36 protein-coding genes and 1 pseudogene (2 of these 37 cut by a window edge) are annotated in these 57,671 nt (G+C 69.3%); 15 read left to right on the top strand and 22 right to left on the bottom strand.

The window, feature by feature from the left end; translation table 11 throughout:
• From ACZ7SW_RS11315 to ACZ7SW_RS11335, 5 genes are all read right to left on the bottom strand, one after another.
• Positions 1-279, bottom strand: partial view of a helix-turn-helix transcriptional regulator gene (locus tag ACZ7SW_RS11315; RefSeq protein ID WP_470230284.1) — the 5' end (the start) only. 2,310 nt of this gene lie to the left of the window's left edge; 279 of the gene's 2,589 nt are visible here — the first part of the coding sequence; it begins with the start codon at positions 277-279; its stop codon lies off the left edge, out of view.
• 570 nt (positions 280-849) lie between these two features.
• Complete coding sequence (locus ACZ7SW_RS11320) at positions 850-2,541, bottom strand: TniQ family protein (protein WP_470230285.1); 1,692 nt, start codon at positions 2,539-2,541, stop codon at positions 850-852.
• Positions 2,538-3,794: an AAA family ATPase gene (locus ACZ7SW_RS11325; protein WP_470230286.1), complete on the bottom strand. Its 1,257-nt coding sequence runs from the start codon at positions 3,792-3,794 to the stop codon at positions 2,538-2,540. Before ACZ7SW_RS11325 ends, ACZ7SW_RS11320 begins: the two co-directional genes overlap by 4 nt.
• Entirely contained in the window at positions 3,791-6,052 is a 2,262-nt protein-coding gene (locus ACZ7SW_RS11330) for a transposase (RefSeq protein ID WP_470230287.1), read from the bottom strand. Before ACZ7SW_RS11330 ends, ACZ7SW_RS11325 begins: the two co-directional genes overlap by 4 nt.
• 8 nt (positions 6,053-6,060) lie before the next feature.
• Positions 6,061-6,912: a TnsA-like heteromeric transposase endonuclease subunit gene (locus ACZ7SW_RS11335; protein ID WP_470230288.1), complete on the bottom strand. Its 852-nt coding sequence runs from the start codon at positions 6,910-6,912 to the stop codon at positions 6,061-6,063.
• Between the two features lie 92 nt (positions 6,913-7,004).
• Between ACZ7SW_RS11335 and ACZ7SW_RS11340 the strand changes: the two genes are divergently transcribed.
• The 3 genes from ACZ7SW_RS11340 to ACZ7SW_RS11350 all read left to right on the top strand — a co-directional run bounded on the left by ACZ7SW_RS11340 (position 7,005) and on the right by ACZ7SW_RS11350 (position 9,703).
• The gene (locus ACZ7SW_RS11340; protein WP_470230289.1) at positions 7,005-8,351 is read left to right on the top strand and encodes an HNH endonuclease signature motif containing protein; all 1,347 of its coding nucleotides are present in this window, start codon (positions 7,005-7,007) and stop codon (positions 8,349-8,351) included.
• A 271-nt stretch (positions 8,352-8,622) separates the two neighbouring features.
• Positions 8,623-9,324, top strand: a complete 702-nt coding sequence (locus tag ACZ7SW_RS11345) for a thioesterase II family protein (RefSeq protein ID WP_470230290.1) — start codon at positions 8,623-8,625, stop codon at positions 9,322-9,324.
• A 109-nt stretch (positions 9,325-9,433) separates the two neighbouring features.
• The gene (locus ACZ7SW_RS11350; RefSeq protein WP_100266930.1) at positions 9,434-9,703 is read left to right on the top strand and encodes a hypothetical protein; all 270 of its coding nucleotides are present in this window, start codon (positions 9,434-9,436) and stop codon (positions 9,701-9,703) included.
• A gap of 90 nt (positions 9,704-9,793) precedes the next feature.
• Here ACZ7SW_RS11350 and ACZ7SW_RS11355 read toward each other — a convergent pair whose 3' ends face one another.
• A complete protein-coding gene (locus ACZ7SW_RS11355; protein ID WP_470230479.1) occupies positions 9,794-10,105 on the bottom strand; it encodes a TetR family transcriptional regulator C-terminal domain-containing protein in 312 nt (103 codons plus the stop codon).
• Between ACZ7SW_RS11355 and ACZ7SW_RS11360 the strand changes: the two genes are divergently transcribed.
• From ACZ7SW_RS11360 to ACZ7SW_RS11370, 3 genes and pseudogenes are all read left to right on the top strand, one after another.
• A complete protein-coding gene (locus ACZ7SW_RS11360; protein WP_470230480.1) occupies positions 10,049-10,405 on the top strand; it encodes a GyrI-like domain-containing protein in 357 nt (118 codons plus the stop codon). The two genes, ACZ7SW_RS11355 and ACZ7SW_RS11360, sit on opposite strands and share 57 nt — an antisense overlap.
• 125 nt (positions 10,406-10,530) lie before the next feature.
• A complete protein-coding gene (locus ACZ7SW_RS11365) occupies positions 10,531-11,511 on the top strand; it encodes a glycosyltransferase (RefSeq protein ID WP_470230291.1) in 981 nt (326 codons plus the stop codon).
• A gap of 68 nt (positions 11,512-11,579) precedes the next feature.
• A pseudogene (locus ACZ7SW_RS11370) lies at positions 11,580-12,153 on the top strand (dihydrofolate reductase family protein).
• Between the two features lie 44 nt (positions 12,154-12,197).
• Here the strand turns inward: ACZ7SW_RS11370 and ACZ7SW_RS11375 are convergent.
• The 8 genes from ACZ7SW_RS11375 to ACZ7SW_RS11410 all read right to left on the bottom strand — a co-directional run bounded on the left by ACZ7SW_RS11375 (position 12,198) and on the right by ACZ7SW_RS11410 (position 40,729).
• A complete protein-coding gene (locus ACZ7SW_RS11375; RefSeq protein ID WP_470230292.1) occupies positions 12,198-17,636 on the bottom strand; it encodes a type I polyketide synthase in 5,439 nt (1,812 codons plus the stop codon).
• Positions 17,633-33,388, bottom strand: a complete 15,756-nt coding sequence (locus ACZ7SW_RS11380; RefSeq protein WP_470230293.1) for an SDR family NAD(P)-dependent oxidoreductase — start codon at positions 33,386-33,388, stop codon at positions 17,633-17,635. The genes ACZ7SW_RS11375 and ACZ7SW_RS11380 overlap by 4 nt, the downstream gene beginning before the upstream one ends.
• A 108-nt stretch (positions 33,389-33,496) precedes the next feature.
• Positions 33,497-34,693 (bottom strand): cytochrome P450, encoded by a 1,197-nt coding sequence (locus tag ACZ7SW_RS11385; protein WP_470230294.1) that lies wholly within the window; start codon positions 34,691-34,693, stop codon positions 33,497-33,499.
• Positions 34,690-35,958 (bottom strand): methylaspartate mutase, encoded by a 1,269-nt coding sequence (locus ACZ7SW_RS11390; protein ID WP_470230295.1) that lies wholly within the window; start codon positions 35,956-35,958, stop codon positions 34,690-34,692. The genes ACZ7SW_RS11385 and ACZ7SW_RS11390 overlap by 4 nt, the downstream gene beginning before the upstream one ends.
• Positions 35,955-36,431 carry a cobalamin B12-binding domain-containing protein gene (locus ACZ7SW_RS11395; RefSeq protein WP_470230296.1) on the bottom strand — a complete coding sequence of 159 codons (477 nt, stop codon included), beginning with the start codon at positions 36,429-36,431 and terminating at the stop codon, positions 35,955-35,957. Before ACZ7SW_RS11395 ends, ACZ7SW_RS11390 begins: the two co-directional genes overlap by 4 nt.
• The gene (locus ACZ7SW_RS11400) at positions 36,428-37,642 is read right to left on the bottom strand and encodes a type III PLP-dependent enzyme domain-containing protein (RefSeq protein WP_470230297.1); all 1,215 of its coding nucleotides are present in this window, start codon (positions 37,640-37,642) and stop codon (positions 36,428-36,430) included. Before ACZ7SW_RS11400 ends, ACZ7SW_RS11395 begins: the two co-directional genes overlap by 4 nt.
• Complete coding sequence (locus tag ACZ7SW_RS11405; protein WP_470230298.1) at positions 37,639-39,108, bottom strand: AMP-binding protein; 1,470 nt, start codon at positions 39,106-39,108, stop codon at positions 37,639-37,641. The genes ACZ7SW_RS11400 and ACZ7SW_RS11405 overlap by 4 nt, the downstream gene beginning before the upstream one ends.
• A 121-nt stretch (positions 39,109-39,229) precedes the next feature.
• Positions 39,230-40,729: an AMP-binding protein gene (locus ACZ7SW_RS11410; RefSeq protein ID WP_470230299.1), complete on the bottom strand. Its 1,500-nt coding sequence runs from the start codon at positions 40,727-40,729 to the stop codon at positions 39,230-39,232.
• Positions 40,730-40,961: 232 nt separating this feature from the next.
• Between ACZ7SW_RS11410 and ACZ7SW_RS11415 the strand changes: the two genes are divergently transcribed.
• Entirely contained in the window at positions 40,962-41,207 is a 246-nt protein-coding gene (locus ACZ7SW_RS11415; RefSeq protein WP_037810574.1) for a phosphopantetheine-binding protein, read from the top strand.
• Here ACZ7SW_RS11415 and ACZ7SW_RS11420 read toward each other — a convergent pair.
• Together ACZ7SW_RS11420 and ACZ7SW_RS11425 are read right to left on the bottom strand one after the other, a co-directional pair.
• The gene (locus tag ACZ7SW_RS11420) at positions 41,200-42,159 is read right to left on the bottom strand and encodes an ACP S-malonyltransferase (RefSeq protein ID WP_470230300.1); all 960 of its coding nucleotides are present in this window, start codon (positions 42,157-42,159) and stop codon (positions 41,200-41,202) included. The genes ACZ7SW_RS11415 and ACZ7SW_RS11420 overlap by 8 nt on opposite strands.
• On the bottom strand, positions 42,152-43,084 hold the full coding sequence (locus ACZ7SW_RS11425) for a proline iminopeptidase-family hydrolase (RefSeq protein ID WP_470230301.1): 933 nt from the start codon (positions 43,082-43,084) through the stop codon (positions 42,152-42,154). The genes ACZ7SW_RS11420 and ACZ7SW_RS11425 overlap by 8 nt, the downstream gene beginning before the upstream one ends.
• 197 nt (positions 43,085-43,281) lie before the next feature.
• On the opposite strand from ACZ7SW_RS11425, the gene ACZ7SW_RS11430 reads away from it, so the two are divergent.
• From ACZ7SW_RS11430 to ACZ7SW_RS11440, 3 genes are read left to right on the top strand one after another with little or no spacing between them, the layout of a single operon-like run.
• Positions 43,282-44,580 (top strand): nucleotide disphospho-sugar-binding domain-containing protein, encoded by a 1,299-nt coding sequence (locus tag ACZ7SW_RS11430; protein ID WP_470230302.1) that lies wholly within the window; start codon positions 43,282-43,284, stop codon positions 44,578-44,580.
• On the top strand, positions 44,577-45,686 hold the full coding sequence (locus ACZ7SW_RS11435; protein WP_470230481.1) for a sensor histidine kinase: 1,110 nt from the start codon (positions 44,577-44,579) through the stop codon (positions 45,684-45,686). Before ACZ7SW_RS11430 ends, ACZ7SW_RS11435 begins: the two co-directional genes overlap by 4 nt.
• Positions 45,687-45,709: 23 nt before the next feature.
• Positions 45,710-46,363, top strand: coding sequence for a response regulator transcription factor (locus ACZ7SW_RS11440; RefSeq protein WP_470230303.1), 654 nt, complete (start codon positions 45,710-45,712; stop codon positions 46,361-46,363).
• 336 nt (positions 46,364-46,699) lie between these two features.
• Here ACZ7SW_RS11440 and ACZ7SW_RS11445 read toward each other — a convergent pair whose 3' ends face one another.
• The 4 genes from ACZ7SW_RS11445 to ACZ7SW_RS11460 form a co-directional block, all read right to left on the bottom strand.
• The gene (locus ACZ7SW_RS11445) at positions 46,700-47,608 is read right to left on the bottom strand and encodes an acyl-CoA carboxylase epsilon subunit (protein ID WP_470230304.1); all 909 of its coding nucleotides are present in this window, start codon (positions 47,606-47,608) and stop codon (positions 46,700-46,702) included.
• Positions 47,608-49,176, bottom strand: a complete 1,569-nt coding sequence (locus tag ACZ7SW_RS11450; protein ID WP_470230305.1) for an acyl-CoA carboxylase subunit beta — start codon at positions 49,174-49,176, stop codon at positions 47,608-47,610. The genes ACZ7SW_RS11445 and ACZ7SW_RS11450 overlap by 1 nt, the downstream gene beginning before the upstream one ends.
• Complete coding sequence (locus tag ACZ7SW_RS11455; protein ID WP_470230306.1) at positions 49,169-49,939, bottom strand: thioesterase II family protein; 771 nt, start codon at positions 49,937-49,939, stop codon at positions 49,169-49,171. Before ACZ7SW_RS11455 ends, ACZ7SW_RS11450 begins: the two co-directional genes overlap by 8 nt.
• A 554-nt stretch (positions 49,940-50,493) precedes the next feature.
• A complete protein-coding gene (locus ACZ7SW_RS11460; RefSeq protein ID WP_470230307.1) occupies positions 50,494-51,180 on the bottom strand; it encodes a GNAT family N-acetyltransferase in 687 nt (228 codons plus the stop codon).
• A gap of 151 nt (positions 51,181-51,331) precedes the next feature.
• On the opposite strand from ACZ7SW_RS11460, the gene ACZ7SW_RS11465 reads away from it, so the two are divergent.
• Together ACZ7SW_RS11465 and ACZ7SW_RS11470 are read left to right on the top strand one after the other, a co-directional pair.
• Positions 51,332-52,054 (top strand): VOC family protein, encoded by a 723-nt coding sequence (locus tag ACZ7SW_RS11465; RefSeq protein WP_470230308.1) that lies wholly within the window; start codon positions 51,332-51,334, stop codon positions 52,052-52,054.
• A 41-nt stretch (positions 52,055-52,095) separates the two neighbouring features.
• Positions 52,096-52,584, top strand: a complete 489-nt coding sequence (locus ACZ7SW_RS11470; protein ID WP_470230309.1) for a GNAT family N-acetyltransferase — start codon at positions 52,096-52,098, stop codon at positions 52,582-52,584.
• Between the two features lie 7 nt (positions 52,585-52,591).
• Here the strand turns inward: ACZ7SW_RS11470 and ACZ7SW_RS11475 are convergent, their stop codons facing one another.
• The gene (locus tag ACZ7SW_RS11475) at positions 52,592-53,044 is read right to left on the bottom strand and encodes an Lrp/AsnC family transcriptional regulator (RefSeq protein WP_235079332.1); all 453 of its coding nucleotides are present in this window, start codon (positions 53,042-53,044) and stop codon (positions 52,592-52,594) included.
• A 140-nt stretch (positions 53,045-53,184) separates the two neighbouring features.
• On the opposite strand from ACZ7SW_RS11475, the gene pdhA reads away from it, so the two are divergent.
• From pdhA to ACZ7SW_RS11490, 3 genes are read left to right on the top strand one after another with little or no spacing between them, the layout of a single operon-like run.
• A complete protein-coding gene (gene pdhA, locus ACZ7SW_RS11480; RefSeq protein WP_470230310.1) occupies positions 53,185-54,294 on the top strand; it encodes a pyruvate dehydrogenase (acetyl-transferring) E1 component subunit alpha in 1,110 nt (369 codons plus the stop codon).
• Positions 54,291-55,307 (top strand): alpha-ketoacid dehydrogenase subunit beta, encoded by a 1,017-nt coding sequence (locus ACZ7SW_RS11485; protein WP_470230311.1) that lies wholly within the window; start codon positions 54,291-54,293, stop codon positions 55,305-55,307. The genes pdhA and ACZ7SW_RS11485 overlap by 4 nt, the downstream gene beginning before the upstream one ends.
• A complete protein-coding gene (locus ACZ7SW_RS11490) occupies positions 55,307-56,575 on the top strand; it encodes a dihydrolipoamide acetyltransferase family protein (RefSeq protein WP_470230312.1) in 1,269 nt (422 codons plus the stop codon). Before ACZ7SW_RS11485 ends, ACZ7SW_RS11490 begins: the two co-directional genes overlap by 1 nt.
• A 6-nt stretch (positions 56,576-56,581) precedes the next feature.
• Here the strand turns inward: ACZ7SW_RS11490 and ACZ7SW_RS11495 are convergent, their stop codons facing one another.
• On the bottom strand, positions 56,582-57,671 hold the 3' portion of the coding sequence (locus ACZ7SW_RS11495; RefSeq protein WP_470230313.1) for a glycosyltransferase family 2 protein. 179 nt of this gene lie beyond the right edge of the window; only the last 1,090 of its 1,269 coding nucleotides appear in the window; its start codon lies beyond the right edge, outside the window; it ends in the stop codon at positions 56,582-56,584.

Below are 57,671 nucleotides of genomic sequence, written 5' to 3' on the forward strand. Positions count from 1 at the left end.
CACTTCGCGCGGCAACGCCGGGCTGGCCAGCAACTGGTCGAGCACGCCGCCGTCGACGTCGCGCTCGTCGGCCGCCCCCGCCGCGGTGAGCGTCAGAACGCCCAGCTCGCGGGCTCGCGCCACCACTTGGTTCTGTACCTGTGTTTTCCCGCTGGCCGGTCCTCCGCCGACCAATACCGTGTCTCCTGCCCCCGCATCGCATTCGATCAGCAGGCCCTCAAGGAGGGACACTGCTTCGTTTGGCTCGGTGCGGCGGTTCTGCCCCCAGTTCACGCCCATCGCAAGCTCCTCGACCCAACGGTCATCTTCCTGCGTGTGCCACAGTCGCAGCCGCCCCCTAAGCACAGCCAACCGCGATCTAAAGTCACTCAATCAGGTGATCACGATCACCTTGCGTCGCGATTGGCTCGGCAGCGCTGCTCTGCCTCCTGGTAGCGAGGGGCGCATTTCCGCTGCCGGGCCTGCGTTTTGGCTCCAGACAGCGATCTTGCTGGGCCCGCTTCCGCAGTCGGGGTTGACCAATTCGAGCGATGGCGTAATCGAACGTGCGTTCGAGAAAATGAAGGGGTGTCCACGACTACGACGCTCCCGGCCTGGTGTGACGACAGGTGATAGTTGGCATATCCCGGTGCTAGTTGGCATAGCGCCTAGCGGTGTGGGACTACGGCATCCCTCACCTGCGCTTGACCACGTTATCTGTCACGTGGCCGCCGATATCTGTCACCGCTGAGCCGTAGGTGTTCTCGTCGATGGAACGTTCGAGAAGGGCTTGGTATGAGGCGAGGACGTCGAGGAGGTTTTTGGCATGCGTGCCGCGCCTGTCGGTTCGGGGAAGGCGGAACCCGAACATCAGTCGATATGCCGACCTGACGCGTGTCGTTTGCTGGGACTGAACTCGGCTGTCGTCCGCGGCAAGTTTCTGAGTGGCTCGATTGCGGCTTCCCAGACGTGTTCGGGGATCAGCCAGCCGCGGAGTGCATCGCGGCGACGTTGGTAGTCGATGTCAGGGGGTGCGCTGTTGAGCAGGTCGATGACGTCCTGTGTCGCTGCGGCGACCTTGGCTTCGGCCCCGTTCTGGCTGCTCCATCGGCGTAGAATCATGCTGGCGTGCCCGCCCCATGTCGGTGGCAGGTCCAGCGCGACGCTTGCTGCGCGGGTGGTGATCCCTGCGGTGGAGCGAATTGCTGTGATGGCTGCGAAGCGATGCACGATGCGTGGTTCGACGTCCCACTCGGGGATGAGCTTGCTGAGCGGCTCGATGTGCTGCGCGGCCAGGTAATGCGAGATCAGGCAGGGATCAATCGTCAGCTGTCGCTTCAGATCGGGCCGCGGGGTCCTGCGCGGCGACGACCTGACCTTGCCGCGCCGAGTCGTCCGGTTGTTCGGCAGTCGCGCCTGAACGACGGCCCCGGCGACCGTCTGCACTGCAGCCGAGCAGTGGCGCAGGAACGCCTCGAGGCTTCGAATCCAGACGGTGCCGCCGTCCACCGAGGACACGAGCGCGCGCAGCGCGTCGGTTTCTGTGCGAAGGTGCCCTGCGAATGCCAGGAGGTGGCCACACGTGTGCGGATCATGAGGAGGTCCTCCCCGCAATGCCTGGTTGCGGGCCGGTTTCCCGACCGTGCGGTTCAGCCTCATTTCGTCCTGGAGACGGCCGACGTGGTCGCCGATCGTGTCGAGGTCGATGTGCTGCGGCGCGAACTGTGCCGCGAAAGGCCAAGAACCCCGGACGAGCCGCATGATCAGGTGCAGGTCATAGAAGTACCGGCTTCCGACGTCCGGGTCTCGGACATATCCGCGGTAGTCGAGGTGCAATCGGGCCAACAACTGATCCTGGAATTCCAGCAGGTGTGCCAACTGCTGCGTGTCAGTCCGGTCCGGCGGACCGGTTTCGTGGTCGAGACGATGACCGCAGACTTGAGATGCTGACTCGGGCTCGGAAGCGGGTGCCTCGCCCCTGCCCCGACATTGGGTCGGATGCTGGACAAGCGTGTGCGCGGGAAAAATCCAGGGGCTGGCTTTGGGACGTTCGAGCGCGGGAACACCGCAGCGAGGACAGCGGCGGCAGAGGATCCGGCGATGGATCGGGCAGGCGAAGACCGCGGCCAGGCGCCATGTGATCCGCCAGGGACCGCCGTGGGCTTGCTGGATCTCGCTTCCGTCGCCGGCGAGGCAGTCGGGGCAGTAGCGCGTCGCATTGTTCAGCACCCAGCCCTGGACGCTGGGCAGGTTCTTGTTGCGACGAACCTGGTTGCCGTCGTATTCAAGCTCCAGCGGCGGGTATCGCCTGCGCAGACTGTCCAGGCTGAGATCGCGGACCTCCGCGGGTGTCAGCCGGGTCGCCCGCGCGAAGTCCGACGCGACCGCTGCGGGCATGCGCAGCTGGTGAGCGGCGATGGCAGGCTTCCAGTGCGTGGTGAGTCCGGTCAGGGCGGCGACGCGGGCGGGCGGAAGTTCGAGCCGGTGGGACAGCCGCAGCATGAAGCCAATCAGGGATTCGTCCGGCAGCGGGTCGAGGCTGCGCGGCAAAGGCCTGATCACGCGCTTGCCTCCCGGGTCTTCGGGGTGCCGGTGTCGTCGAAGACCGTGCTCCGAGGCTTGCGGGAACGGCGGGCGCCCGTGCCCGGCGGCGGGACGTCGGGGACTTCTCCGGCGGCCGGATCGCGCGCGGGGTCGTTGCCGAGGTTGATCAGAATGCCGTCGAGCAGGTCCTCGCTCAAGGCTTCGGCACCGGTGTCGAGCGCCTCGGCGCAGCCTTCCTCGACGAGTCGTTCGAGCAGGCCGACGACGCCGCCAGTGCGGCGGAACAGGTATTCGGGCATCGTGCCGCCGGTGAGCATGTCCGGGTCGGCGCGGAAGAGCCGCAGGGCGTCCTGTAGACCCTCCAGGTGCGCGGTCCAGGCGGCGATGCCTTCAGAAGTCGCGTAGGTGAACGGTTCCAGGTGGACGAGGTCGAAACGGCGTTCGGTCTGGGTTGCGGGGTCGTCGCCGAGCCGGCCGCCGCGCGGCGGCGGGAACACCCACTGGCCCGTGCGAGGGTCGTGGCGGCCCTCGCGCAGCAGGCCCGATCCGGGGATGTTGACGCCGATGAGGACCAGGGTGGTCTGCATGCTCATGAAGGCGCGCATCAGGTCGAGGGTGTCCTGGTCGTCGGCCCGGTGCATCTTCAGCCGGGTGATGTCGTCGAGCAGCAGCACCCGGTTGCCGTGGTCGTGCAGGGATCCGCGGACCGCGCGGGTCAGCTGCGGCAGGGTCAGTCCTTTGTGGTCGGCGCCGAAGAAGTCGAGGATCGCCTGGCAGGTGCTTTTCGGTTTCGCGGTGACCGGGGTCTGGACGTAGGCGACCGGGGCGTGCAGGTCCCGGGTGCCCGCGACCGCGGCGGGATTGAGCTGGGCGTGCATGTCCAGCCAGGCGTCCTCGAACGCCGCCGCGATCTCGCAGGCGGTCTCGGTCTTGCCCTGGTAGCCGCCGCCGGTGATCATCAGCCCGGCCCGGGTGGTCGGTTTGTGCTTGAGCGCGTTGGTCTGCATTCGCGACCGCATGATCCGCCCGACCGCGCGGGTCATCGGGGTTTCCTGCAGCGGAAGGTTCGCGTGCGTGGCCGCGCGGTGCAGGTCGTGCAGCTGCCGCTGCCGCGGAGACAGCACCCGGTAGTCGGCCAGGCCGAGCCTGGGCGCGGAGACGAAGCCGTGCCGGCTCAGACGCCACTGTTTCCAGCCTTCGACGGTCTCCCGGTCCGGAATGCTCTCCGGAAGGACGAACGCCGCAGGTGCAGAATTGGGCCGAGTGCTCACGAATCGCCTTCCGGGTCGTCCGTCGCGTCGTCGACGAGCAGGAACAGGTTGCCGCGGCGGACGGCGTCCCCAAGACGCCCGGGCCGGGCGATCGGCGCGGTGCCCACCGTCTCTTCCCGCCTCCGTCGCCGGTCGTCGTCGACCGCGGTCTCGACCGTGCGGGAATGCTGCGGCCACCGGGGGTGCTGATCCGCCGCAGGCGTATGCCCCGTCGTGCGCTTGCGGCGGGCCGGGCGCGCTGTGCCGACCGGATGCAAAGCAGTTGCGCTGGCCCGGTCGGCGGCCGAGGCGTGCGACTGGGCGTCGTCGCGGGCCAGGTCGCTGCGTTTTGTTTTCGTCATCGTCGGCCAGGACTCGACCGGGATGTGCGCGCCGAGCAGGTCCAGCAGCAGCGGCAGCAGTTCGGCGTCCGAGCGCGGTTTCAGCCCCGCTGCGCGGGCCGCGGCCAGCAAGTCGCGTGCCCGGGCGTCGCTGAACGACGGTATCTCGCCCTCGGGCGGGAGCCCGGTCCAGCGCAGGGTGTGCCAGGCGTGCGTGGCCGGGTCTTGGAAGAACACCGTGCGGGCGTCGCGCGGGTCGCGGCGGATGACCCACTTGCCCTTGTGCCGGCCGCCGCGGGCCGACGGCTCCGTGCGGTAGGGCTCCAGCGCCGGGCCGTCGTAGAACAAACCGCGGATCTTCACCCCGCGGTCGCCGTGGATGACCACGTGGTGCGCGGGAAGCAGCTGGTAGTAGAGATCCGGCGTCGGGATCTGCATGGCGAACCCGCCCTGGTTCATCGCCGCGGCGAACAGGGTGTTCGGACTGTGGTCCCCGGCAGGATCCCAACTCGGGGCGTGCTCGCCGAGCCGCCTGTTCTGCCAGATCCCGACGATCCAGGTCGCGATCAGGTGCTCCATCGCGTCGATCGTCAGCGTCGCGTCGGCCTCCGGGTCGGCACCGCGGTCGTAGACGTCGACGCCGGTGTAGCCGAGCAGATGCTCGAACAACAGCGACCGGACCGACCCGAAAGCCCGTTCGACCGCCTGCTTGTCGGTCGGGCGCAGCACCCGCGCGGGCAGGATGTTCGCCCCGATCACTCGCTCGACTTCGACCAGATGATGATTGCGATAGACCGATCCGTGATCGGTGGTGACCGTCTCCGGAGCGAAGAACGGCAACCCGGCCACCTTGTGCCCCGCGAACTCGGCGACCACGTTCGCCGGCAACCCCGGGTAGGGCCACTCCATTTCCGCTGTCCAATCCGGACGCATCGGCAGCGGCATCATGATGTCCCGCAACAACATCGCGACGTCGACAGAACTGTCAGACACCAGCGTGAGCCGGAACGCGACCAGCGACCGCGTGTAGACATCCAGCGCCAGCGTCAGGTGAACCGACACCGGATCGCCGAACACCGTCTCCCTGACCTTGACCGGCAGAACAGTGGTGTCCATCGCGACGACCTGCCCCGGCCGGTGGATCACCACGTGCTGCCCGCTGGTCGGCTTCGCGGCCGAACGGACGTAGCGCTGCCGGCCGCCGCCCGAGCCGAACCAGTCCAGCCAGACCAGCCGCAACGTCTCGTAGGAGGGAATCTGCGCCGTCGCCTCCGGGCCGTGCAACTCGCGGACGTACTGGTGGATCAGCCGTTCACGGGCCCGCATGCTCATCCGCGACCGGTGCAGCGTCTCTGCCTGAACGGCGTAGACCGCCTCACGCACGGTCTCCGTGACGCTCGGGTGCCCTCCCGAGCGCCGCAGCCACCGGTCGTCGGCGCAGCCGACGAATCCCGCAGTGCGATAGCGGGCCGCCCATCGGGCCAAGGTGCGGACGCTGACCTTGTCCAAACCCAGCAGCCGGGCCTGAACCCGGTCCAGTCCGGCGAGTTCGGCGACTTTCGCCTCTCGACGCTGGTTGACCGTCGTAGCAGCAGGATCGAACTCCGCTCGCGGCTCGCCCGCCTCCGGCCGCAACGGATCTCCGGCGCGGAAACCCGTTTCCACTTCCAGCAGATGCGCCAGTCGCAGCGCCACCACGTCCCGCTGATGCGGCGTCAGATCAGCTTCGGCGGGGTCCTGTCGGTCCCGTTGCGCGGCTGCGGTCGCAGTTCGGCTCGACGGCCGACAGTCCGGATGGTGCATGAGGAACTTCATCGTGACCGGCATCCGCTGCCCGTCCGACGAGAGAAGCACGACGCGGCCCGTCTGCGGTTCGGCGCGCTCGACCGTCCACTCGGCACCGTCAAGCACCAGGACCGCCCCCGGTGCCAGATCCACCCGGCCTGTCACCCGGCCAGCCCGACCAGCGTGCCGTCGCCCAGCGGCTGCTGCAGATCCATCGTCAGCCGCCGGTGCCAGAGCAGATGCAACAGGTAGGCCCGTGCGACCGCGGGTGCGATCGTCTCCGATGCGATCTCGCCGAACGGGCGCGGCCCGTCTTCCACGGCATCGAGCACGGCCTCGGCCATCCCGAGGCGGTCCGCCAGCGGCCGCCGTTGTGCAGACAGCGCGTCGACCGTCGCAGCGGCAACCGGATCCCACCCGGTCACCACCCGATAACCCCACCCCAGCAGCGCGGCAAGTTCGTCCGTCGCGGCGAACGCGTCCTCGTCGCGTTCCTGGATCCGGCCCGCCGGGCGAACGTCGATCAGCCAGAACCCCGTCGTCGTCTCGACGAAGAAGTCGGGAATGTGTTCGCGCGCACCAGTTTCTGCTGCGAACCGCAGCCGCAGCGGCTGCGACAGAACATCCGTCACGCGACCGGCGAAGTCGAGCATCAACAGCAGCTTCGCCTCAGCCAGCGACTCGAACCCGTGCATCCGTCCTGTGCTGACCAGAAACTCTAGCCCCGGACGATGCCGCGAACCCCGATGCCACGAGAACCGCCGCACCGGCTCCCGCGCAGCAACCGGCACCCCGGCAAGATCCCGAACCGGGACCGACACTTCGCCGCCGCCAAGCCGGACCACCGCCGACCACCGACGCGGCCACTCCTCCAACCGCAACCGGGCACGGCCGTCGACGAACGAGGACTCGCCCCACGCCAGATCCACCCAGCTGCACGCGTGCGACCACACCGGTGCCTGCTCGACCACCACCGCGACATCCAAGCGCACCACGTTGAAGCCCGCAGACACGACGCGCCGCCAGCCATGCCAACTATCGCCTTTACTTCATGCCAACTACCGCCTGTACTGGGCGAAGAACTACAACGTCAGACGACCCGGTGATGCCAACTACCACCTGTCGTCACACCTGGCAACTGTCAGACCAGGACCTGACCACCAGACTCCTGACCACCCAAAGACAGCAGAACGTCGCTTATGCCGCACAGCTGGAGACAATCCGAGAGCTGGAATCCCGTGGCGCCGTGCCCGAGGGCTATTCCTCGACCGCGGCCTACCTGGCGACGATCCTGCACGTGACGCCGCGCGAGGCCCGCACCCGCCTCGCCCAAGCCACCGGCTCGCTGCCGCTGACCTGGAAAGCCTTGACCGCGGGCGAAATCACCGCACAGCACGCCGCGGTGATCGCCGAATTCCTGGCCGACGCGCCGAGATGGCTGACCCCCGAGGACTACACCGTCGCCGAAGACACCCTCGTGACTCTCGCGATGCAGGCCAACCCCGGTACGGTCCGCCGAGCCGCGACCCGGCTGAAGATCTACTGGGACAACGATCCTTCCGACGTGCCCGGTTCGGACTCGCCTTCACCCGGCTCCGACCCGGACGCGGTTCCCGGCGCTGGTCCTGACTCGGGCTCGGGGTTGGGCTCCGCACGCCCCTGGCGGGAATTCCGGTGGCATTGGACCCGAACCGGCCGCTTCCGCTTCACCGGCAACGTAGACCAGGAAACCGGCACGTTGATCGAACAACTGCTGGTTCCCCTTGCCGCACCGGAGCCCGCGACCGCGCCGGACATCCCTGACCCCCGCAGCCCGGCAGAACGCCACGGCGACGCCATCGCCGCGATCGTCGATCTGGCCGCCCGCACCCCGGACCTGCCGGCCAAAGCCGGCGAACGAGCAGTCGCGACCGTGACGGTCGACCTGGAAACCCTGCAGAGCTCAGCGAAAGCGGTCTTCACGGACGACGAGTCCGTCCTGCCCGCCTCCCACCTGCGCCGAATCCTGTGCGACGCCAAGGTCTACCCCGCCGTCCTGGGCACCGAAGGCCAAGTCCTCGACCTGGGCCGCTCGGCCCGCACCGCCACGAACGCCCAACGACGAGCACTGGCGATCCGAGACCGCGGCTGCACCTTCCCCGGCTGCGACCGAAGTCCAAAGTGGACGACCCCGCACCACATCGTCCACTGGGCCGACGGCGGCGCGACGGACCTGGACAACCTCGCCTCGTGCTGCGAACGCCACCACCGCCTCCTGCACCACAGCGGCTGGCAGATCCTCATCCGCGACGGCGTCGTGTACTGGATCCCGCCGTCCATCCTCGACCCCGAACAGAAACCCCTCCGCAACATCGCCCACAACCCGCCGCCCACCCCGCTGGGCCACGCACGACAGCAAGCCTCGACACCACGCCCGGCTCCCGCACCACGCCCTTCGGCCGCAGCCTCATGACCCCCGCAACCGGCATCGCCCCCAACTCCAATCGCACCCCGGCTCAGCGCACCCTCGCCGACGCCGCCCCTCCTTGAGGCCCCCGCCCAAGCGGGGCAGGCACAACACGCCCCCTCCCCGGTCAAGCCCCAGGCCACTAGGGGTTGTCCCGCGCCGCCCCGCCCCGAACACTCCTGGTTTTGTGACCGCAGTGGACGAAACACCCGCGAACGCAAGCACAAGCCGGTGGATCCGCCGTTTCCACCCGACCGACCAGGCACGGGTGCGTCTGGTGTGCCTCCCACACGCCGGCGGCTCGGCGACCGCCTACTTCCCGCTCTCCGCAACCGCGGCTGGGCAGGACTTCGAGGTGGTCGCCGTCCAGTACCCCGGCCGTCAGGACAGGCGCACCGAACCGTGCCTGGACACAGTCGCCGCCCTCGCCGACGCGATCGCCGACGACCTGTCCGACTGGTCCGACCTGCCAGTGGTCCTGTTCGGCCACAGCATGGGCGCCACCGTCGGCTACGAGGTGGCCCGCCGCCTGGAAGCGCAGGGCAATCCCCCGCTGGGCCTCTTCGCCTCCGCCTGCCGGGCCCCGTCCGCGCACCGGATCGAGTTCATCCACCAACGCGACGACGACGGCCTGATCGCCGCGCTGAAGGAACTCAGCGGCACCGACGCCGGCGTACTGGGCGACGACGAGCTGCTGCGGATAGTCCTGCCCGCGATCCGCGGCGACTACACCGCCGTCGAAACCTACCGGCACGAACCAGGATTGGAGCCAAGCTGCCCGATCCAAGTCCTAGTCGGCGACGCGGACCCGGTAACCGATCTGGACGAGGCCGGCGCGTGGCGCGACCACACCACCGGCACCTGCCAGGTCAAGATCTTCCCCGGCGGCCACTTCTACCTGAACGACCAGCTCAACGCCGTCCTGAAGACGATCACCACAACCCTGGCCGGATGGCAACCGGGAATCTGCCGGGGATAAGGGTGGGGAAACCCCAGGGAAGCTTCAGGAGCACACCCCATGGTTCCGGCCCGCCGGTTCCGAGAAACTAGGTACATCAAGGAAACACCCCCTCAACCAGGAGGCCATCATGATGGCGATCACCACCGCCCCCGGCGTCACCCAGCGCATGCTCGCCAACGGCCACCTGGAGCTGACCTGCCGCACGACCAACCGCCACATCGAATGCGAGCCGGTGGCCGCGGCGATGTGGATCGCCTTGAAGCAGCACAACGGCGACGTCGACCAGGCCGCGACCACGCTCTCCACTCTGTGGGAGACGAACGAGGACGACACCCGCTACGACCTGATCGCGCTGGCCGGTTCGCTGTGCTCGCTGGGCATGGCCACCGAGTCGTAACCGGCACCGCCTCAAGCCCTCGCAGATACCGGGCCGACCTGAACGCGGCCGCCCCCGGAGAAGATCAAGCGGCTCTGCCGAATGCAGTCGTCAGGACTGCGCCAAAGCCCGCTCAATCGCCCGACGCGCCCGACCCGCAGCCGTCCGGTCGTGCTGAAGCTGCCTGGCCGCGTTCAACGCCAGCCCAGCGGCGATGATCTCGAACAGTGCCTGCTCGACGTCGAACCCAGCGGGCAACTCACCGTTCTCCACCGCCGCCGCCAGGTCCGTCCGCAGCTTGTTCCCGCGGTCGCGTGGCTTCAAGGCGCGCTCGGCGAGCTTCACGCCACTCTGGACGCACAGCATCTGCCCGGCACCGGTCCCGTCGGCGGGATCTACGCCGATGAACTGTTCACTCACCACCGCGGGCAGGTGACCGTCTTCGTCCCGTGCGCGGGGCCGATCCGTCCCGTTGGCCGGGTCTCGGCTCAAAACGTTCCCGCCGCCGAACTGGCGGTCATGACGCACCATGGACCGCCCGCCGACGTCGACCGCACCTATGCCGCCCTCGCAGCGCACGTCGCCCGGCACGCCCTCGCCGTCGACGGCCCCATCCGCGAGTACTACCTGGTCGGCCAGCGAGACACCGCCGACGACACCCAGTGGCGAACCGAGATCGGCTGGCCGGTCTTCCTCACCAGCCCCGGCGGCGCAGGTCGCTGAGCCGGGTTGGCCATGCGAGCCGCGAGCGGGCTACTCTTGCTTCAGATGTTGTCAGCATCTGAAATAAGCATCTGGCGGAAACCGTTGCGCTACCACCCGCTGGACTCGAAAGGAGCTGGTCAGCAGTGCGCGTGCTCTTCACCAGCCTCGCGTCGGTAGGTCATACCTACCCGCTCATCCCGCTCGCGGTCGCCGTCAGGGAGGCCGGGCATGAGGTGCGTTTCGCCGCTGGGGAGAACGTCCACGCGCCCCTGCACCGCAACGGATTGCGACCCTTCCGGCCCGCGGATTCGTTCTACGAGATCTACGCCGAGGATCTCGAACCCGACCTGGAACGGCTGCGGCCCGATCTCGTCGTCCACGAGTGGGGGCAGCCGGGTCCGGCGATCGCGGCGCAACGGGCGGGGATTCCCAGTCTCTGGCACGGATTCGGCCGCATGTTTCCCGACGGGATCGGGCTGGAACGGCCCACTCCGGGCCGGGCGCACCTCGACATCTGTCCGCCGTCCTTGCAGGACATGGACTTTCTCGCGACCGCTGAGCGGATCGAGCTGCGGCCGGTCGGCTATTCCGAACCGCTGCCTGAGTGGCGCGTCGAGAGGACCTCGCGGCCGCTGATCTATCTGACGCTCGGCACCGCGTTCGGCACGGCGGAGGTGCTCACCACGGCTATCCAGGGTTTGACGGCGCTTGGCGCGGACGTGGTGGTCGCCGCTGGGAACGTCCAGCTCGGCGCGGTGCCGAAAGATGTCACAGTGCAGAGTTGGGTACCGCAGGCGGAGTTGTTGCCGTATGTCGACGCGGTCGTGCATCACGGCGGCAGCGGTACGACGCTCGGGACGCTCGCGGTCGGGGTGCCGCAACTGGTTCTGCCTCAGGGAGCGGACCAATTCGGTAATGCGGAAGCCCTCAGTGCCGTGGGAGCCGGGGTGCGCATTCTTCCCGGAGAACTGAGTGCGGACAGGGTGGCCGAGGGCGTCCGGATGCTGCTGTCACGACGCAGCGGGCACCGGGACGCCGCGCGGGCGATCGCTGAGGAGATCGCGCGCATGCCGTCGCCGGGCGAGGTTGCCCGCGATCTGCCTCGGTGGGCGGAAAACAAATAGCCGCTGTCGATTCGCGGGCGGCCCGTTCGTAGCCACAGTAAGAGCCTTTCGAACGAGGAGAACAGGCCATGTCGGCTACGTACACTTTCGACGTCTTCACCAGCCTCGACGGTTTCGGCGCGCATAACGGCGACTGGGGTGGCTACTGGGGTAAACAGGTCCCGAATTCCTCGGTCACCGTCTTGGCCTCTACACCGAACCGCAGCGAATGGTGTTCGGGGCCAACACTTATCGCGCGCACGCGGCGATGGTGGCCACTGCGCGGGAGGTGGAGGTCTTCGATCCCTGGGTCACCCGGATGCGGGACCTGCCGGCGACGATCGTGTCCTCCACGCTGGAAACGCCGCTCGACTGGCCGGACGCGACTGTCGCTCGCGGCAATCCGGTCGCGTCGTCGCTCGGCTCAAGGAGGAGTCCGCGGTGCCGTTGCGGTCGCACGGCAGCCTCACACTGAATCGCGCGCTCATGGCGGACGGTCTGGTCGACTTCGTCCAGGTGACGTTGTTTCCGGTCGTCACGGGGAAAACCGGGGCCGATCCGGTCTTCCGGAGCGGTGAGGACTTCGATCTCGAACTCCTCAAGACCAGGACGTTCGACGGGCGTATCCAGGAATTCCGCTACCGGCCACGTCTTCACCGGTAGGCAGCTTTGGGGCCACCCGCGCACCGGCAGGCGGCCCCAAAGCGTTACCGGGCTTCCAGTTCCTCGTCCAGCAGCGCGAACAGTTCGTCCGCACTGGCTCCGTCCACTTCCTCGTCCGGGACCAGCGAAGCCAGCACTGCCTTCAACCGCGTCACGACTCCGGAGACCTCATCCGGTTCCAGGCCTCGCACGACGTCTTCCAGCGCGTCCAGCTGAATTTCGACTGCTGACGGCGCACCGTCCGCTACGAGGTGTTCTCCCAGCACCTGCACGGACGGGTAATCGAAGATCAGCGTCGCGGGCAGGCGCATTCCGGTGAGGACGTCCAGTCGGTTGCGCAGTTCGATGGCAGTCAGGGAATCGAAACCCAGTTCGATGAAGCCCTTTCGCGGGTCAACCGCGTCCCGTCGTTCGTGGCCCAGGACCACGGCGGCGGTGCCGCAGACCAGGTCGACGGCCGCTCGTACGCGTTCGGCACCGGACAGGCGCAGTACCTGGTTCCAGGAATCGTCGACGACCTCGACGCGGCGGCGGCCTCGGATCAGGCCGCGCAGCATCGCGGGGACGCTGTGGGCGTCGGCGCGGAGGCCGGACATGTCCAGCCGCACCGGCACCAGCGACGGCTGGCCGGCGGCGACTGTCGCGTCGAACAGTTCCAGGCCGTCGGCGAAGGACAGGCCGAATACGCCGGACCTGGCCATCCGGATCAGGTCGGTGTCGGCCAGATCGTTGGACATGCCGCCTTCCGTCCACAGGCCCCAGGCGAGCGACACGGCTGGCAAGCCTTGTGCCGCACGGTGGTGCGCGAGGGCGTCCAGGAAGACGTTCGCCGCGGAGTAGTTGGCTTGACCTGCGGCGCCGAGGGTTCCGCCTGCCGAGGAGTACAGCACGAAGGCGGCCAGGTCCAGGGACGCGGTCAGTTCGTGCAGATGCCACGCGGCGTCGACCTTCGGGCGGAGCACGGCGTCCATCCGTTCCGGCGTCAGCGACAGCAGCACGCCGTCGTCAACGACGCCGGCGGTGTGGATTACCGCGGTCAGCGGGTGGTCGGACGGAACGTCGGCGATGAGGGCTGCGACAGCGTCTCGGGAGGCCAGGTCGCAGGCCACCAGGGAGACTGAAGCACCCAGCTCGGTCAGGGACGCGACGAACTCGTCGGCTCCTGGAGCGGCGGGGCCGCGGCGGCTCGTGATGAGCAGGCGGCGGACGCCGTGCTCGGTGACCAGGTGCCGGGCGATCAACTGGCCGAGCACGCCGGTGCCACCGGTGACGAGGACGGTGCCGTCCGGGTCGAAGGCGACAGTGCCGGAGGGAACGTACTTTGCCAGGCGGTGCACCAGAACCGCGCCGTCGCGGACTGCGACGCCAGGTTCGTCGGCATACATCGCGCCGAGCACCGAGCCGATCGGCAGTGGGCCGTTGTCGAGGTCTACCACCATGAATCGGTCTGGGTACTCGAGTTGCGCGGTGCGGATCACGCCCCACAGCGCGGCGTGGGTGAGGTCAGGTGCGCCCTCGTCCGGACGAGTGGCGATCGCCCCGGAGGCGACGACGACCAAGCGCGAAGCGGCCAGTACGTCCTCGGCGACCCAGGCTTGGGCCAGCGAAAGGAGGTTGTGGACGGCTGCGCGAGCGTCTTCCGGGGTGCCCGTTTCCGGGGCGGCGAAGGGCACGTAGACGACGTCCGGCACTAAGGCGCCGTGGTGGATAGCCGCCAGCAGCGCTTTGAGGTCCACATAGGACTCTCCGCCGAGGTCGAAGGCGTCGTTGCCCAGGATCGCGGTGGTTACTGCGGTGACATCGTCGCCCTGCCACGGGATCCAGTCGACGCGGAACAGCGAATCGTCCACGGCCGAGCGCGCGGCGGAGGCGAACGCGTCGTCCGCGATGGGACGCAGCGCCAGCGAGTCCACGCGCAGCACGGGTGCGCCGGACGCGTCCGTTGAGGTGAGCGAGACGGTGTTTTCGACGTCCGACGAGATCAGCACGCGCAGGGTCGCCGCGCCGCCCGCGTAAAGCGAGACACCGGACCACGCGAACGGCAGGACTGGTTTGTCCTCGGTCGGCCCGGCGAGGCCGATCGTGTGCAGGGCAGCGTCCAGCAACGCGGGGTGCAGGCCGAACGCGCTGCCGTCGGCGTGCTCGGGCAGCGCGACCTCGGCGGCCAGCACGTCGCCCGCCTGCCAGGCTCGGCGCAGTCCGGCGAAAACCGGGCCGTAGTCGAAGCCTTGTGCGGCCAGCTCGTCATACCGCGAGGTCACGTCGATCTCCGTGGCTCCGGCCGGCGGCCATTCCGCGGACGGCGCGGACGGCGAACCGGCTGGGGAGAGCCGGCCGCTGCCGTGCTGGACCCACTCGTCGGCGTCCTCAGCCTGGGAGAAGATCCCGAGCGCGCGGGTGCCGTCGTCCTCCTCCGCGCCAACGGTCACCTGCAGCCGCACCGCGCCCTGCTCAGGCAGGATCAACGGCGCGGCCAGGGTGAGCTCGTCGACTCGCCCGCAGCCGACCTCGTCGCCCGCGCGCACCGCCAGCTCGACGAACGCCGTGCCGGGGAACAGCGCGTTGCCCTGGACGACGTGGTCGGCCAGCCACGGCTGCGCGGCCAGCGAGAGCCGTCCGGTGAGGACGACGCCGCCGGAGCCCGCCGTGCCGACCACCGCGCCGAGCAGCGGGTGCGCGGCTTCCCGCTGCCCGACCTCGGCTACGCCGCGAGCCCGCGCACCGGTTGGGTTGTCCAGCCAGTAACGCTTGCGCTGGAAAGCATAGGTCGGCAGCTCGACCACGTGCGCGCCGGAGTAGAACGCGTCCCAGTCGACGGCCCCGCCGAGCGTGAACAGAGTCGCGACCGCGGCGGCGGCCGACTCCGCTTCGGCTCGGTCCTTGCGCAGGACGGGGACGAAGGTGGCGTGGGCGAGAGTGGCAGCGTTGGTGGCGTTGGCCAGGCTGGCAGCGTCGGCAAGGCTGGCGGCGTCGGCGTTTGTGTTGGCGGAACCACCGGCGGAACCACCCGCCCCGCCCACCCCACCCACCACAGCACCATCGGCGCAGCTCTGCCCCATCGCGGTCAGCACCGCGCTCGGGCCGACTTCGACGAACGTGTCCACCCCGGCACCGGCCAGCGCCCGCACGCCGTCCGCGAACCGCACTGCCGAACGCACCTGGCGCACCCAGTAGTCCGGCGTAGCCACCTCCGCCAAAATGTCCACTGTGGACATAACCGGCACCGAAGGAGCGGAGTACGTCAGCGTGCGCGCCACCGCGGCGAACTCGTCCAGCATCGGGTCCATGAGCGGCGAATGGAACGCGTGCGACACCCGCAACCGCGAAGTTCGATCAAATTTCCCAGCAACCGCAAGTACTTCTTCTTCTACCCCCGACACTACCACCGATCGGGGACCGTTCACCGCGGCGATTCCCACACCATCGGTTAGTAGCGGAAGGACCTCGTCCTCGGTAGCCTGCACCGCGACCATCGCCCCGCCGGCGGGCAGCGCTTGCATCAGCCGGGCCCGGGCGACCACCAATTTTCCGGCGTCGGCAAGGGAAAACACCCCGGCGACGTGGGCGGCGGCGATCTCCCCGACGGAGTGGCCCAGCAAGTAAGAAGGCTCGATGCCCCACGACTCCAGGAGCCGGTAAAGGGCGACTTCGACCGCGAACAGCGCAGGTTGCGTGTAGCCGGTCTGGTCGAGCCGATCAGCGTCGGCGAGCAGGGAACGCAGGGGAACATCGAGGTCCAGCGCAGCACCGACCTCGTCCAGAACGGCGGCGAAGACCGGGTACGCGGCAGCAAGGTCCAGGCCCATGCCAGCGCGTTGAGCGCCCTGCCCGGCGAAGAGGAAAGCCGTCCGCCGCGGAGAAGCCACACCCTCGACCACCGCGGAAGAAGCGCGACCTGCCGCATAATCCCCCAGAGCGCGAGCAGCAGCCTCCCGATCAGCAGCCACCACCCCGGCCCGATGCTCGCTGAGGGTTCGCGTAGTGACAAGGGAAAGCCCGACGTCCGCCGGAGAACCCGAAGCAGCAAAGTCAGCCAGCTGAGAAGCTTGAGCCCGCAAAGCCTCCGGAGAAGAAGCCGAGAGCAACCAGGCAACCGGCCCAGAGGAAGCGGAAGGCGCGGGAGCCGGATCGCCTTGTTCGACGATCACATGCGCGTTCGTCCCGCTGATGCCGAACGACGACACCGCAGCCCGCCGAGGACGGTCGGCCGACGGCCAAGGCGTCGATTCGTTCAGCAGCGCGACAGTGCCGTCCGCCCAGTCAACGTGCGGCGAAGGCTCATCCGCGTGCAACGTCGGCGGCAGCACCCCCCGCCGGAGAGCCTCGACCATCTTGATGACCCCGCCGACCCCAGCGGCAGCCTGGGTGTGCCCGACGTTCGACTTGAAAGAACCGACATACAACGGTCGCGAGGGAGTAGCGACCTTGCCGTAGGTGGAGATCAGGGCCTGCGCCTCGATCGGGTCCCCCAGCTTGGTGCCAGTGCCGTGCGCCTCCACAGCGTCCACATCGGACAGTTCCAAAGCGGCGTCAGCCAAGGCCGCCCGGATCACCCGCTGCTGAGCCGGGCCATTGGGCACAGTGATCCCGCTCGAAGCGCCGTCCGAGTTCACCGCACTGCCGCGCAGCACCGCGAGCACGTGGTGCCCGTTGCGCCGAGCGTCGGAAAGCCTTTCCAGCAAAAGCATTCCGGCACCCTCAGAACACCCGACGCCGTCCGCGCCGCTGCCGAAGGCCTTGCACCGGCCGTCCGAAGAAAGGCCGTGCTGTTCGCTGAAGTACACGAACATGTCCGGCGTGACCATCACCGTCACCCCGCCCGCCAGCGCGAGCGAGCACTCCCCGCGCCGAAGTGCTTGCGCGGCAAGGTGCATCGCGACCAGCGAGGACGAGCACGCGGTGTCCACCGACACGGACGGGCCTTCGAGTCCGAGCGTGTACGAGACGCGCCCGGAGATCAGGCTGCCGTCGCTGCTGCCCGCGCCGTAATCGTGGTACATGACGCCGGTGAACACCCCGGTCGCGCTGCCCCGCAAGGTCGACGGCACAATCCCGGCGCGCTCGACGGCTTCCCACGCGGTCTCGAGCAGCAACCGCTGCTGCGGGTCCAGCGTGACCGCCTCGCGCGGGCTGATGCCGAAGAACTCCGGCTCGAAATCGGCGGCTTCGTAAAGGAAACCGCCTTCGTTCGAATACGTCGTGCCGGACCGGGTGCCGGTCGGGTCGTGCAGGGCGGCGGTGTCCCAGCCGCGGTCGGCCGGGAACTCGCCGATCGCGTCGACGCCGCCGGCCACCAGATCCCACAGCTGCGCGGGCGTGGTGACCCCGCCGGGATACCGGCAGCCCATGCCGATGATCGCGATCGGCTCGGACTGCCGCGCGGCCAGCCGCTGGTTGTCCGCACGGAGCCGTTCGTTGTCCGTCATGGACTGCCGCAGCGCGGCGACGATCTGCTCGGTCGAAGGAGCGGACTTGTCGGTCACTGGGATTCACCCCGTTCGTCGGTGCCGCCCATCGCGGAGCGGACCAGGTCGGCCAGGTCCATCGAGGCGACTGCCGCCGCCGCGTCGTCGGTGCCGTTCAGTTCCTCGACCGAAACCACCGGCTCGGGCGCCAGCTCGGTCAGCAGGTGCCGGGCCAGCGGCAGCGGGCTCGGGTAGTCGAAGATCAGCGTCGCGGGCAGCCGCAGCCCGGTCGCGGCGCCGAGCCGGTTGCGCAGCTCCAGCGCGGCGAGCGAGTCGATGCCCAGGTCGGTGAAGCCCTTTTCGACCCCGATCGCCGAAGCGTCGTCGTATCCGAGGACTGCCGCCGTGTGCTCGCGCACCAGGTTCAGTGCCGCCGAATCCCGCTCGTCCGCCGGGAGCGTGGCGAGCTTGTCGGCGAACCCGGCTTCCGGCGCCGCAGCAGACGAGGCAACAGCTGCCCGTCGAGGTCCGGCCGTGACGAGACCCTTCAGGAGCGCCGACGCGCGGTCAGCGTCCTTGAGGTCGAGCTTCACCGGCACCAACGCCGCCGACGAAGCAGCCAGCGCGGCATCGAACAGCTCCAGCCCCTCGGTCGCGGACAGCTCCGCGACACCGGACCGGGCGATGTGCGCCAGGTCCACCTCGCCGTCGGTGCCTTCCCACGGACCCCACGCAAGCGAGGTCGCCGGGAGGCCAAGCGAAGCACGGTGCTCGGCCAGCGCGTCCAGGAACACGTTCCCCGCCGCGTAGTTCGCCTGTCCCGCCGCGAGCAGCAGGCCGCCCGCCGAGGAGTAGAGAACGAACGCCGCCAGCTCCCGAGCAGCCGTCAGCTCGTGCAGGTTCCAGGCCGCGTCCACCTTGGGCCGCAACACATTCTCGACCTGCTCCGGCGTCAAGGCACTCAGCACCGCACTGTCCATCTGCCCGGCCGCGTGCACCACAGCCGTCAGCCGCGGCAGCGTGTCGAGCAGCTTCGCCAGCGCGTCCCGATCAGTGACGTCGCACGCGGCGACAGTCACCTTCGCGCCTTCGCTGGCCAGTTCGTCGACCAGTTCCCGCGCCCCCGCTGCGTCGAGCCCGCGGCGGCTGGTCAGGACCAGGTCACGGGCACCGCGAGCGACCAGATGCCGGGCCAGCAGTCCGCCGAGCAGGCCAGCGCCGCCGGTGATCAGCACCGTGCCGTCCGGATCCCACTCGACCGTCTCGCCGACCTCGGTGACCCGGGTCAGCCGCGGCACGCGCACCTCGCCGTCGCGCACCCGGGCTTCCGGTTCGCCGGACGCGACGACCGCGGGCAGCGCCCGGGCCGACTCGGCCGAAGCGTCGAGGTCCACGACCTGGATCCGGCCGGGGTTCTCCGCCTGCGCGGCCCGCACCAGACCCCAGACCGGAGCCTGCGCCAGCTCGTCGCGAGTGACCACGACCAGCTTGCCGTCCCCAGTGGACAGCCAGTTCTGCAAGTGCCGCAACGTTTCCTGGACGATCTGGTGCACCTGCGCCGGAACATCACCGGAACCGGAACCGACCGGCAGCACCAGCACCTCCGCGTCGACCGGCTCTGCCTTCGACGGCACGCCGAGACCGAGGTCGTCGGTGCCGAGCACGGCCCAGCCGTCCAGCGAAGGCACCAGCCGAACGCCCGAAGCGGGCTGCCATTCGATCCGGTACAGCGAGTCCGGCACCTTCGTGCCGAGCTGGCCTTCCGACACCGGCCGCGTGACCAGCGAAGCGATCTGCGCCACCGGGGCACCCGCAGCGTCCGCCAGGTCGAGCGACGAACCGCTGTCGGTCTTCCGGACCCGCACCCGCAGCGCGGTCGCGCCGCTGGCTTGCAGCGACACCGAGTTCCACGCGAACGGGATGGTCGTCTCGGTCAACGCCTTCGGCCCGCCCGGGATCAGGAAGTCCGTCGCGCCGAGCGCCGAGTCGAGCAGGCCCGGGTGCAGGCCGAATTCGTTCGCCGCAGTGCCTTCCGGCAGCGCGACCTCGGCGTACACCTCGCCTTCGCGGAGCCAGATCGCCCGCAGGTTGCGGAACGTCGGCCCGTAGCCGAAGCCGAGCCCGGCCAGGTCGTCGTACAACCCGGTCAGGTCAACCTGTTCCGCTCCCGATGGCGGCCACTCACTCAGCGAGAATTCCGCTGCCTCGCCATTGGCCAGCGTGCCCGCGGCGTGCTGGACCCAGCCAGCCTCGGTCCGCGAGTGCACCGACAGCTCCCGGCGTCCGCTGCCGTCCGGCGCGCTGATGACCACGCGCAGGTCGACCCCGTCTTCCGGCAGCAGCAACGGCGCCTGTTGCGTCAGCTCCTCCAGGAGGTTGCAACCGACCTGGTGACCGGCGTGCACTGCCAGCTCGACATACGCGGTGCCGGGCAGCATCGTCCGCCCCATCACCACGTGGTCGGCCAGCCACGGTTGCGTCGCGACCGACAGCCGTCCGGTCAGCACCGCGCCGCCGTCCGGCAGTTCCACCAGGGCACCCAGCAGCGGGTGTCCGGCGGACTGGGCGCCGAGGGTGCTGACGTCACCGGTCGGCTTCGTCGCGTCGAGCCAGTAAGACTTGTTCTGGAACGCGTACGTCGGCAGGTCCACAGTGGACGCACCCTGGCCGGCGAACAGCGCCTTCCAGTCGATCTTCGCGCCCCGGGAGAACAGCGTCGCCAGCGCGGTGAACACGGTCGGTACCTCGGCCCGGCCGCGCCGCATCGCGGGCACCTGGACGACGCGGTCCGGTCGGTTGGCCACCGCGGTGTCGCATTCGCGAGCCATCCCGGTGAGCACCGCGTCCGGACCCAGCTCGACGAACCGGGTCACCCCCGAGGCGAGCAAAGTGCTGACCCCGTCGGCGAACCGGACTGCCTCCCGCACGTGGCCCACCCAGTACTGCGGCGAGCACAGTTCGGCGGCGGTCGCGATCTTGCCGGTCACGTTCGACACCACCGGGATCGACGGCGCGGAGTAGGTCAGTTTCTCCGCCACCACCGCGAATTCGGCCAGCATCGGCTCCATCAGCGACGAGTGGAACGCGTGCGACACGACCAGCTGCTTCGTCCGGCGACCGGCGTCGGAGAACGTCGCCATGGCAGCGACGACCGCCTCTTCCGGCCCGGAGATGACCACCGACCGCGGCCCGTTCACCGCTGCGATGTCCACCCCGTCCGGCAGCGAAGCCCGGACCTCGTCCTCGGTCGCCGCGATCGCCGCCATCGTGCCCCCGGTCGGCAGCGCCTGCATGAGCCGGCCGCGAGCGACGACCAGCGAGCAGGCGTCGGCCAGCGAGAACACGCCGGAGACGTGCGCGGCGGCCAGTTCGCCGATCGAGTGCCCGGCGACGTAATCCGGGGTGACGCCCCAGGATTCGACCAGCCGGTACAGCGCGACCTCGATCGCGAACAGCGCGCATTGCGTGTACGCGGTCTGGTTGAGCAGCGGCGAGTCTTCCCAGATCACCTGTTTGAGCGGGGTGTCCAGCTCGGCGTCGAAGAGTCCGCAGATCTCGTCGAACGCTCCGGCGAAGGCCGGGAACGCCTCGTACAGCCCGCGTCCCATGTCCGGCTGCTGCGCGCCCTGTCCGGTGAACAGGAACGCCGTCAGGTCGGCCGCGCTGACCGTGCCGGCCACAGTGCCCGCCGGGGTCCGGCCGTCGGCCAGTCCGTCGAGCGCCTTCAGCGCCGCTTCGCGGTCCGCCGCCAGGACCACCGCGCGGTGGTCGAGCGCGGCGCGGCCGGTCGCCAGCGAGTAGCCGATGTCGGTCAGGCTGACGTCCGGGTTGGCCCGCAGGTGCGCGGCCAGCCGGGCGGCCTGGTCGGCGAGAGCCTGCGCGACCGAACCAGCCAGCGGCAACGGGATCGCCGGGAGTTCCGGTGCGGTGCGCCGGGTTTCGTCGGCCGGGGCGGGCGGTGCCTCCTCGATGATGATGTGCGCGTTGGTTCCGCTGATGCCGAAGGACGAGACGCCAGCGCGACGCGGGTGACCGTTGCGCAGCCACGGCCGCGGTTCGGTGAGCAGCTCGATGTTGCCCGTGGTCCAGTCGACGACCGGCGACGGCGCGTCGACGTGCATCGTCTTCGGCAACATGTTGTGCCGCAACGCTTGCACGACCTTCATCACGCCGGCCGCACCGCCCGATGCCTGCGCGTGCCCGATGTTCGACTTCACCGAACCCAGGTACAGCGGCCGGTCGCGGTCCTGGCCGTAGGTGGCCAGCAGCGCCTGCGCCTCGATCGGGTCGCCCAGCTTCGTGCCCGAACCGTGTGCCTCGACAGCGTCCACATCGGACGGTTGCAGCCCACCAGCCGCGAGAGCCGCGTGGATCACGCGTTCCTGCGACGGGCCGTTCGGGGCGGTGAGGCCGTTGGACGCACCGTCCTGGTTGACCGCGCTCGACCGGACGACCGCGAGCACCTCATGGCCGTTGCGCTGCGCGTCGGACAGCCGCTCCAGCAGCAGCAGACCCGCGCCCTCAGCCCAACCGACACCGTCGGAAGCCGCGGAGAACGACTTCGACCGGCCGTTGGGCGAAAGCACGCCCTGGCGGCTGGAGTCGACGAACAGATCCGACTGCGACAGCACCGTGACCCCGCCGGCCAGCGCCAGCCCGCACTCCCCCGCCCGCAGCGCCTGCACCGCGAGATGCAGCGTGACCAGCGAGGACGAGCACGCGGTGTCCACCGTCATGCTCGGGCCCTCAAGGCCGAGCAGGTACGAGATGCGACCGGAAACGACCGCGCCGGAGCTGCCGTTCGGGATGTAGGCGGCGACGTCGGCCGGGGCGCCCGGGGCGCGGCTGCCGTAGTCGTCGTACATGGCGCCGGTGAAGACGCCGGTCAGGCTGCCGCGCAGCACGGTCGGGTCGATCCCGGCGCGCTCGATGGCCTCCCACGCGGTTTCCAGCAGGAGCCGCTGCTGCGGGTCCATCGCCATCGCCTCGCGCGGGCCGATCCCGAAGAACGCCGGGTCGAACTCCGCCGCGTCGTGCAGGAAGCCGCCCTGGTTGGCGTAGGTCTTGCCGCGTTTGCCGCGTTCCGGGTCGTAGATGCCTTCGGTGTCCCAGCCGCGGTTGGTCGGGAAGCCGGAGACCGCGTCGACCTCGTCGACCAGCAGCCGCCACAGGTCCTCCGGCGACCGGACGCCGCCGGGGTAGCGGCAGGCCATGCCGACGATCGCGATCGGTTCCTGCATCGACGCGTTCGTCCGGGCGGTCGTCGCCGGCACCTTCGCGACCGCGCCGAGCAGCTTGCCCTTCACGAAGTCCGCGACGGCCTTGGCGGTCGGGTGGTCGAAGATCAGCGTCGCGGGGAGCGTCAGACCGGTCGCGGTGCCGAGGAGGTTGCGGAGTTCGACCGCGGCGAGCGAGTCGAAGCCCAGCTCCTTGAACGCCCTGCTTCCGTCCACTTCGGACTTGTCCGCGTAGCCGAGCACGGTGGCCACCTGGGTGCGGACGAGGTCGAGCAGCACTCGGTCCCGCTCGCTCTCCACCAAGGCGGCCAGTTCGTCGGCGAGCGCGTTGTCCGCCGCCTTGGCCGTCTTCGCCACGCGACGTGCCTTCGGCGGCACGAAACCACGCAGCAGTGCGGGCAGGTCGTCGGCACGAGCCCGCAGCGCCGGGACGTCCACGCGAAGCGGCGCGATGACCGCGTCTTCGGTGGCCACGGCGGCGTCGAACAGGGCCAGCCCCTGCTCGGCGGTGACTGCGGGCAGGCCGAGGCGGGCCATCCGGGCGAGGTCGGCTTCGGCGAGGTCGCCGCCGAGTCCGGTGTTCTCCGCCCACAGACCCCACGCCAGCGCGGTAGCCGGAAGCCCGGCCGCACGCCGGTGTTCGGCGAGTCCGTCGAGGAACGCGTTGGCCGCGGCGTAGTTCGCCTGTCCGGCAGGAAGCACCTGGCCGCCCGCCGAGGAGAACATGACGAACGCGGACAGCTGCCGGTCAGCGGTCAGTTCATGCAGGTGCCAGGCCGCGTCGACCTTCGGTCGCAGCACCGCAGCGAGCTGCTCTGCGGTGAGGGAATCGAAGACACCGCTGTCGGCGGTACCGGCGGCGTGCACCACCGCGCCGAGGTCCGGCAGGCCGTTGACCAGTTGTTCGACCGCCGCACGGTCTGCGACGTCGCACGCCGCCACCTGGACGTTCGCGCCCAGGTCAGTCAGCTCTTCGACCAGCTGCGCGGCACCCGGAGCGTCGAGACCGCGACGACTGGTGAGAACCAGGCTCTGCACGTCGTGCTCGGCCACCAGGTAGCGCGCCAGCAGACTGCCGAGACCGCCGGTGCCGCCGGTGATCAGGACTGTGCCGTCCCACGAGGTCGTGCCGGTCGATTCGGTGCGGGTGTAGCGCGGGGCGAGCACCGAACCAGCGCGGATCGCCGCTTCCGGCTCACCCGAGGCGACCACCGCGGCGATCGTCTCGACCTTCGTGTCCGCGTCCGCGTCGATCAGGAACACGCGTCCGGGGTGTTCGGCCTGCGCTGCCCGGGCGAGGCCCCACAGCAGACCCTGCGTGACGTCCACAGTGGACTCACCAGCCGGAACCGCCGACTGCGTGACGATGGCGAGTTTCGTGTCGGTCAGCCGCGATTCGTTCAGCCACGCCTGGATCTCGGCGAGCAGCCACGTCACGTTGGCCCGCGCTGCTTCCGGCACAGCGCCCTCCGCAGCAGGCACCGACAGAGTCACGAGACCCGGCACCGGCTCACCGCGGTCAACGGCACCGAGCAGGTCCGCGAAGCCGCTGTAGGTGGCGGCCACGCCGACCCGGCCACGGCCGATCGCGACGACGTCGCCCGGCTCCGCGGCCGGGACCGGCACGGACTGCCAGCCGATCTTGAGCAGCGAACCGTCGGTGGTCTCCGCCGGTGCGGCCAGTTCGGTCCGCACCGGCCGCGAGACCAGCGACTCGACCGAAGCGACCGGATTGCCTTCGCCGTCCGCGACCTCGATCGAGGACAGCTCGTCGCCGTCCAGGCGCACGATCCGCACTCGCAGCACCGAAGCGCCGACCGCGTGCAGCGTGACGCCGTTCCACACGAACGGAAGCAGCGTCGAACCGCTTGGGTCGCCGAGGAGGTCGGCGTGCATCGCGGTGTCGAGCAGCGCCGGGTGCAGGCCGTACGAGCCCGCCGTGGACGCCGCCGGTTCCGGCAGCGCGACCTCGGCGAACACCTCGTTGCCCCGTCGCCACGCGGCCTGGAGACCCTGGAACGCCGGCCCGTAGCCGTAGCCACGCTCGTTGAGCAGTTCGTACGCGCCCTCGACCGGGATCGGGGTCGCGCCCGCCGGCGGCCATTCGGTGAGGCCAGCGGGTTCCGGCCGCGCGGTGGCGGACAGGGTGCCCAGCGCGTGCTGGGTCCAGTCGCCGTCCGATTCGACCGGGCGGGAGAACACGGTGACCGGGCGACGGTCGCCGTTCGCGGGACCGACCACGACCTGCAGCGCGACCGCGCCGTCCGGCGGCAGGATGAGCGGCGCTTGCAGCGTCAGCTCCTCGACCGTCGGGTGCCCCACCTGGTCACCAGCGGCGACCGCCAGCTCGACGAACCCAGTGCCGGGCACCAGGATCGCGCCCTTGACCACGTGGTCCGCGACCCACGGCACCGACGAGGCAGACAACCGTCCGGTGAGGACAGTGGTGTCCGAACCGGACAGTGCCACGACCGCGCCCAGCATCGGGTGCGCCAGCGGCTGCTGACCGACCGAAGCGACATCGCTGGACGGGGTCGCGTCGAGCCAGTAACGCTTGTGCTGGAAGGCATACGTCGGCAGGTCGAGCCGGACCGGACCGTCGCCGAGCAGCGGGCCGAGCTTCGCCGCGCCGCGAATGTGCAGACGACCGGCCGCGGTGAGCGCGGTGCGCACCTCGTCCTGATCGCGCCGTCCAAACGGGACGAACTCCGCTTCGACACTCTGCGGGCCGAGCGCGGACAGCACGCTGTCCGGTCCGATCTCCAGGAACGTCTGGACGCCGCTCTCCGCCAAAGTCGTGACCGCAGCGCCGAAACGGACGGTCTCGCGGACGTGGGTGACCCAGTACTCCGGCGAACGCAGCTCGTCGTCGGTGGCGAGTTTCCCGGTGACCGTCGAGACAATCGGGATCTTCGGTGCCGCATAGGACAACCCAGCGGCGATCTCGCGGAACTCGTCCAGCATCGGCGTCATCAGCGGCGAGTGGAACGCGTGGCTCACGCGCAACCGCCGCGTTTGGACACCTTCGGCAGCCCGCTCGATCTCGGCGACCACGTCCGCGTCCCCCGAGACAACCACGGCGGCCGGGCCGTTCACCGCTGCGACGCTGACCGCGTCCTCGTGGCCCTGCAGCAGATCGCGGACCGTCTCTTCGGTCGCGGAGAACGAGACCATCGCGCCGCGACGGTCGTTCAGCGCACCCATCAACCGGCCGCGCGCGGTGACCAGTTTCGCCGCGTCCTCCAGGGAAAGCACACCCGCGACGTGGGCCGCCGCCAGCTCGCCGATCGAGTGCCCGGCGAGTGCGTCGGGCCGGAAGCCCCACGACTCGGCGAGCCGGAACAGCGCGACCTCGACCGCGAAAAGCCCGGTCTGGGTGTACTGCGTCTGATCGAGCAGGCCACGGTCGGCGAGTTCGGTGGTGCCGAACACGACGTCCCGCAGCGGCACGTCGACCAACGGGTCGATCGCCGCGCACACCGCGTCGAACGCCGTCGCGAAGGCCGGGTACGCGTCGTACAGCTCACGTCCCATTCCGACCCGCTGCGCGCCCTGGCCGGAGAACAGGAAGGCGAGCTTCCCATCCACCACCTGGCCGGTCGGCGCGTCGCCGCCAGCCAACGCGTCGAGTCCGTCGGCGAGTTCGGCCGCAGTCTCGGCGACAACCACCGCGCGGTGCTCCAGCGAGGCTCGCGTCGCAGCCAGCGAACGCGCGATCTCCGCTACGGAAACGCCTTCAGCGAGCCAAGAACGCAGTCGCGCCGCCTGTCCGCGCACCGCAGCGGCGGACCGGCCGGACAGCGCGACCGGGACGATCGTCTGCGTCTCGGAGGGCCGCTCGATCGGGATCGCCGGAGCTTGCTCCAGGATGACGTGCGCGTTAGTGCCGCTGATGCCGAACGACGAAACCGCAGCGCGACGCGGCCGATCGACCTGCCACTCCCGCGATTCGGTCAGCAGCCGGACCGCGCCGGTCTCCCAATCGACCACAGTGGACGGACGGTCGACGTGCAGGGTCTGCGGCAACTGGCCGTGCTGCATCGCCATGACCATCTTGATGATGCCCGCTACGCCCGCCGCGGCCTGGGTGTGACCGATGTTCGACTTGATCGACCCGAGCCACAACGGCTCTTCGCGGTCCTGACCGTAGGTGGCCAGCAACGCCTGCGCCTCGATCGGGTCGCCCAGCGTGGTGCCGGTGCCATGGCCTTCGACAGCGTCCACTTCGGACGGCTGCAGGCCAGCGTCAGCCAGCGCCTTGGCGATCACCCGCTGCTGCGAAGGACCGTTCGGCGCGGTAAGGCCGTTCGACGCGCCGTCGTGGTTCACTGCGGAACCGCGGAGGACCGCGAGCACCGGGTGGCCGTTGCGGCGAGCGTCGGACAGTCGCTCGACGAGCAGCATGCCCGCGCCCTCACCCCAGCCAGTGCCGTCCGCCGCTTCGGCGAACGCCTTGCACCGGCCGTCGGCGGAAAGCCCGCGCTGACGGCTGAAGTCGATGAAAGTGTCCGGAGTGGACATCACGGTGACACCGCCGGCCAGCGCCAGCGTGCACTCGCCACGACGCAGCGCCTGCACCGCCCAGTGCAGCGCGACCAGCGACGACGAGCACGCAGTGTCCACAGTGACCGTCGGGCCTTCCAGACCCAGCGCGTACGACACGCGACCGGACACGACGCTAGCGAGGCTGCCATTGCCGAGGTAGCCCGCGATGTCGTCCGATACCGTGCCAAGCCGGGTGCCCCAGTCGTGGTACATCACGCCGGCGAAGACACCAGTCGCGCTGCCACGCAAAGAAACTGGGTCGATCCCGGCCCGCTCGAACGCCTCCCAGGACACCTCCAGCAGCAGCCGCTGCTGCGGGTCCATCGCCGCCGCCTCGCGCGGGCTGATCTCGAAGAAGTCCGCATCGAACTCGGCCGCTTCGTGCAGGAAGGCACCGTGCTTGACGTAGGAGTGGCCGGGCTTGCCGGGCTCCGGGTCATACAGCGAGTCGACGTTCCAGCCGCGATCGACCGGGAAGCCGGACAGCGCTTCCTCGCCCTCGGACACCAGCCGCCACAGATCCTCCGGCGTCGCGACGCCACCCGGGTAGCGGCAAGCGATGCCGACGATGGCGATCGGCTCTTCCGGGTCCACACTGGTCACCGGAGTGATCGCACGCGTCGGAGCCAGCCCGGCCAGCCGCGACGCCAGGTACTCGGCGAGCGCGCGCGGCGTCGGGTAGTCGAACACCAGCGTCGCGGGCAGTCGCATGCCGGTGACCGAGTCGAGGATGTTGCGCAGTTCCACCGCGGCCAGCGAGTCGAACCCGATCTCGCCGAACGGGCGGGCCGGGCTGATCGCGTCGGCGCTGTCGTGGCCGAGAACAGCCGCGACGTGCGTGCGCACGAGGTCGAGCAGCGCGCGATCCCGGTCGGCCTCGGCGAGGTGCGCGAAGCGCTCGGCGAACTGCTGCTCGGGGGTCACTTCGCCGCTGGCGACGGCGATCCGGCGGCGACCGGCGGGGACGAGCCCGCGCAGCACGGCCGGAACGTCCTCGCCACGCGACCGCAGGGCGGCGCGGTCGACCCGGGTCGGCACGACCGTCGGAACGCCGGTGCCGAGCGCAGCGTCAAGGGCGGCAAGGCTTTCCGACACGGTCAGCGGAGCCAGGCCCAGCCGCGCGATGCGATTACGGTCCACTTCGGACAGTGTCGCGCCCATGCCGATCGCCTGACCGGCGTCCGGAGCCCAGAGGCCCCAGGCCAGCGACGTCGCGGGCAAGCCAGCGGCGTGCCGGTGCTCGGCCAGTGCGTCGAGGAAGGTGTTGCCAGCGGCGTAGTTCGCCTGTCCGGCACCGTCGGCGAGACCCGCCGAGGAGGAGAACAGGACGAACGCCGACAGGTCCAGCTCGGCGGTCAGCTCGTGCAGCGCCCACGCCGCGTCGAGCTTCGGGGCCAGCACTGCGTCGAGCTGCTCGGCGGTCAGCGAGCCGATCATCGCGTTGTCGAGCACGCCCGCGGTGTGCACGACGGCGGACAGCGGGTGCTCCGCCTTCTTGATCGCCGCCGACAGCGAACGCTTCTTGCTGACGTCCGAGGCGACCACCTTCGCGGTCGCGCCCAGCTCCGCCAGCTCTTCGACCAGTTCGGCCGCACCCGGCGCGTTAAGACCGCGACGGCTGAGCAGCAGCAGGCTGCGGACGCCGTGCTTCGTGACGAGGTGCTTCGCGACCTGGGCACCGAGACCGCCGGTGCCGCCGGTGATCAGCACGGTGCCGTCAGTGCGCCAGGTCGGCTCCCCGCCTTCGGCGGCCAACCGGACCATCCGACCGGCCGACACTGTCTCGCCGTCGATGCGCAGCTCCGGCTCGTCCGAGCCGAGCGCGGTCGCCAGGGTCGCCGCAGTGACAGCGCCCTCGACCAGGACGACCCGGCCGGGGTGCTCGGCCTGCGCCGAACGCACCAAGCCGCGGACAGCGGAGTCAGCGAGCGTGCCGCGAGTCAGCACGACCAACCGCGACGAGCCGTAGCGGTCGCCTTCCAGCCACTGCTGCAGCACAGTCCGCACGCGGTGCGCGGTCTGCTTGGCAGCGGCGGCGATGTTCTTGCCCGGCACGGAAACCGGCAGCAGCACGACCTCGGGCACGTCGACCAGCGACACCAGCGAGTCGACCACCGGAACGTCGAAACCGCTGACCGAACCCAGCGAGGCGAGCGTCGGCAGCTCGAACGAACCGGTGACCGGCGTCCATTCGACGGTGTACAGCAGGTCGCGCGCCTGGGTCCGGAGGTCGGCCTCGCGGACCGGCCGCGAGCGGAACGACTCGACGGACAGCACCGGCGTACCCGCCACGTCCGTCACGTCGATCGAGACACCGCCGGTGGCCGGCGACGTGATCCGCACCCGGACCTCGGTCGCGCCGGAAGCGTGCAACCGCACGCCAGTCCACGCGAACGGCAGGCGGATCTCGTCCGGCTCCCGCGCCTCGCCCGGGGCGAAGTCGGTGGCGTGCAGGACCGCGTCCAGCAGCGCCGGGTGGACGCCGAACGCCGCGTCGCGCCCCGTCGCGGGCAGCGCGACCTCGGCGAACACGACGTCATCGCGCTTCCACGCGGTGCGCAGGCCCTGGAACAGCGGGCCGTAGCCGTAACCCTGCCCGGCCAGTTCGGTGTACAGCTCCGAGGTGGCCACGACCTCCGCACCGGCGGGCGGCCATTCGTCGCGCGGGGCGGGCTCGACCACCGGGCCAGCAGCGAGGACACCGACGGCGTGCCGGGTCCAGGCCGCGTCGGCGTCGTTGTCGGGCCGGGAGTGGAACTCAATGGTGCGGCGGCCGTCGGCATCCGGGCCGACCAGCGTCTGCAGCGCGACGCCGCCCGTCTCCGGGAGCGCGAGCGGGGCCTGCAGGGTCAGCTCGTCGACCACGCCGTAGCCGACCTGGGCGGCGGCGTGCAGAGCCATCTCGACGAACGCGGTGCCCGGCAGCACCGGGGTTCCCGCGATCGCGTGGTCAGCCAGCCACGGGTGCGACCGCAGCGCGACGCGACCGGTGAGGACCAGGCCGTCGTCGCCCGCCAGACCGATCTCGGCGGCGAGCAGCGGGTGCCCGGAGGCCAGCTGGCCGAAGTCCGCCGCGTCGCCGTGTCCGGTCGGCGCGGTGAGCCAGTAGTGCTTGTGCTGGAAGGCATACGTCGGCAAGTCGACCACTTGAGCCGGGCCGAAGAACGCCGTCCAGTCGATCGCCACGCCACGGGTGTGCAGGCGGCCGAGCGCGGCGGCGAGGGTGGTGACCTCGGGCCGGTCGCGGCGCTGCGCGGGGGTGAACGCGATGGCGTCGCTGGTGCCGGCGGCCATCGCCGACAGCACGGCGTCCGGGCCGACCTCGATCGCGGTCGTCACACCGGCGTCGACCAGCGCCTGGACCCCGTCGGCGAACCGCACCGCGCGGCGGACGTGCCACATCCAGTACCCCGGCGAGCAGAGTTCTTCAGCGGTCGCGATCCGGCCGGTCACGTTCGAGACGACCGGGATCGCCGGGGCCGCGTAGTCGACCACCTCGAGGATCTCGCGGAACTCGGCCAGCATCGGCTCCATCAGCGGCGAGTGGAACGCGTGCGAGACGCGCAGTTCGCTGATCTTGCGGCCCTGCATGCGGAACACCGACACGACGGCTTCCACCGCTTCGCGTTCGCCGGAGACGACGACCGATGTCGGACCGTTCACCGCGGCCAGGCTGACCTGGTCGCCCAGCAGCGGCTGAACCTCGTCCTCGGTCGCCGCGATGGCGACCATCGAGCCACCTTCCGGCAACGCCTGCATCAGCCGTCCGCGAGCGGCGACGACCAGGCACGCGTCGGCGAGCGACCACACGCCCGCGATGTGCGCGGCGGCCAGCTCGCCGATCGAGTGGCCGAGCAGGATGTCCGGCCGCACGCCCCACGATTCGAGCAGCCGCGCCAGAGCGACCTCGACCGCGAACAGCGCGCACTGGGTGTACTGCGTCTCGTTCAACTCCGCAGCGTCGTCGCCGAAGAGGACGTCGCGCAGCGGGGTCTCCATCTGGACGTCGAGATGGTCGACAGCCTCGTCGAAGACCTCGGCGAACTTCGGGTACGCCAGGTACAGCTCACGCCCCATCGCAAGGCGCTGCGAACCCTGGCCGGTGAACAGCATCGCGAGCTTGCCCGGAGCGCGCTCGCCGATGACGACGTTCGGGTCTTGCTCCCCCGACGCCAGCGCCTGCAGCCCGCGCACCGCGTCAGCGATGTCCTCCGCGACGACTACGGCGCGCTGGTCGTGCGCGGCACGCGTGGTAGCGAGGGAGAAGCCGAGGTCAGTCAGGTTGTTGCTTTCCACAGTGGACACCAGCGCTGCGGCCTGTGCCTTCAGCGCTTCTTCGCTGCGCGCCGAAACGACCAGCGGCACGACCGGCAGCTCGTCACTCGCGGTTTCCGCCGTCTCGACGGACGGAGCCTGCTCGATGATGACGTGGGCGTTGGTGCCGCTCACGCCGAACGACGAAACGCCAGCGCGGCGCGGACGTTCGTTCTCCGGCCATTCCCGCTGCTCGGTCAGCAGTTCGACGGCACCCGCGGTCCAGTCGACGTGCGGCGTCGGCTCGTCCACGTGCAGCGTCTTCGGCAGCACGCCGTGCCGGATCGCCTCGACCATCTTGATGATGCCCGCGACCCCCGCCGCGGCCTGAGTGTGGCCGATGTTCGACTTGATCGACCCGAGCAGCAGCGGCGTCTCGCGGTCCTGGCCATAGGTGGACAGCAGCGCCTGCGCCTCGATCGGGTCGCCGAGCCGGGTGCCGGTGCCGTGCGCCTCGACAGCGTCCACATCGGACGCTTCCAGGCCAGCGTCGGCCAGCGCGCGCTTGATCACACGCTGCTGCGACGGACCGTTCGGCGCGGTAAGGCCGTTCGAGGCACCATCGGAGTTGATCGCGGAGCCACGGACCACGGCGAGCACCGTGTGTCCACTCGCGACTGCGTCAGAAAGCCTTTCCAGCACGAGGACACCGACGCCCTCGGCGAACCCAGTGCCATCTGCGGCGGCCGCGAAAGCCTTGCAACGACCGTCTTCCGCGAGACCGCGCTGACGGCTGAAGGCAGTGAACGTACCCGGCGCGCCCATCACCGCAACGCCACCGGCCAACGCGAGCTGAGTTTCCCCACGTCGCAACGCCTGCACCGCCAAGTGCAAAGCGACCAGCGAACCGGAGCACGCGGTGTCAACGGTCAGCGTCGGCCCTTCCAGACCGAGCGCGTAAGCGACGCGACCAGAGACGACGCTGGGCGCGTTACCGGTGAGGAGGTAACCGTCGAGCCCGTCGGGAGCTTCGTGCAGCCGCGGGCCGTACTCCTGCGCCTCGGCACCGATGAACACGCCGCCCGGAGTTCCGCGCAAAGTGGACGGATCGATCTTGGCCCGCTCCAACGCTTCCCACGCGGTCTCCAGAACGAGCCGCTGCTGCGGGTCCATTGCGGACGCCTCGCGAGGTGCGATACCGAAGAACCCGGCGTCGAAATCCCCGGCTCCGGGCAGGAATCCGCCCGAGGTGACGTAGCTGCTGCCCGGCTTGTCCGGGTCCGGGTCATACAGGCTGTCGAAGTCCCAGCCGCGGTCCTCCGGGAAACCGGAGATGGTGTGCACCTCGTCGGAAACCAGCTCCCACAACGCTTCCGGCGACACCGCGCCGCCCGGGTAGCGGCAGCCGATGCCGACGATCGCGATCGGCTCGTCGTTTGCCGTCCCGGCTGCCAGCGCCGCGGCGGACTCCTCCGCGCCGAACACCTCGGTGTGCAGGAAACGGGCGACCGCGGCCGGGGTCGGATAGTCGAAGGCCAGCGTCACCGGCAGCTCCAACCCGGTCGCGTCGGTGAGCTGCGCGTGCAGCTCCACCGCGGCGAGCGAGTCGAAACCGTGGTCGGAGAACGCTTTCTCCGGGTCGAGGACGGCTGGCACCTCGGGCAGCGCGGCCTGCAGCGCCGCCCGCGTCGCGTCGTGGACCACGCCGGCGAGGAACCCCGCGCGGTCCGCCGGCGGCAGAAGCGTCAGCCGCTCCGCGAAGCCGGATTCCCGATTCTTCTCACTCTCACGCATTGCGCACTCCACCGCGGTAGCCAGGCAGCATTCATGGGTCGTCGATCGGATCGTAAGGCGGGCTCGGGCCGCGCCGGATCCCCAGAAAACGTCGTTAGGGGCGGGAACTCACCAGGCGACGCGCAGCAGCGACGGGCCGCGCACGATCACCCCGTACTCCCATTTCACGCCGTCGCGCCCGTCCGCGAGCCGCAATTCCGGAAACCGCTCCAGAATCGCTTTCAGCGCCTCCTGCAGTTCCAGCCGGGCCAGCTGCGCCCCGATGCAGTGGTGCGGACCGTGCCCGAACGCGACGTGCGGGTTCGGGCTGCGGGTCAGGTCGATGACGTCCGGGTTCGCGAACACCTCCGGATCGCGGTTCGCCGCGTGCAGCGCGGGCAGCACCGGATCGCCCGCCCGCACCACGACGTCGCCGATCCGGACGTCCTCGCGGGGATACCGGGCGAACATCGCCGCGGTGTTGATCGGCACCCACCGCAGCAGTTCTTCCACCGCGGTCGGCAGGATCTCCGGCTGCGCCCGCAGTTGCGCGAGGAGCTCCGGCTGCGTCAGGAGGGTGAAGATGAAGCTCGGCAGCGCCGAGGAAACCGTCTCCACGCCACCGGTGAGCAGGCCCGCGCCGGCGATCGAGATCAGCTCGTTCTCGCTGAGCTTGTCACCGGCGTCGCGGGCGTAGACGAGTGCGCCGAGGAGGTCGTCCGTCGGGTCCTCACGGCGTTGCGCGACCAACTGCGCCACGTAGTTGTCCAACTGGTCGCCGTAGACGTCGAGCACGTCGCCCTTCGCCGTGGCGTCGCTGACCAGCGCCTGGGTCCACTCGCGGAAGATCGTGTGGTCTTCCTTGGGCACGCCGAGCAGATTGCAGATCACCGTGACCGGCAGCGGCCGCGCGAGGTCCTCCACGACGTCGCCGGGCGCACCGTTCTCGATCATCGCGTCGATCAGCTCGTGCGTCAGGGTACGGACGCTCTCGCGCATCGCCTCCAGCCGGCGCGCGGTGAACGCCTTCATCACCAGGCGGCGCAGCCGGGTGTGGTCCGGCGGGTCCATGCCCATGATGCCGTCGCCCATCTGCTGGCGGCGCATCCTCGGCTGGTCGAGGCCCTGTGCCAGCTCGCGGCTGAACCGCGGGTCGGCGGTCACCAGCTTGACGTCGGCGTACTTCGTCGCCAGCCAGGCCTGCTCGCCGAACGGCAGCTGCACCCGGCTCATCGGCTCGTCGCGCTGCAACTGGTGGTAGGTCTCGGAAACGGACGTCTCGTGCATGTCGAACGGATACGCCCGGACAGTCCGGCGAGTGCTCATCGCGGTTCCCCTCCGATCGCGGTCATCGGCTGCTCCAATGCCTGGGTGTCATGGGTGTGCTGGACGTAGGACAGCGCCGACATCAGCGTCGACGAGGTGATCCGGCCGCTCGGCGCGCGTTCGGCGATCCCGCGCAACGGCAGCGAACCGAGCTCGGACCAGCCGAGCCGGCCGTCCGCGCCGAGCGTGCTGCGCGCCTGGCCCGCGTTGTCCGGATGCAGGCAGTACGGCACGTCGAGCAGACCGCGTTTGAAAGCGACCACGAGCGCGCGATCGAGATCGGCGTGGCTGTTGAGGACCGCGTCGACCAAGGCATAGGCCTCGCGGTAAACCTGGTTGTCTTCGTCCACAATGGCCTTAATGCCTTTTGCCGACGCCGCCGCGTGTTCGAGCGCGGTCACGTTCTCCGCGACGGTCGGGATCCGGTGGGCTTCGGCGGCGGTCTTGACGATCAGCCGCTCCGAACCGGTGCTCATCGCCAGCTCGGCGGCCTTGCCCAGCAACAACATCGCGCCGTCGGGCGTGCGCGGGAAGAGGCCCATGTAGGCGTAGATCACCACGTGCCAGGTCGCTTCCGGCAAGAACTCGGCGCACAACCGGCGCAGCGCGGCGACGGCTTCCCGGTCCTGCTGGAGGTTCGTCTGCTGCGCGTAGCTCACCGAAATGCTGCGCACACCCTTGCGGTAGAAGAACAACGCCTCCAGCACGCTGATCGCGACCAGCTCGCTTGGCGGGCACAGCTGTCCGAGCATGCAGCCGCCGAACGTCTCCAGATGCGGACGACCGCCTGGATGTTCCGCGTCGACCAGCAGATCGCAGCAGTACGCCCAATTTCGCACAGACTCGTCGAGCGGCGTGCGGCTGTAGGGCAGGCAGTAGGAAATCGGGCCGCCTTCGGTAGCGTGCAGACCGGCGGCGATCATCGCGCGGAAGATGTCCGCCGGCCGCGCCGAACCGTGCCGGACCTGCACGGGGAAATCCGGGCCTTCGAGACCGTCGAGCATCGCCCGGGTCACCTCGGGCGGATGGTTGACGATCGGGTAGCCGTTGAGCGGTATTCCATTGCGCAGCGCGTGTTCCGCGGAATCGGTGTCGCGGACGCGGGTGTAGCTGTCGAGCGTGAGCGTGCCGACGGTCGCGGCGTTCGCGAGCTTGGTCGCGACCAGCCCGGCACGCATCGCGGCCGGACTGTCGAAGCCCATGCGCGGCTGCACGACCAGTTCCCCGGCCGCGTGCCGCTGCGCTACGAACCGCTCGAAGCTCACGCTCCCTCCAACTGGCTGACCCCGCCGGGAAGCGTGGCCGCGAAGTGCCGGAAAGCGGCGGCGTTCTGCTCGTCGAAGACCCCGTCGAACCCGGCGAACAGCAGTTCCGCGGTCTGTTCGTCGGAAAGCGGGCCGCCAGTGCCGAGTTTTCCGCCGATGACGATCGGCAGCCGACGCAGCTCGGGGAGCGCCCGCAGCCGCTGCACGACCCGGAGCCCGTCCTGGTAGCCGTGGCCGTTGACGCTGCTCAGGACCAGCATCGCCGGACGGCGGCTGACGCATTCGGACTCCAGCAGCTCGTCCGGCACGCACGCGCCGAGGTTCACGACGTCGAAACCGAGTTCCCCCACCAGAAGTTCGAGGTAGACGAGGTTCCAGGTGTGCGAATCCGACGCCATGCTGCTCACGATCACCGTGCGCCCGCTGGGTTCTTCGACGATGCTGCCGCCGTAAGCGCGGACTTCCTCGCTCATGGCGACACCTCATAAGCTCGCTGATAGTCCAATCGCGACACTGAGATGACCTCGTCGCCGCGGACCACGACCTCGGTCGGCGCGGGACGGCCGAGGAAGCTGATCAGACTCGCGGTGACGCCGTACGCACCCACATTCGGCACGGTCAGCAGGTCTCCGGCCGCCAGGTCAGGCAGCTTCGCGGCTTTCGAGAGCGAGTCACCGGGAGTACACAGTGGACCGACGAGCTGCCCCGGGTTGTCCCCGACCTGCTCCACGCCGACCGCGGCGGGCAGCAGCCGTCCGATCCCGGAAAGGCCGCCGACCACGTTGATCCCGGCGTCGAGAATGACGAACCGGTGCCCCCGGCTCTCCTTCACGTTCACGACACCGGCCAGCAGCGTCCCGCAAGTACCGGAGAGATACCGGCCGGATTCGCAGGCCAGCTCAACCTCGCCGCTGCGCCACTCGGGCAGGTAGAGGTCGAGCAGCTGCTCCAAACCGTTGCGCAGCTTCGGGTAGTCAGTGCGCTCGCCGGGAACCGCGTACGGTGACGAGAATCCGCCGCCGATGTCGAGCAGTTCCAACGGCAGTCCCGTTTCCTGGCGCAGCTGCGCGGCCGACTGCAGGACGAACTCGTACTCGCCGAGGAGCGCGTCTTCGTCCTGGGCGTTGCTCATGGTGAAGAAATGCGCACCGACGATCTCGGCCCCAGTGACCGCCTTGAGCAGCGGCATCAGCTCCGGCAACGTCTCGGCGTCAACGCCGAACTGCGACGGGCGGCCCATCATCCGGATCCCGGTCGACGCGCTGCCTTGCGTGGTGTTCACCCGCAGCAGACAACGCGCGACGGTGTCCTGCCGTTCCGCGGCGGCACCGACGTGCTGCAGGTCAGTCAGAGATTCGACGGAGAACAGCCGGACACCCGCCGTGATGGCTGCGTCCAGCTCGCCGTCGGTTTTGCCCGGGCCGGTGTAGAGGATGTCCTCCGGAGCGAACCCGGCGGTCAGCGCGTTGGCCAGCTCGCCGGTCGAGCTGATCTCCGCACGGCAACCACCCTCGCGGAGCTCGCGGGCGATTTCCGGATGCGGGTTGGCCTTCAGCGCGTAATAGACCGCGAACCCCTCGGGCAGCAGGCTGAACAGCTGATCGCGCGACTGGGCGGTCACGTCCAGGTCGTACACGTAAGCCGGCGTGCCGAACCGGGCGGCCAACTCGTCGTACTTGCTCATTTGCGGGCACCTTCCACCAGCAGGGCGAGTTCCTTCGTCGCGTTCTTGCCGTGCGCGGTGAGCGGGAACTCGTCCACGACGTGGCACAGCGCGGGCACCTTCTGCGGCTCCAGCCGCTGCGCCAGTTCCTTGAGCACCGTGGTCGGCGGCAAGTCGCTTTCCACGCAGATCGCCAGGTCGCGCGTCTCGCTCGGCGGGATCGCACCCGCCGCGCGCACGCCGGGGATGTCCATCGCGGCCGCCTCGATCTCCAAAGTGGACATCCGGATTCCCTTGCGCTTGAACATGTCGTCGCGGCGGCCCTCGAAGTAGAGGTAGCCGTCCTCGTCAAGCCGGCCGTAATCGCCGGTGTGCAGCCGGAGCTCGCCGGTGGCCTCGTCGCGGCGGAACGCTCGCGCGGACAGCTCCGGGGCGCGCCAGTAACCAGGCATCACGTGCGGGCCAGCAGCCACGATCTCGCCGATTTCCCCAGCGGGCAACGGCTTTCCGTCAGCGGCGAGGATGTGCACGGTCGTGCCGGGGAGCGGAAGGCCCGACGAACCCGGACGCTCGGCGTCTTGCTCGGGCGGCATCACGGTGATCCGCTTGCACTCGGTCTGCCCGAACTGCCGGACGACGCGGACGCCGGGGAAAGCGTTGCGGAGCTTCTCGATCGTCGAATCAGGCAGCGCCGCACCGGTGTTGGTGAAGAGCCGCACCGGAGCCGGTTCTGCCTGGTCACGCTCGGCGAGGGTAGCGATCATGGTCGCGAGCGAGGGCACGATCGGAACGACAGTCGCGCCGACCTCGCGCATCCGTTGCAGCAGGCGAAGATCGGACTCGGCGTCGGCGAGCACGATTTCGCTGCGGCCGAGCGTCGAGAGGAGGACTTTGTACAGGCCGTAGTCCCAGGACATCGGGAACCGGCAGAAAACGACGTCGTCCTGGCGGTAGCCGAGTACCGCCTGGATCGCGCCGGCCGCGAAGGTGACCTGCCGGTGCGGCCCGATGACGCCCTTGGGCGCGGCCGTGCTGCCGGAGGTGTACACGAGGACCGCGACGTCGTCCAGATCCACTTCGGTCGGCTCGACGCGGGTCTGCTCGCGGTAGGCTTCCTCGACTTCAGTCCACAATGGAGCTATTTGTTCCGGCTGGACGATCAGCACCGGTTCGGCGTTCTCGACGACGGAATCGAAGTGGAACTTCTTCATCGCCGGGTTGATCGGCACGAACACCGCGCCCCGGCGCGAAGTACCGTGGAAGAGCGCGACCAGCGCCCGGTCCGTCGGCAGTTGCACCACCACGCGATCGCCGCGCCCGACCCCGCGCCGCGCGAGGACCGCCTCCACCGCGTGACTCCAAGCGGCCATCTCGGCATACGTCCACACCCCCGCCCGGTCGCGCACCGCGGCGGCGTCCGGCGCACTGGCCACCGCCGCGTCGAGCAGGGCATGGACGAGAGAACCGGATTCGTTCACGACTGCCACTCCCGAAAGGATTCGTAGAATCACCGTGCCTGCGCGGGATAGCTCCCCGACGTCGGAAAGTTATCCGCGCGCAGGCGGTGATCCACACCCCTAACGGCCCCTAGCTGGCAGTCTGCCGACGTTAAGCGGGCACCGGACTGAGGATCTCCGCGGCCCGCGCGCCGAGGGTCTTCCGGTCGATCTTGCGGTTGGAATTCAGCGGGAACTCCTCGACGTGCTCGTACCGCCGCGGGATCACGCCCTCGGGCAGCACCGCCCGCAAAGCCCGCACCAGCTCGATCACCGGCCGCCGCGGTCCCGTATAGAAGACGAACAGCTCGGTCCCGCTCTCGCCCTGGACACCGAGCGCCACCGCCTGCACTCCGCACTCCTGCAGCGCGTGTTCCACCTCGGTGAGCTCCACGCGCCAGCCGAGGACCTGCACCTGCGAATCGAGCCGCCCGAGGTACGCCAGATCGTCCCCGCCGAGCCGACGCACCCGGTCGCCGGTGCGGTAGAACCGGTGCCCGTCGCGGTCGAGGAACCGGCCCTTCTCGTCGGCCGGGTCGAGGTACCCCGGCGTCAGCTGCGGTCCGGCGATGGCGAGTTCGCCCTCCCCCGCCTCGTTCTCGTCGATCAGCAGGTACTCGTGGCCGTCGTGCACCGCGCCGATCGGCACCACGCCGTTCACTGCCACGTGCGGGGTTTCCTCGTCGTCCCACCGGTACCCGGCGACGGTGATCGTCAGCTCCGTGGGGCCGTAGAGGTTTTCAGTGACGGAATTGCCCGCCGCCGCCCGCCAATCCGCGGTGTCGCGGACGGTCAGCGCTTCCCCGGCGAAGAAGCTCCACCGCAGACCCGGCATCGCACCCGGAGTAAGACGTCCGGTGCGGCGCACCAGGTCGATCGCGCTCGGTGTGGAGAACCACACGGTGAGCCCGCGCTCTTCGACGAACGCCGGCACGTTCCGGTACGCCGCTCCCGGCAGGACCACCGCTTCCGCGCCCGCGCCCCACGCGCAGAAGAGGTCGAACATCGCGCAGTCGAAGTTCAGGTCGAACGTCTGGGAGAAGACGTCGTCCGGCGTGAAGTCGTACCGCGCGTCGAGCAGGCCGAAGTAATGCTCGGTGGAGCCGTGGCCGATCCGGACTCCCTTCGGCCGTCCCGTGGAGCCCGAGGTGAACAGCACGTACGCGGAGTCCTCAGGCCGCGCGTCCATGGGCTCGCTGAGCGCCGTTTTCGGTTGCCACAGTCCCGGCTGGCTGACCTCCGGGGCCAGCAGGGTCTTCACCGGCGGAGCGACGGTCAGACCGCGTTCGTCGGCGACGAGCGCGTCCACCTCCGCGGCCTCCACCATCTGCGCGGTCCGGGCCGCCGGGAAGTCCGGGCGCAGCGGGACGACCGTCGCTCCCGCGTAGAGCCCGGCCAGAATCCCGGCGTAGGCGGTAACTCCCTTCCCGGCCAGCACCCCTACCGTGCGGGCGCCGGACTCCGCCAGCGCACCGCCCCACAGCAACGCCCGCTCGTGCAGCTCGCCGTAGGTCAGCGTCTGCCCGCCGACGCTGACCGCCGGCCGGGACTCCGAAAGGGCCAGCCCGCGCAGAAACCGAGCGTGCAGTCCCGAGGTGGTCGTCGTGTCCATCGTGGTCCTCCGCGTACTGTGCCGATCCCTGCCAACCCGACCACAGTCACGGCCTCATGGCTTCGCAGCAACGGTTCCGTGCCGGGTGGGGGGTCGGCCTGCTTTGGTCGGATTGGTAATAGGGGTGCCGGCGCGTCGCTCGGGAGCGGCGGCGCGGGGTAAAGTTCAAAACCGAACCGGGCGGTCGGTTTCCCTGCCTGGTGAAGTGCCCGACCCAGCCACCGGAGTAGCCATGTGGGACAGCTCTTTCGACGAAGCCCTCCGCCCGTACCTCCCGTTCCTGCCCGCCGACGAGGCGCTGACCGCCGAGACCCCGCTCAAGGAGTACGGCCTCGACTCGCTCGCCACGGTGGAACTGCTGGCGGTGCTGGAGGAGAAGTACAACGTCCGGTTCTCCGACGACGCGCTGAACCTGGAGACGTTCGAGAACCCCGGACGCCTCTGGACGACGCTGTCGAAGCTGCAGCCGGCTAGCTGACCCGCGAGGGACCCGCGCCGCGCCGCCGCGGCTGCAGCGCGAGCCGCGGGTTCACCGTGGTCACCTCGAACCGGCTGGTAGTGGCCCGGACACGGCCGAACAGCGTGTCCGGCCCGGCCACCCACAGCTTGCGCACGCCGAGCTGTTCGAGCGACGAGACGACGTCCGGCCAGCGCAGCGGCTCGACGATGCTGTCCAGCAGCATCTTCCGGACCTGCTCGCCGGACCGCAGCACCGAACCGTCCTGGTCGGCGATGATCGGAAGGAGGGGATCATGGAAGTCGAGGCCGCCGAGCACCTCGTCCTCGGCCTTGCGCCGCAACGCGCCGAACGCGCGCGAATGCAGCGGAGGACGCATCGTGTACAGCGACAGCCCGCCCATGCTCCGCACGGTCTGCTTGAGCCAGTCGAGGTTCCGCTCCCGCACCGAGACCATGTAGAAGTCGTGGTCGATGTAGCAGGAGATGTCGGCCCATTCGCCGCGCCCGTCGAGTTCCGTCAGCGCGTCGCGCAGTTTCTCTTCCGGGGTGCGGACGAACGAGTGCGTGACGACGTCGGTGTGCTCGGTCGCGAAGAACTCGTCGAGGCACTGCGCGAGCTTCGCGGTCATCCACACCGCGTCCGGGAAAGTCAGCGAACCGGCGTACACGCTGGCCGGTTTCTCGCCGAAACTCGGGCCGGTGCAGTAGTCCGGGCTCATCCCGTACTCCTGTTCGGCCCATTCGGCGAGCGCGACGCAGGTGAGCATGAACCCGACCTGGGCGTACTCGGAGTAGTCGCCCTCGGCCTCGCGGAAACGGTCGACCAGCGAGTAGCCCAGCCGGTCGTCGGCGTCCTTGATGAGCCTGCGCGCGAACGGGTTGATGAGCAGGAACTTGCCGAAGTCGACGAACCGGCACGGGCTCATCCCGGGGAACACGACCGCCGATCCGGCCTGGCTGGCCTCATCCATGACTGGCGACCTCTCTCTCGGCGGGGGAATGGACTTCCTGCAGGAATCCCAGCAGGATTTCGCGGAACCGCTGCGGTTCCTCGAGATGCGGGACGTGGCTCGATTCCGGGAGGATCTCCCAGCGCACGTCGTGGATCCGGTCGTAGTACGGCTGCACGGTGGCCGGGGTGGCCTCGTCGTGCGCGCCGGAGATGAGCAGGGTCGGCACCTCGATGTCGTCGAGACGGTCGATCACCGAATAGTCCGCGAGCGTGCCGGTGACGGTGAACTCGCTGGGGCCGTTCATCACCGAGTAGACGGTGTTGTTGTCGGCCATCTCCATGAACGACGCGACATAGTCGGCCGGCCACGGCAGCACGCGGCAGACGTGCCGGTCGTAGAAGACGCGCATGAGGTCGAAGTACTCCTGCGTGTCCGTGGTGCCCGCGGCTTCGTGCGCCCGCAGGCCTTCGTCGACCCCGGGCGGCAGCAGCGCGCGCAGCCGGTCCATCTCGCTGCGCCACAGCTCGTACGACGCCGGCGAGTTGGCGATCACCAGCCCGCGCAGGCCGTCCGGACGCTCGGCGGCGTGCCGCGCGACGACCAAGCCGCCCCAGGACTGTCCATAAAGGACGTAGTTGTCCTCGATGCCGAGCCGGTGCACCAGATTGTCCAGCTCGTCGCCGAACAGCTCCGGATTCCAGAACCCCGGCCCGGCGTCCGGCAGCCGGGTGGACCCGCCGCTGCCGAGCTGGTCGTAGTGCACGACCGGGAATCCGTGCCCGGCGAATTCGGTCAGGCTCAGCAGGTAGTCGTGCGTGCTGCCCGGCCCGCCGTGCACCACGACCACAGTGGGCGCCGCTCCCCCCGGTCGCCCGGTGACCCGGTACCAGGTGCGGTGCTCGCCGAACGGGACCCAGCCTTTCGCGGTGGGCGCCACGGCCATGCTCATCACCTCGTTCGCCTCCCTCGTCCGTCTCCGGCACAGCGCGGCCGGATCCGGTTACCTGTCTATCCGTCGCGGCCCGCGCGCCACTAGCCCCTAAGGGGCATCTAAAGCCGAGCCAAATCCTCCTTGCCCGTGCCGGATTCAGGGGTCCCCTACCGGGTGGGCCCGGGCCTGGTGCGGCCCTACCGTTTCCCTTGTTCTCCTATGACTACGAACCCGGAGCTGCCGCGATGCGCGTGATGCTGATGGTCTTCCCGACGAGGACGCACGTTTACAGCATGGCTCCGGTGGGCTGGGCGCTGGCCGCGGCCGGGCACGAGGTGCGCTTCGTCGGACAGCGCAACCCGCGCGAGGTCGCGCCGTTCACCGAAACCGGACTGGACGCCATGTGGTTCGGCGACGAACTCGACATCGCCCGCCACCGGCAGCAACAGGTCGACGGCAACAACGCGATGCACGGCGAATTCCGGCTCTCGGAAAGCCGTCCCGAGCGCTACACCGACGAGTACGTGCGCAACGTGTACGAGCACTGGGTCGACGTGTTCCGCTGGACCACGCCGGACCTGCTGCTCGACGAACTCATCCGCTTCGCCCGGCACTGGCAGCCGGACCTCGTGGTGTGGGACCCGCTGATCTACGCCGCGCCGATCGTCGCGCACGCCATGGGCGTGCCGCACCTGCGGATGATGTACGCCGCCGACCAGACCGCCCGCATCGGCGCGCAGTACCGCGACCTCAGAGCCAGCCGCCCCGAGGACAGCTCGCCGGACCCGTTCGAGACGTGGATGTCCGCCGAGGTCGGCCGGTTCGGAGCCGACTACGACGAAGCCCTCCGCTACGGCGTGCGGACCATCGACTGTCATCCGTCGTATCTGCGCTACGACGGCGTGGACGTCGACTACCTCCCGGCCCGGTTCGTGCCGCAGAACAAGCCGATGGCGATCCCTTCCTGGGTGCTGGACCGGCCGGAGCGGCCGCGAGTGATGCTCACCCTCGGGATCTCCAACCGGCAGACGCTCGGCGTCGAGGAGACCTCCGTCGGGGACCTGCTGGACGGGCTCGCCGACCTCGACATCGAAGTGATCGCCACGCTCAACGCGGAACAGCTCGCGTCCGTGCGCGCGATCCCGGACAACGTCCGCGCGGTCGACTTCGTGCCGATGAACGAACTCCTCGCCTCGTGCTCGGCGATCGTGCACCAGGGCGGCGGCGCGACGATCGGCAACGCGGTGGTGAACGGCGTCCCGCAGCTGGTCATCCCGGGCACCACGTGGAGCGAACGCGGCTCCGCGGTGGCTCAGGTGAAGCGCGGCAACGGTTTGCTGGTGGACCTCGAGGACGTGACGCCCGCGAGCGTCCGCGACGGAGTGTGCCGGCTGCTGGAAGAACCGTCCTTTCGGGACTGTGCGCTCGAGGTGCGGGACGAGATGCTGGCGACGCCCACTCTCGACGACCTCGTGCCGGAGCTGGAACGGATCGCGCTGTGCCCATGACGCGGCCGCCGACCATGCGCACGATCGGGTTTCTCGTGCTGAGCCTCCCGATCCGGCTCGCCGCGTTCGTGCTGATCCTGGTGACGATGCTGGTCGGCGTCGGGACGACGATGCTGTGGATCGGCATCCCGATCCTGCTGGTCGCGACCTCGCTGATGCGTTCGTACTGTGCCTTCGAACGACGCTGGGCGCGCCAGATGCTCGGCGTCGCCATCGCCGAACCCGTCCGCCGCCGTCCGGCAGGCCCGGGCATGCTCGCGGTGTGGCAGGCGCGGCTGCTCGACCCCGCCACCTGGCGCGAGTTCGCCTTCGTGCTGATCGCTTTTCCGCTGGGCATCGTGGAATTCGTGGCGGGCGTCGTGTCCACCGCGGTACCTCCTTTCGGAATTTTCGTGGCGCCGCGCATCGGGGCGATGCACGGCGAACTGGCGGCGTCGTTCCTCGGCCCGAACCGCACCGCGCAACTGGAAGCGCGCACGGTGCAGCTGCAGAACTCGCGAGCACGCGGAGTCGACGCGGTGGAAGCCGAGCGACGCCGGATCGAACGCGATTTGCACGACGGCGCACAGCAGCGGCTGGTGTCCGTCGCGATGAGCCTGGGCCGCGCCCAGCTCAAACTCGATCTCGACGACCCGACCGCGGTCCGCGAACTCATCGGAGCCGCGCACGCCGACGCGAAACTCGCCGTTTCGGAATTGCGCGACCTGGCACGCGGGATCTATCCGCCGGTGCTCCAGGATCGCGGCCTGGACGCCGCGTTGTCTTCTCTTACCGCAAGAATGCCTATCCCTATTGAGGTCGAGGTTACCGTACAACCCCGGCCTCCCGCACCTGTCGAGACGACGACGTACTTCATCGTGAGCGAAACGCTCACCAACGTGACCAAACATTCCGGCGCCGACCGCGCGTCCGTGCGAGTGACCCGCGACGACGACACCGTGGTCGTCGAAATCACCGACAACGGCCACGGCGGCGCCTCGATGCGCCCCGGCGGCGGCCTGGCCGGACTGGCCGACCGCGCCGCCACGATCGACGGCGTGCTCACCGTCGTCAGCCCTGTCGGCGGCCCCACCGTCGTGCGGGCCGATCTGCCTGTCCGCTGGTGAATCCTGTTGTGGAGGCTAGGAAAATGCGCGTCGTGATCGCGGAAGACTCGGTGCTGTTGCGCGCCGGGGTGCAAAGCCTGCTCGCGGACGTCGGCATCGAAACCGCCGCCGCGGTCGACAACGGCGACGACCTGCTGGTCGCCATCCGAGACCACCGTCCCGACCTGGTCATCGCCGACGTCCGGATGCCCCCGACCTTCACCGACGAGGGCCTGCGCGCGACTTTGGCCGCCCGTAAGGAAATCCCTGGTTTGCCGGTGCTGGTGGTGTCGCAGTACGTCGAAGGAAGTTATGCGGTAGACCTGATCGCGGAAGGCACTTCCGGCGTCGGGTACCTGCTGAAGGAACGAGTCGCCGACGTCGCGGACTTCCTGGAAGCGGTCCGCCGCGTCGCCGGCGGCGGATCGGCCATCGACCCGGACGTGGTCGCGCAGATGCTGTCCCGCAGCAGGGATCCGTTGGAGGCGTTGACGGCGAGGGAGACCGAGGTGCTGGCACAGATGGCGCAGGGTCTGTCGAACGCCGCCATCGCCAAGGCTTTGGTCGTGACGCAGGGCGCGGTGGAGAACCACATCAGCAACATCTTCGCGAAGCTCGGCCTGGAGGCCAGCCGGGACCAGAACCGCCGCATCCGCGCGGTGCTGACCTATCTCGATAGTACTGCTGTGCACGCCTGATCCGCCGCGCACATTTGATTCACCGGATCGATACCGTGCAGATGTTCGACCAGCGGCGGTAGCTTGGGGATATGGATCTTGGACCTGTCCCCGTGTCGTCCGTTGTGGACGATGTAGTTGTTCTCTTGTGGCGCAACACTTCCGCTACCCACCGACGTTCGATGCGGTCTCTATTTACCTCGAGACCGGCACTCCGCTCGCCGTGGCGATCTCGAAGACCTGCGCTCCGCGCGGCTGCCCAAGCCGGAACCGCCGTACTGCGGAAAACCCGCATCGCCCTACGCCGATGCGGGCCCCGCTCCTTCGCTGCATTGCCGGACCGAGCTCAGGATCCAGCTACCGCGCCCGCCAACTCGTCGCCGGAACAAACCTTGTCGACGGTTGCCGAGGTGACGGCACAGCAGTTTCTTCGCGCCCAGACCCCGCCACTTGACTCGCTGCGGCCAACGCCACCAACAACGCAGCCACCTCGACGTCATCCGGATTCCCGCGCACCACACGTACTGCGGGCGTTGCCACCGCAGCACGCTGTTCACCACGCACCCCGGCAGCTTCACCGTCAGCTGAATCCTCTAGCACGGCAGAGGTCGCGCCCGCTGCCATCGCAGGACGCCCGGCAGATTCACCGTCAGCCGAGTCCTCCAGCGCGGCAGATGTCGCGCCCGCGACCGCTACCACCGCATCGCGCCGTTGACGACGCGTCCCGCTGGGATCCCGGCGAGCAAGATTTCCCTTCTCCGCGGGAAGTCCCGCCATGGCCGCAGTCGAATCGGCTGACGCTCCGGCCGATTCTGCCTGCGCGGCAGTCGAGTTCTCCCCAGCCGGTCCGCCCGGCGCAGCAGACCAGTCCACCCCGCCCAGCTCCCCGACTGCGGCAGGAGAATTCTCCCCAGCCGACCCGCCCGGCGCAGCAGACAACCCCACCTCACCCGGCCCACCGACTGCGGCAGGAGAATTCTCCCCAACCGACCCGCCCCGCGCGGCAGACAACCCCACCCCACCAGGCTCTCCGACCACGGCAGGCGAATCCTTCCCAGACAACCCGCCCTGCGCAGCAGACAACCCCGCCCCACCGACCGCAGCAAGCGAATTGTCCCCAGCCGCCCCGTCCCGCGCAGCAGACCATGCCGCCCCATCCGGCTCCCCGGCCGCGGCAAGAACCCCCGCACCCGTCCCCGGATCCGCCACCACCCCAGCCGATCCCATCGCATCCCCCGTTCTCCGCCGCGCCATCCGGACCGCCATCACATCGGCGGGTTCCCGTGCTTGCGCGCCGGGACGTCGGCGTGCTTGGCCCGCAACATCGTCAGCGACCGGATCAGCATCTCCCGCGTCCGGCCGGGCTCGATCACGTCGTCGACCAGACCGCGCTCGGCCGCGTAGTACGGGTGCATCAGCTCGGTCTTGTATTCCTTGATCTTCTGCCGCCGCACCGCCTCCGGGTCGTCGGCCGCGTTGATCTCGCGCCGGAAGATCACGTTCGCCGCGCCCTCGGCACCCATCACCGCGATCTCGTTCGTCGGCCACGCCAGCGAAACGTCCGCGCCGATCGAACGCGAGTCCATCACGATGTACGCGCCGCCGTAGGCCTTCCGCAGGATCATCTGCACTCGCGGCACCGTCGCGTTGCAGTAGGAGTAGAGCAGCTTCGCGCCGTGCCGGATGATGCCGCCGTGTTCCTGGTCCACCCCGGGCAGGAAGCCCGGCACGTCGACCAGCGTCACCAGCGGAATATTGAACGCGTCGCACGTCTGCACGAACCGCGCGGCCTTCTCGCTCGCCTCGATGTCGAGGACCCCGGCGAGCGTCGCCGGCTGGTTCGCCACGATCCCGACCACGTGCCCGTCCAGCCGCGCCAAGGCGCACACCACGTTCGTCGCCCAACCGGCGTGCACCTGGAGGAACTCGCCGTCATCGACGATCTCCTCGATCACCGCGCACATGTCGTACGCGCGGGCCGAGTCCGTCGGCACCACCTCGAGCAACTTGTCCGTACGGCGGTCCGCCGGATCGGCCGTCGGCTCCACCGGCGGCACCTCGTTGTTGTTGGAGGGCAACAACGAAATCAGGTACCGCACGTCCTCAAGACAGCTGGGTTCGTCGTCGTAGACAAACGCGGCGACCCCCGACGTCGAAGCATGCACGTCCGCGCCGCCAAGGCCGTTCTGGGTGATCTCCTCGCCGGTCACCGCGTGCACCACATCCGGGCCGGTGATGAACATCTGCGAGGTTTCGCGCACCATGAACACGAAATCCGTCAACGCGGGCGAGTACGCGGCACCGCCGGCGCACGGGCCGAGCATCACCGAGATCTGCGGGATGACTCCCGAAGACCGGGTGTTGCGCTGGAAGATCCCGCCGTATCCGGCGAGCGCCGTCACGCCCTCCTGAATCCGCGCACCGGCACCGTCATTCAGCGATACCAACGGCGCACCGGCCGCCGCGGCGAGATCCATCACCTTGTGGATCTTCTGCGCGTGCGCCTCGCCCAGCGCGCCGCCGAAAATGCGGAAGTCGTGGGCGTACACGAAAACCGTGCGCCCGTAGACCGTTCCCCAGCCGCACACCACGCCGTCCGAATACGGCTTCCGGTGTTCGAGGCCGAAGGCCGTCGCGCGGTGCCGGCGCAGGGACTCGATCTCGGTGAACGAACCCGGGTCGAGAAGGAGTTCGATGCGTTCGTGCGCGGTCAGCTTGCCGCGGTCGTGCTGCCGGGCGGTCGCGGCGTCGTCGGGACCGCGGCGCGCGGCCTCCTTGATCTCCCGCAGTTCTTCGAGTCTGCTGTCGAATCCGACCGCCAGTGCCTCAGACATGTGCACGCCCCTTGTCGACAAGCCGATCGGTCAGGTACCGGAGAATCACGTCCTGGTGGCGGGTCAGGAAGAAATGCCCGCCGGCGAGCGGGACCAGCTCGAAGCCCGCCGAAGTGTGGTCGCCCCACGACCGGACCTCGTCGACCGAGGCGACCGGGTCGTCGGTGCCGGTGAACGCGATCACCGGGGCCGTCAGCGGCGCGCCCGGCTGGTACCGGTAGGTCTCCACGGCGCGATAGTCGTTGCGCACCACGGGAAGGATCATCCGCACGACGTCGTCGTCGCCGAGCAGGTCCATTTCGGTACCGCTCAACCGGCGCAGTTCGTCGATCACGCCGTCGTCGGTGCGGGTGTGCACGTTCTCGTCGCGATGCCGTGACGGTGCCCGGCGGCCGGACACGAAGAGCGTGTCCACCGTGGTGCCCGCGGCCTCCAGCCGGCGCGTCACCTCGAAGGCGATCATCGCGCCCATGCTGTGGCCGAACAGCGCGAGCGGCAGGTCGTCGCGCCCGCGCAGCAGTTCGGCGATCCGGTCGGCCAGCGCGTCGACAGTGGTGAGGAACGGCTCGTGCCGCCGGTCCTGACGGCCCGGGTACTGCACCGCCAGCACCTCGATGTCCGGCGTCAGCGCCCGCGAAACCGGGAAGTAGAACGGAGCCGAACCTCCGGCGTGCGGCAGGCACACCAGCCTTGCCTTCGCCTCGGGCGACGTGTGAAAGCGGCGAAACCAGCTGTCCTCGTCGGAATTCGCGCTACCCGTCATGTCGTCCCACCGCCTTTCCGACGTCTGCGCCGGGACGACCCGGCCACGGATCCTTCTTCGCCGACCCACGGTAACCGCGTCCACCACGCGCAACGACCCCTAACTCCCCCTAGATCCACAATGGACAGTCACGCCCGAACCCCTAGACCGAAGGATTCCCTCGCGTGCAGCCAACGTTCGTCCTCGTGCCCGGCTCCCACGCCTCCGGGCGCTGCTTAACCGCGCCCCAACGCGAACTAGCCCTGCGCGGCCACCGCAGCCTCGCCGTCGACCTCCCGGCCACGACACCGCCGCCTACCAGACCCAAGACCGCGCGGCCTTCGCCGAAGAGCCATCGCCAACGGCTGGCGTCACGCACGCCGACAACGTCGCGCACGTCGCCGAAACCGTCCGCCGGGTAAGGGAGCACGGTCCCGTCCGGCCACAGCGCCACCGGCACCGGCACCGAAGACCCAGCGGCGTGGGGCGGAATCCCACACAGCTACGTCCGCCTGCCACCCCGACCCGCTGCTGCGCCCGACAGGCCTAGCCGAAATTCTCGCCGGAACCGCCGATTACCGCGAAGGAGCCCGGTAAGCGCCGAACTGAATCTGCCGGGCGAGCCGGAACCCCAGCTTCTCGTACAGCCGGATCGCGCCGGTGTTCGTCCCGGCGGCGTGGAGAAACGGCCGTTCCCCGCGCTCCCGGATCCCCGCGGCCACCGCCAGCACCAGCCGGGCCGCCAATCCCTGCCCCTGGAACGCCGGGTCCGTGCACACCGCACTGATCTCCGTCCACCCCGGCGGGTGCATCCGCTCGCCCGCCATCGCCACCAGCGCCCCGTCACGGCGAATGCCCAGGTAGGCGCCCAAGGTGATCGTCCGGGGCAGAAACGGGCCGGGCTTCGTCCGGGACACCAGATCGAGCATCTCCGGCACGTCCGCCTCGGTCAGCCGCACCGCCTCCGCGTCGGCGACCGCCGGGGCGGCCGAACCGTCCATCTGCACCCCGGCTATCTCGGCCTCCACCGTCCAGTCCGCGGGCGGCGGCGTCCCGCCCCGGCCCACCACGACCGTCGACGCGCCCGGACCGATGAGGTCGGCGATGTCGTGCCACACCCGCTCGTCCGGCTGGTCCGGCACGGCGAGGAACGGAGAGACGTCCACCGGATACCGCAGCACCTGCCCCTTCTGCTCCGCGAACGACGCGTGCGGGCCGCTCAACGCGGCCCAAGCGGGGTTTTCGAGCGGGGACGTGCTCATTCTCGCCTGCCATTCCGATCCGGGGTGCCCGGTCAAGAATGCGTGCGCCGAACCGGACCCGGCCACCGCCTCCCACATGCTGAGCAGCCGAGGACCGCGGCTGTCCGCAATCCGCCATAACGTCGCCGCCATCACCGACGAAGGGATCTTGATGAGCGCCGTCGACCACAACCAGCCGCTCGGCACCCCGACCTGGATCGACCTCGCCGTACCGGATCTGGACCGCGCGCGACGCTTCTACCGCGCCGTCCTCGGCTGGACCTTCGACGGCGACCACTGCCTGCTGCGCGGCCTCCCCGTCGCTGGCCTGCGGCAGGCAACCAACCCCCGACCAGCCTGGACCGTCTACTTCGCCACCGACGACTGCGACGTCACCGCGAAAGCCGTCACCTCCGCTGGCGGCAAGCTCCTCGACCATCCGCACAACGACGAAGACCTCGCCCGTGTCGCCGTCGCGGAAGACCCGGCCGGGGCGCGGTTCGGGATCTGGCAAGGCCGCGAGCTCCCCGGTGCCCGGCTCGTCAACGAACCCGGCACTCTGCTGCGCAACGACCTCGTCACGCCAGCGCCCAACCCGGCGCGCGACTTCTACTGCGAGGTCTTCGCCTTCACCCTCGATGGCAACGACGACCTCCCCGGCGTCGACTTCACCTTCCTCCGCCGCCCGGACGACCACGAAATCGGCGGCATCGTCGGCGACCCGTCCGCCACCGCGTCGGCGTGGGGCACGCTGTTCCTCGTCACCGACGCTGACGCGGCTGGCACCCGGGCGGTCGAGCACGGCGGCGAGGTTGTCGAAGCGCGGGACAGCCCGTACGGGCGGATGGTGACCGTCCGCGATCCGTTTGGCACGGAGTTCGTTCTGGGCTCCTGAACCGACTCCATCGCCCTCGGCCCGGTGCTACAACAGGACAGGTGGACCTCGAAACCCTCCCCGGCGCGACCCTGCGCCCAGCGACCTCCGACGACGCCGCCGAGCTGATGGTGCTCCAGCGGTGCTGTTGGGTCCAGGAAGCCCTGCTCAACAACACCCTGGAGCATCCCGCGCTGACCGAAGACCTCGCCGAGGTCCGCGAGTCGATCAAAACCTGGCGCAGCTGGGTCGTCCGGCAGGGACACCGGCTCGTCGGCGCGGTCCGCGCCCGCACGGTCGAGGACGACGGCTGGGAAATCGGCCGTCTGATGGTCGCGCCGGATCTGGCGGGGCGCGGTCTCGGACGAGTCCTTCTTGAACACGCCGAGCGCCACGCTCCGCCGGAGACGAAGCAGTACGTCCTCTTCACTGGCGCGTCCAGCGAACGCAACATCGCCCTCTACGAACGGGCCGGTTACCGCCGCACGCCGATGCCGTTCGAGGCGACCGGGGTGCTCCAGCTCGCGGTCTACCTGGTCAAACCGGCCTGACGAAGGCTCACAGCTCGTCGAAGACCAGCACGGTGTGCGTCGAGAGCACGTCCGGCATGGACTGCAGCCGTTCGAACACCAAGTCCCGCAGGCTGTCCGCGTCGCGGGTCCGCACGAACAGGATCAGGTCGTTGTCCCCGGACACCAGGCCGCCGTGTTCGATTTCCGGGATGTGCTTGAGTTCCGCGCTCACCGTGCGCCACGAGTTCTGCGTGACCTTCAAGTACACGTACGCCGCCAGCCCCTGCCCCATCCGGCGCGGGTCGGTGACGGCCGCGTACCCCGTGATCACTCCCTCGCGGTGCAAGCGCTCCACGCGCGTGTAGCAACCGGCCCGCGAAATATGCGCGCGTTCGGCGAGGGCGCGCATCGAGGCGCGGCCGTCTTTCTTCAGCTCGGCGATCAGTTTCAGGTCGACCTCGTCGAGCGCCGCTGCCATTTGTCCACCCGGCTGGGACATCCGCGCCACCTCCCAAGCCAATCATCCAATCAAGATTCCGCAACCCGGCCATCATTCCACATTTCCCGAGCAAGTCTGGATCCTTGATCGCCAGACAGCGAGTATCAGGGCCTACTCGTCTTTGTCGATGGGAGCTGTCGGTGACCACCACGGAACGCGCTGCCGCGTCCTATTTCCTGCCCAGCGACGAGCCGCTCGGCCTCGTGACCGCCGACGGCGCGCCGATGCCCGACCCGGTGCTCGTGATGCCCGCGGACGACGTCCTCCTCCGCCTCTACCGCGGCATGGTTTCCGGACGCCGCTTCGACACCCAGGCCACCGCGCTCACCAAACAGGGCCGGCTCGCGGTGTACCCGTCGGCGCGCGGGCAAGAGGCCGCCGAGATCGGCTCGATCCTCGCGCTTCGCCCGCAGGACTGGCTTTTCCCCACCTACCGCGACTCGATGGCCGTCGTCGCTCGCGGCGTCGACCCGGTCGAGGTGCTCACCCTGCTGCGCGGCGACTGGCACTGCGGCTACGACCCGTACCGCGCCAACGTCGCGCCGCAGTGCACGCCGCTCGCCACCAATACGCTGCACGCGGTCGGCTTCGCGCACGCTGCGCGCGTGAAGGGCGAGGACACGGTCTCGCTCGTTCTCGTCGGTGACGGTGCCACCAGCGAAGGCGACACGCACGAAGCGTTGAACTTCGCCGCCGTCTGGAAGGCACCGGTCGTCTTCCTCGTACAGAACAACGGCTACGCCATCAGCGTCCCGCTCGAGAAACAGACTGCTGCGCCTTCGCTCGCGTACAAGGGTGTCGGCTACGGCATGCCGTCTGTACTCGTTGACGGCAACGACGCGGCCGCCGTACACGCTGTCGTCGAGCAGGCTGTCGAGCGCGCCGCCGCGAGCGAAGGGCCGACGCTCATCGAAGCCATCACCTACCGCATGGAGTCCCACACCAACGCCGACGACGCGACGCGCTACCGCGACAAGGCCGAAGTGGAGCAGTGGCTCACGCGCGACCCGATCAGCCGCCTCAAGCAGTACCTCACCGACCGTGGCCTCCTCGACGACAAGGCGCAGCAAGAGATCGACGCGCGTGCCGAAGAGGAAGCAGCCGCGTTGCGTGAGCGGATGAACGTCGACACCCAACTCGACCCAGCGGATCTGTTCCGGCACGTCTACGCCGAACCGACCGCCGCGTTGCGGCAGCAGGCCGCCGAACTGGCGCGCGAGAACCACGAGAACACCGAGGACCAGGCATGACCGCCACTTTGGACACGACGCTGTCCCTCGCCGGCGCATTGAACCGCGCCCTCGCCGACGCACTTGCCGAGGACGAGCGCGTGCTCGTCTTCGGCGAGGACGTCGGGACGCTCGGCGGCGTCTTCCGCGTCACCGACGGACTCGCCGCACGCTTCGGCGACGCCCGCGTCTTCGATTCGCCGCTCGCCGAATCCGGCATCGTCGGCACCGCGATCGGGATGGCGATGAACGGCCTGCGCCCGGTGATCGAGATGCAGTTCGACGCGTTCGCCTACCCCGCGTTCGAGCAGATCACCAGCCACCTCGCCAAACTCCGCAACCGCACCAAGGGCCAGGTCGAACTGCCCGTGGTGATCCGGGTGCCCTACGGCGGCGGCATCGGCGGCGTCGAGCACCACTGCGATTCGTCCGAGGTCTACTACACGCACACGGCCGGCCTGCGCGTCGTCACCCCGGCCACGCCGGACGACGCCTACACCCTGCTGCGCGAGGCGATCGACAGTCCGGACCCGGTCATTTTCCTCGAGCCCAAGCGCCGGTACTGGGAAAAGGGAACCGTTGACCCGCAACACCGTTCGCCCGGTCTCGACAAAGCGGTGATTCGCCGCGAAGGCAGCGACGTCACCCTCATTTCTTACGGCGGAGCACTCGGCACCACGCTCGAAGCAGCCGAAGCCGCCGCCGAAGAGGGTTACAACGCCGAAGTGATCGACTTGCGCAGCCTCGCGCCCTTCGATCTGGAAACGGTCGCCGCGTCCGTTCGGCGCACCGGGCGCGCAGTCGTGGTGCACGAGGCCAGCCGATTCTGCGGCTACGGTGCCGAAGTCGCCGCGCAGTTGTCCGAGCACTGTTTCCATTACTTGGAAGCGCCGGTATTGCGCGTCGCCGGGTTCGACATTCCTTATCCCGCGCCGAATTTGGAACAGCACCACCTGCCGGGCGTCGACCGGATCCTGGACGCCATCGAACGGCTCCAGTGGGACGACGCGGCACCGCTCGACGGGGAGAAGTGATGGCTGTCTTCAAACTGCCCGACCTCGGCGAAGGTCTGACCGAGGCGGAAATCGTCGCGTGGCACGTGGCGGTCGGCGACACCGTGACCGTGGACCAGACCGTCGTGGAAGTCGAGACGGCGAAGGCGAGCGTCGAGGTCCCGGTGCCGTTCGCGGGCCGGGTCGCGACGCTGCACGGAGCAGCGGGCGAAGTACTAACCGTCGGCAGCCCATTGATCACTGTGGACAGTGCCGCGGACTTCACCGAGCCTGGCGTCGTGACGCCGGAGGGCAGTGGGAACGTCCTGATCGGCTATGGCACCAGCCAAACCCGCACCCGGCGCGCGAGGCGACCGCGCGGCAGCAAAGCACCAGCGTCAGCGCCCGTTGTGACAGCGAAGTCCACTTCGGACCGAATCCGCGTAGTGTCGCCGCTGGTCCGCCGTCTCGCGCGTGAGTCCGGAGTGGACCTTCACGCGCTCACCGGCACGGGAACCGACGGCATCGTGAGCCGCGCCGATGTAGAACGCGCGATCGCGACCCCAGCGACCTCGGCAATCCCGGCGACCCCGGCGACCTCCGCGGCCCTGGCGGCAACCCCGGACGAGCAACGAATCCCCTTGCGCGGCCTGCGCAAAACCGTCGCCGACAAACTCACCCGCTCCCGCCGCGAGATCCCCGAGGCGACCGTCTGGGTGGACGTCGACGCGACCGAACTGCTGCGGCTGCGCACCGAACTCAACAGCGACCCGCACGCCCCGAAACTCAGCCTGCTCGCACTCATCGCCCGGTTCGCCGTCGCGGGCCTGCGCCGTTTCCCCGAACTGAACGCGCATCTGGACGGCGACGAGATCGTCATCCCGTCCGCCGTCCACTTGGGTTTCGCCGCGCAGACCGACCGTGGCCTGGTCGTCCCGGTGGTCCAGAACGCACACCAGCGCCCGCTGGAAGATCTGTCCGCCGCCCTCGCCGACCGCACCGAACAAGCCCGCTCCGGACGGCTCGCTCCGGCCGACCTCACTGGCGGCACGTTCACTGTGAACAACTACGGTGTGTTCGGCGTGGACGGTTCGGCCGCCATCATCAACTACCCGGAGGTCGCGATCCTCGGCGTCGGCCGGATCATCGACCGGCCGTGGATTGTGGACGGTCAGGTCACCGCACGCAAAATCACCGAACTGACGCTGGCCTTCGACCACCGCGTCTGCGACGGCGGCACCGCGGGCGGGTTCCTCCGCTTCGTCGCCGACTGCATGGAAAACCCCGTACGGCTGCTGCGCACCCTGTGAAGACGGTCAGGCTGGCAACTCTGCCAGCCTTTCCGTTTTCGCCCACACATTCCGCTTCAAGACAATCCGGAACACGGCTCGCCACGTCGCCAGCACGCCCAGCAAGAGGAAGGCCGGGTAACACAGCCCGGCCAGCAACGCCCGATGCAGGGGTTCGTCGCGCAACCGGACAAAGTAGACGATCGCCCACATGATTCCGGGCAGCAGCAACGCGGCCAGCCACAACGCAACGGCTTGCGACAGATTCCCGGTCTCCGCGACCAAACCGCCGAACGAGTTTCCGGTCAGCAACGCCACCGGCACGATCACCAGCAGCGCCGCCGCGAGCAACGACAGCGGAACAGTCAGCCAGGGCACCACGAGATAGACCAGGAAGTCGAACAATCCGGTCCCGGCAATGAATCGCGAGGTCGCGAGACCGCGCAAATGCCGTGAGCACTGGAGGTTTCCTTGTGCCCAGCGAGTCCGCTGGCGCAGCAGGCGCCGCACGTCTTCCAACCCTTGCTGAGTCACCCAAGCCCGTTGCGTGTACCGGATCCGCACTCCGGCCAGATGCAGCCGCAGACCCAGTTCAAGGTCCTCGACCAGGCAGTCGCTCCACGGCGACGGCCCGAACTTCCGCAGCACCGACAGTCTCGTGAACTGCCCATTGCCGCCCATCCCGACGCTGCCGAGCACATCCCGCAACGACTGTGAGGCATCCGCGATCGCGCCGAACTCCAAGTCCTGCAACAACGCCAGCAACCGGTGTCTATTGTGGATTCGCACCCGGCACTGCACCGCGCCGACGCCACGGCTCCGCAGCATCGCCGCTACCTCGGTGAGCAACCCGGCACTGCCGCGCCCGTCACCGTCAATGATGCCCACGACGGTCTGCGAGACCGAGCCCTCGCGCTCGGCAATGGCGTCGATGTAGCGGTAACCCGCGTTGAGAGCCTCGCCCTTGCCCCGCCGCGCCTGAGGCAAGTCACGCCGCAGAACATGCAGCCGGTCATCGGCGATGCCCGCGACAATCTCCGGCGTGCCGTCATCGGATCCGTCATCGATGACCAGCACTCGCACCGGAGTTTCAGGACTGCCCAGCCGTAACGCGTTC

The organism is Amycolatopsis sp. NPDC114484, assembly GCF_055633755.1.

What these genes read in the sequence shown, in the direction of transcription:
- ACZ7SW_RS11340 (WP_470230289.1), top strand. Translation starts at nt 7,005, where the DNA reads ATGCCAACTACCACCTGTCGTCACACCTGGCAACTGTCAGACCAGGAC.
- ACZ7SW_RS11350 (WP_100266930.1), top strand. Translation starts at nt 9,434, where the DNA reads ATGATGGCGATCACCACCGCCCCCGGCGTCACCCAGCGCATGCTCGCC.
- ACZ7SW_RS11380 (WP_470230293.1), bottom strand. Translation starts at nt 33,388, where the DNA reads ATGCGTGAGAGTGAGAAGAATCGGGAATCCGGCTTCGCGGAGCGGCTG.
- ACZ7SW_RS11385 (WP_470230294.1), bottom strand. Translation starts at nt 34,693, where the DNA reads ATGAGCACTCGCCGGACTGTCCGGGCGTATCCGTTCGACATGCACGAG.
- ACZ7SW_RS11395 (WP_470230296.1), bottom strand. Translation starts at nt 36,431, where the DNA reads ATGAGCGAGGAAGTCCGCGCTTACGGCGGCAGCATCGTCGAAGAACCC.
- ACZ7SW_RS11400 (WP_470230297.1), bottom strand. Translation starts at nt 37,642, where the DNA reads ATGAGCAAGTACGACGAGTTGGCCGCCCGGTTCGGCACGCCGGCTTAC.
- ACZ7SW_RS11410 (WP_470230299.1), bottom strand. Translation starts at nt 40,729, where the DNA reads ATGGACACGACGACCACCTCGGGACTGCACGCTCGGTTTCTGCGCGGG.
- ACZ7SW_RS11415 (WP_037810574.1), top strand. Translation starts at nt 40,962, where the DNA reads ATGTGGGACAGCTCTTTCGACGAAGCCCTCCGCCCGTACCTCCCGTTC.
- ACZ7SW_RS11420 (WP_470230300.1), bottom strand. Translation starts at nt 42,159, where the DNA reads ATGGATGAGGCCAGCCAGGCCGGATCGGCGGTCGTGTTCCCCGGGATG.
- ACZ7SW_RS11425 (WP_470230301.1), bottom strand. Translation starts at nt 43,084, where the DNA reads ATGGCCGTGGCGCCCACCGCGAAAGGCTGGGTCCCGTTCGGCGAGCAC.
- ACZ7SW_RS11435 (WP_470230481.1), top strand. Translation starts at nt 44,577, where the DNA reads ATGACGCGGCCGCCGACCATGCGCACGATCGGGTTTCTCGTGCTGAGC.
- ACZ7SW_RS11440 (WP_470230303.1), top strand. Translation starts at nt 45,710, where the DNA reads ATGCGCGTCGTGATCGCGGAAGACTCGGTGCTGTTGCGCGCCGGGGTG.
- ACZ7SW_RS11445 (WP_470230304.1), bottom strand. Translation starts at nt 47,608, where the DNA reads ATGGCGGTCCGGATGGCGCGGCGGAGAACGGGGGATGCGATGGGATCG.
- ACZ7SW_RS11450 (WP_470230305.1), bottom strand. Translation starts at nt 49,176, where the DNA reads ATGTCTGAGGCACTGGCGGTCGGATTCGACAGCAGACTCGAAGAACTG.
- ACZ7SW_RS11455 (WP_470230306.1), bottom strand. Translation starts at nt 49,939, where the DNA reads ATGACGGGTAGCGCGAATTCCGACGAGGACAGCTGGTTTCGCCGCTTT.
- ACZ7SW_RS11460 (WP_470230307.1), bottom strand. Translation starts at nt 51,180, where the DNA reads ATGAGCACGTCCCCGCTCGAAAACCCCGCTTGGGCCGCGTTGAGCGGC.
- ACZ7SW_RS11465 (WP_470230308.1), top strand. Translation starts at nt 51,332, where the DNA reads ATGAGCGCCGTCGACCACAACCAGCCGCTCGGCACCCCGACCTGGATC.
- ACZ7SW_RS11475 (WP_235079332.1), bottom strand. Translation starts at nt 53,044, where the DNA reads ATGTCCCAGCCGGGTGGACAAATGGCAGCGGCGCTCGACGAGGTCGAC.
- ACZ7SW_RS11485 (WP_470230311.1), top strand. Translation starts at nt 54,291, where the DNA reads ATGACCGCCACTTTGGACACGACGCTGTCCCTCGCCGGCGCATTGAAC.
- ACZ7SW_RS11490 (WP_470230312.1), top strand. Translation starts at nt 55,307, where the DNA reads ATGGCTGTCTTCAAACTGCCCGACCTCGGCGAAGGTCTGACCGAGGCG.